Source organism: Kocuria sabuli (assembly GCF_040981185.1).
Classification (GTDB): Bacteria; Actinomycetota; Actinomycetes; order Actinomycetales; family Micrococcaceae; genus Kocuria; species Kocuria sabuli.
Map to the genome: position 1 here is coordinate 1 of NZ_JAVHZE010000007.1, position 55111 is coordinate 55111.

55 protein-coding genes, 3 tRNA genes, 1 pseudogene and 1 riboswitch (1 of these 60 cut by a window edge) are annotated in these 55111 nt (G+C 74.1%); of the genes and pseudogenes, 20 read left to right on the forward strand and 39 right to left on the reverse strand.

Going from position 1 to position 55111, the window contains the following annotated elements; all coding sequences use genetic code 11:
* Window positions 1–89: 89 nt before the first annotated feature.
* The gene (locus tag RE027_RS08740) at window positions 90–1493 is read left to right on the forward strand and encodes an amino acid permease (RefSeq protein ID WP_368807864.1); all 1404 of its coding nucleotides are present in this window, start codon (window positions 90–92) and stop codon (window positions 1491–1493) included.
* 39 nt (window positions 1494–1532) lie between these two features.
* On the opposite strand, the gene RE027_RS08745 is transcribed toward RE027_RS08740, so the two are convergent.
* Genes RE027_RS08745 through RE027_RS08765 form a run of 5 tightly spaced genes read right to left on the reverse strand, consistent with a single transcriptional unit; the run spans window position 1533 to window position 5239 of the window.
* Window positions 1533–1949: a VOC family protein gene (locus RE027_RS08745; RefSeq protein ID WP_368807865.1), complete on the reverse strand. Its 417-nt coding sequence runs from the start codon at window positions 1947–1949 to the stop codon at window positions 1533–1535.
* Window positions 1950–1951: 2 nt separating this feature from the next.
* A complete protein-coding gene (locus RE027_RS08750; RefSeq protein ID WP_368807866.1) occupies window positions 1952–2449 on the reverse strand; it encodes an SRPBCC family protein in 498 nt (165 codons plus the stop codon).
* Window positions 2450–2452: 3 nt separating this feature from the next.
* Entirely contained in the window at window positions 2453–2806 is a 354-nt protein-coding gene (locus RE027_RS08755; RefSeq protein ID WP_368808008.1) for an ArsR/SmtB family transcription factor, read from the reverse strand.
* 46 nt (window positions 2807–2852) lie between these two features.
* Complete coding sequence (locus RE027_RS08760; protein ID WP_368807867.1) at window positions 2853–4250, reverse strand: hypothetical protein; 1398 nt, start codon at window positions 4248–4250, stop codon at window positions 2853–2855.
* Window positions 4247–5239, reverse strand: coding sequence for a glycosyltransferase (locus RE027_RS08765; RefSeq protein WP_368807868.1), 993 nt, complete (start codon window positions 5237–5239; stop codon window positions 4247–4249). Before RE027_RS08765 ends, RE027_RS08760 begins: the two co-directional genes overlap by 4 nt.
* A 220-nt stretch (window positions 5240–5459) precedes the next feature.
* Window positions 5460–5563: riboswitch (SAM riboswitch) on the forward strand.
* 68 nt (window positions 5564–5631) lie between these two features.
* On the opposite strand from RE027_RS08765, the gene RE027_RS08770 reads away from it, so the two are divergent.
* Both RE027_RS08770 and metE read left to right on the forward strand, forming a co-directional pair.
* Window positions 5632–6555 carry a methylenetetrahydrofolate reductase gene (locus RE027_RS08770; protein ID WP_368807869.1) on the forward strand — a complete coding sequence of 308 codons (924 nt, stop codon included), beginning with the start codon at window positions 5632–5634 and terminating at the stop codon, window positions 6553–6555.
* A gap of 80 nt (window positions 6556–6635) precedes the next feature.
* A complete protein-coding gene (gene metE, locus RE027_RS08775) occupies window positions 6636–9053 on the forward strand; it encodes a 5-methyltetrahydropteroyltriglutamate--homocysteine S-methyltransferase (protein WP_368807870.1) in 2418 nt (805 codons plus the stop codon).
* 183 nt (window positions 9054–9236) lie between these two features.
* On the opposite strand, the gene ald is transcribed toward metE, so the two are convergent.
* On the reverse strand, window positions 9237–10331 hold the full coding sequence (gene ald, locus RE027_RS08780; protein WP_368807871.1) for an alanine dehydrogenase: 1095 nt from the start codon (window positions 10329–10331) through the stop codon (window positions 9237–9239).
* Window positions 10332–10406: 75 nt separating this feature from the next.
* A complete protein-coding gene (locus RE027_RS08785) occupies window positions 10407–11408 on the reverse strand; it encodes a D-2-hydroxyacid dehydrogenase (RefSeq protein WP_368807872.1) in 1002 nt (333 codons plus the stop codon).
* A 63-nt stretch (window positions 11409–11471) separates the two neighbouring features.
* Here RE027_RS08785 and RE027_RS08790 point away from each other — a divergent pair, with 63 nt between their 5' ends.
* From RE027_RS08790 to RE027_RS08805, 4 genes are all read left to right on the forward strand, one after another.
* Window positions 11472–12701 carry a M24 family metallopeptidase gene (locus tag RE027_RS08790; protein ID WP_368807873.1) on the forward strand — a complete coding sequence of 410 codons (1230 nt, stop codon included), beginning with the start codon at window positions 11472–11474 and terminating at the stop codon, window positions 12699–12701.
* A 4-nt stretch (window positions 12702–12705) separates the two neighbouring features.
* Entirely contained in the window at window positions 12706–14034 is a 1329-nt protein-coding gene (locus RE027_RS08795; RefSeq protein WP_368807874.1) for an aminotransferase-like domain-containing protein, read from the forward strand.
* A 9-nt stretch (window positions 14035–14043) separates the two neighbouring features.
* Entirely contained in the window at window positions 14044–15294 is a 1251-nt protein-coding gene (locus RE027_RS08800; protein WP_368807875.1) for a phospholipase D-like domain-containing protein, read from the forward strand.
* 70 nt (window positions 15295–15364) lie between these two features.
* Entirely contained in the window at window positions 15365–16087 is a 723-nt protein-coding gene (locus RE027_RS08805) for a trimeric intracellular cation channel family protein (protein WP_368807876.1), read from the forward strand.
* 29 nt (window positions 16088–16116) lie between these two features.
* Here the strand turns inward: RE027_RS08805 and RE027_RS08810 are convergent, their stop codons facing one another.
* The 7 genes from RE027_RS08810 to RE027_RS08840 form a co-directional block, all read right to left on the reverse strand.
* The gene (locus tag RE027_RS08810) at window positions 16117–16779 is read right to left on the reverse strand and encodes a GntR family transcriptional regulator (RefSeq protein ID WP_368807877.1); all 663 of its coding nucleotides are present in this window, start codon (window positions 16777–16779) and stop codon (window positions 16117–16119) included.
* 306 nt (window positions 16780–17085) lie between these two features.
* Window positions 17086–17505 carry a DUF3151 domain-containing protein gene (locus tag RE027_RS08815; protein WP_368807878.1) on the reverse strand — a complete coding sequence of 140 codons (420 nt, stop codon included), beginning with the start codon at window positions 17503–17505 and terminating at the stop codon, window positions 17086–17088.
* Window positions 17506–17635: 130 nt separating this feature from the next.
* Window positions 17636–18658, reverse strand: a complete 1023-nt coding sequence (fbaA, locus tag RE027_RS08820) for a class II fructose-bisphosphate aldolase (RefSeq protein WP_368807879.1) — start codon at window positions 18656–18658, stop codon at window positions 17636–17638.
* Between the two features lie 89 nt (window positions 18659–18747).
* The gene (locus tag RE027_RS08825; RefSeq protein WP_368807880.1) at window positions 18748–19389 is read right to left on the reverse strand and encodes a TrmH family RNA methyltransferase; all 642 of its coding nucleotides are present in this window, start codon (window positions 19387–19389) and stop codon (window positions 18748–18750) included.
* Window positions 19382–19963, reverse strand: a complete 582-nt coding sequence (gene pyrE / locus RE027_RS08830) for an orotate phosphoribosyltransferase (protein ID WP_368807881.1) — start codon at window positions 19961–19963, stop codon at window positions 19382–19384. The genes RE027_RS08825 and pyrE overlap by 8 nt, the downstream gene beginning before the upstream one ends.
* A 30-nt stretch (window positions 19964–19993) precedes the next feature.
* Window positions 19994–20752, reverse strand: a complete 759-nt coding sequence (locus RE027_RS08835) for an SDR family NAD(P)-dependent oxidoreductase (RefSeq protein ID WP_368807882.1) — start codon at window positions 20750–20752, stop codon at window positions 19994–19996.
* A gap of 53 nt (window positions 20753–20805) precedes the next feature.
* On the reverse strand, window positions 20806–22014 hold the full coding sequence (locus RE027_RS08840) for an acyl-CoA dehydrogenase family protein (RefSeq protein WP_368807883.1): 1209 nt from the start codon (window positions 22012–22014) through the stop codon (window positions 20806–20808).
* Between the two features lie 81 nt (window positions 22015–22095).
* On the opposite strand from RE027_RS08840, the gene RE027_RS08845 reads away from it, so the two are divergent.
* The gene (locus RE027_RS08845; RefSeq protein WP_368807884.1) at window positions 22096–22695 is read left to right on the forward strand and encodes a TetR/AcrR family transcriptional regulator; all 600 of its coding nucleotides are present in this window, start codon (window positions 22096–22098) and stop codon (window positions 22693–22695) included.
* Window positions 22696–22713: 18 nt separating this feature from the next.
* Here the strand turns inward: RE027_RS08845 and RE027_RS08850 are convergent, their stop codons facing one another.
* From RE027_RS08850 to modA, 7 genes are all read right to left on the reverse strand, one after another.
* Window positions 22714–23367, reverse strand: a complete 654-nt coding sequence (locus RE027_RS08850; RefSeq protein WP_368807885.1) for an ATP-binding cassette domain-containing protein — start codon at window positions 23365–23367, stop codon at window positions 22714–22716.
* The gene (locus RE027_RS08855) at window positions 23364–24200 is read right to left on the reverse strand and encodes an ABC transporter permease (protein WP_368807886.1); all 837 of its coding nucleotides are present in this window, start codon (window positions 24198–24200) and stop codon (window positions 23364–23366) included. The genes RE027_RS08850 and RE027_RS08855 overlap by 4 nt, the downstream gene beginning before the upstream one ends.
* A gap of 75 nt (window positions 24201–24275) precedes the next feature.
* Entirely contained in the window at window positions 24276–24674 is a 399-nt protein-coding gene (locus tag RE027_RS08860) for a TOBE domain-containing protein (protein ID WP_368807887.1), read from the reverse strand.
* A 97-nt stretch (window positions 24675–24771) separates the two neighbouring features.
* On the reverse strand, window positions 24772–26733 hold the full coding sequence (gene recQ / locus RE027_RS08865) for a DNA helicase RecQ (protein ID WP_438612427.1): 1962 nt from the start codon (window positions 26731–26733) through the stop codon (window positions 24772–24774).
* A 38-nt stretch (window positions 26734–26771) separates the two neighbouring features.
* Window positions 26772–29108: a glycoside hydrolase family 65 protein gene (locus tag RE027_RS08870; RefSeq protein ID WP_368807888.1), complete on the reverse strand. Its 2337-nt coding sequence runs from the start codon at window positions 29106–29108 to the stop codon at window positions 26772–26774.
* 42 nt (window positions 29109–29150) lie between these two features.
* Entirely contained in the window at window positions 29151–29942 is a 792-nt protein-coding gene (locus RE027_RS08875) for an enoyl-CoA hydratase (RefSeq protein ID WP_368807889.1), read from the reverse strand.
* 108 nt (window positions 29943–30050) lie between these two features.
* Window positions 30051–30851 carry a molybdate ABC transporter substrate-binding protein gene (gene modA, locus RE027_RS08880; RefSeq protein WP_368807890.1) on the reverse strand — a complete coding sequence of 267 codons (801 nt, stop codon included), beginning with the start codon at window positions 30849–30851 and terminating at the stop codon, window positions 30051–30053.
* A 73-nt stretch (window positions 30852–30924) separates the two neighbouring features.
* Between modA and nadE the strand changes: the two genes are divergently transcribed.
* On the forward strand, window positions 30925–31749 hold the full coding sequence (gene nadE, locus RE027_RS08885; RefSeq protein ID WP_368807891.1) for an NAD(+) synthase: 825 nt from the start codon (window positions 30925–30927) through the stop codon (window positions 31747–31749).
* Window positions 31750–31828: 79 nt separating this feature from the next.
* Here nadE and RE027_RS08890 read toward each other — a convergent pair whose 3' ends face one another.
* Window positions 31829–33181, reverse strand: coding sequence for a CAP domain-containing protein (locus RE027_RS08890; protein WP_368807892.1), 1353 nt, complete (start codon window positions 33179–33181; stop codon window positions 31829–31831).
* A gap of 101 nt (window positions 33182–33282) precedes the next feature.
* Window positions 33283–33504, reverse strand: a complete 222-nt coding sequence (locus RE027_RS08895) for a hypothetical protein (protein WP_368807893.1) — start codon at window positions 33502–33504, stop codon at window positions 33283–33285.
* Here RE027_RS08895 and RE027_RS08900 point away from each other — a divergent pair.
* The 5 genes from RE027_RS08900 (at window position 33503) to RE027_RS08920 (ending at window position 37885) form a co-directional block, all read left to right on the forward strand.
* Window positions 33503–34309 (forward strand): exodeoxyribonuclease III, encoded by an 807-nt coding sequence (locus tag RE027_RS08900; RefSeq protein WP_368807894.1) that lies wholly within the window; start codon window positions 33503–33505, stop codon window positions 34307–34309. The two genes, RE027_RS08895 and RE027_RS08900, sit on opposite strands and share 2 nt — an antisense overlap.
* Window positions 34310–34315: 6 nt before the next feature.
* Complete coding sequence (locus RE027_RS08905) at window positions 34316–35188, forward strand: DUF8083 family protein (protein ID WP_368807895.1); 873 nt, start codon at window positions 34316–34318, stop codon at window positions 35186–35188.
* 67 nt (window positions 35189–35255) lie between these two features.
* Window positions 35256–36503 (forward strand): MFS transporter, encoded by a 1248-nt coding sequence (locus tag RE027_RS08910; RefSeq protein ID WP_368807896.1) that lies wholly within the window; start codon window positions 35256–35258, stop codon window positions 36501–36503.
* Between the two features lie 211 nt (window positions 36504–36714).
* Complete coding sequence (locus RE027_RS08915) at window positions 36715–37239, forward strand: hypothetical protein (protein ID WP_368807897.1); 525 nt, start codon at window positions 36715–36717, stop codon at window positions 37237–37239.
* 61 nt (window positions 37240–37300) lie between these two features.
* Window positions 37301–37885: a DUF2238 domain-containing protein gene (locus RE027_RS08920; protein WP_368807898.1), complete on the forward strand. Its 585-nt coding sequence runs from the start codon at window positions 37301–37303 to the stop codon at window positions 37883–37885.
* Window positions 37886–37946: 61 nt separating this feature from the next.
* Here RE027_RS08920 and RE027_RS08925 read toward each other — a convergent pair whose 3' ends face one another.
* Complete coding sequence (locus tag RE027_RS08925; protein WP_368807899.1) at window positions 37947–38453, reverse strand: hypothetical protein; 507 nt, start codon at window positions 38451–38453, stop codon at window positions 37947–37949.
* 301 nt (window positions 38454–38754) lie between these two features.
* Here RE027_RS08925 and RE027_RS08930 point away from each other — a divergent pair, with 301 nt between their 5' ends.
* The 4 genes from RE027_RS08930 to RE027_RS08945 all read left to right on the forward strand — a co-directional run bounded on the left by RE027_RS08930 (window position 38755) and on the right by RE027_RS08945 (window position 42402).
* Window positions 38755–39642 (forward strand): alpha/beta fold hydrolase, encoded by an 888-nt coding sequence (locus RE027_RS08930; protein WP_368807900.1) that lies wholly within the window; start codon window positions 38755–38757, stop codon window positions 39640–39642.
* A 251-nt stretch (window positions 39643–39893) separates the two neighbouring features.
* Entirely contained in the window at window positions 39894–40427 is a 534-nt protein-coding gene (locus RE027_RS08935) for a hypothetical protein (protein WP_368807901.1), read from the forward strand.
* Between the two features lie 101 nt (window positions 40428–40528).
* Window positions 40529–42010 (forward strand): cardiolipin synthase, encoded by a 1482-nt coding sequence (gene cls / locus RE027_RS08940; protein WP_368807902.1) that lies wholly within the window; start codon window positions 40529–40531, stop codon window positions 42008–42010.
* A 125-nt stretch (window positions 42011–42135) separates the two neighbouring features.
* A complete protein-coding gene (locus RE027_RS08945; protein WP_368807903.1) occupies window positions 42136–42402 on the forward strand; it encodes a hypothetical protein in 267 nt (88 codons plus the stop codon).
* An 87-nt stretch (window positions 42403–42489) separates the two neighbouring features.
* On the opposite strand, the gene RE027_RS08950 is transcribed toward RE027_RS08945, so the two are convergent.
* The 9 genes and pseudogenes from RE027_RS08950 to RE027_RS08990 form a co-directional block, all read right to left on the reverse strand.
* Window positions 42490–42894 (reverse strand): hypothetical protein, encoded by a 405-nt coding sequence (locus RE027_RS08950; protein WP_368807904.1) that lies wholly within the window; start codon window positions 42892–42894, stop codon window positions 42490–42492.
* Window positions 42895–43205: 311 nt separating this feature from the next.
* A complete protein-coding gene (locus tag RE027_RS08955) occupies window positions 43206–43721 on the reverse strand; it encodes a hypothetical protein (protein ID WP_368807905.1) in 516 nt (171 codons plus the stop codon).
* Between the two features lie 227 nt (window positions 43722–43948).
* On the reverse strand, window positions 43949–44488 hold the full coding sequence (locus RE027_RS08960) for a hypothetical protein (RefSeq protein ID WP_368807906.1): 540 nt from the start codon (window positions 44486–44488) through the stop codon (window positions 43949–43951).
* 140 nt (window positions 44489–44628) lie between these two features.
* On the reverse strand, window positions 44629–45495 hold the full coding sequence (locus tag RE027_RS08965) for an MFS transporter (protein ID WP_368807907.1): 867 nt from the start codon (window positions 45493–45495) through the stop codon (window positions 44629–44631).
* A 130-nt stretch (window positions 45496–45625) separates the two neighbouring features.
* Window positions 45626–45922: pseudogene (locus RE027_RS08970) on the reverse strand (MFS transporter); the annotation flags it as partial.
* Window positions 45909–47540, reverse strand: coding sequence for a nickel ABC transporter ATP-binding protein NikE (nikE, locus tag RE027_RS08975; RefSeq protein WP_368807908.1), 1632 nt, complete (start codon window positions 47538–47540; stop codon window positions 45909–45911). The pseudogene RE027_RS08970 and the gene nikE, both read right to left, overlap by 14 nt.
* Entirely contained in the window at window positions 47533–48378 is an 846-nt protein-coding gene (locus RE027_RS08980; RefSeq protein WP_368807909.1) for an ABC transporter permease, read from the reverse strand. Before RE027_RS08980 ends, nikE begins: the two co-directional genes overlap by 8 nt.
* A complete protein-coding gene (locus RE027_RS08985) occupies window positions 48371–49312 on the reverse strand; it encodes an ABC transporter permease (RefSeq protein WP_368807910.1) in 942 nt (313 codons plus the stop codon). The genes RE027_RS08980 and RE027_RS08985 overlap by 8 nt, the downstream gene beginning before the upstream one ends.
* A gap of 52 nt (window positions 49313–49364) precedes the next feature.
* On the reverse strand, window positions 49365–50912 hold the full coding sequence (locus tag RE027_RS08990) for an ABC transporter substrate-binding protein (RefSeq protein WP_368807911.1): 1548 nt from the start codon (window positions 50910–50912) through the stop codon (window positions 49365–49367).
* A gap of 267 nt (window positions 50913–51179) precedes the next feature.
* On the opposite strand from RE027_RS08990, the gene RE027_RS08995 reads away from it, so the two are divergent.
* Complete coding sequence (locus RE027_RS08995; protein WP_368807912.1) at window positions 51180–52886, forward strand: glycoside hydrolase family 13 protein; 1707 nt, start codon at window positions 51180–51182, stop codon at window positions 52884–52886.
* A 93-nt stretch (window positions 52887–52979) separates the two neighbouring features.
* On the opposite strand, the gene RE027_RS09000 is transcribed toward RE027_RS08995, so the two are convergent.
* The 6 genes from RE027_RS09000 to RE027_RS09025 form a co-directional block, all read right to left on the reverse strand.
* Window positions 52980–53477, reverse strand: a complete 498-nt coding sequence (locus tag RE027_RS09000) for a hypothetical protein (RefSeq protein WP_368807913.1) — start codon at window positions 53475–53477, stop codon at window positions 52980–52982.
* Entirely contained in the window at window positions 53474–53611 is a 138-nt protein-coding gene (locus RE027_RS09005) for a hypothetical protein (protein ID WP_368807914.1), read from the reverse strand. Before RE027_RS09005 ends, RE027_RS09000 begins: the two co-directional genes overlap by 4 nt.
* A 63-nt stretch (window positions 53612–53674) precedes the next feature.
* The gene (locus RE027_RS09010; protein WP_368807915.1) at window positions 53675–54139 is read right to left on the reverse strand and encodes a hypothetical protein; all 465 of its coding nucleotides are present in this window, start codon (window positions 54137–54139) and stop codon (window positions 53675–53677) included.
* A 111-nt stretch (window positions 54140–54250) separates the two neighbouring features.
* Window positions 54251–54323 (reverse strand) — tRNA-Phe (locus tag RE027_RS09015).
* A gap of 63 nt (window positions 54324–54386) precedes the next feature.
* Window positions 54387–54460 (reverse strand) — tRNA-Asp (locus RE027_RS09020).
* Window positions 54461–54540: 80 nt separating this feature from the next.
* Window positions 54541–54613: transfer RNA gene (locus tag RE027_RS09025), tRNA-Glu, on the reverse strand.
* Window positions 54614–54810: 197 nt separating this feature from the next.
* On the opposite strand from RE027_RS09025, the gene RE027_RS09030 reads away from it, so the two are divergent.
* Window positions 54811–55111 carry the 5' portion of a metallopeptidase family protein gene (locus tag RE027_RS09030; protein ID WP_387920906.1) on the forward strand. The gene runs 44 nt beyond the window's last position, so only the first 301 of its 345 coding nucleotides appear in the window; the start codon lies at window positions 54811–54813; its stop codon lies beyond the right edge, outside the window.

Consider the following 55111-nt stretch of genomic DNA (forward strand, 5'->3'; position numbering starts at 1 on the left):
GGGGGGGGGGGGGGGGGGGGGGGGGGGGGGGGGGGGGGGGGGGGGGGGGGGGGGGGGGGGGGGGGGGGGGCCGCGGTCCGATACCCTCGATGCTCATGAGTTCTCCTTCCCCCTCGACCCGGACCGGGTCCGGCCCGCAGGCCGCGGCCCCGCAGGCACCGGCCAGGCCGGGCTCCCAGCTCAAGGACCGCCACCTCGTGATGATGGCCCTCGGCAGCGCGATCGGCACCGGCCTGTTCATCGGCACGGGTGCCGCGATCCGCACGGCGGGCCCGGCGGTGCTGCTGTCCTTCCTCGTGGCGTGCGTGCTGCTGGTGCTGGTGATGCGGGCGCTGGGCGAGATGGCCGCCGCGGACCCCTCCCCCGGCGCGTTCTCCACCTACGCCGAGAAGGCCATGGGCCGCACCGTGGGCCGGACCCTCGGCTGGCTGTGGTGGGCGCAGATCGTGGTGGTGGTCGCGGCGGAGGCCACGGCCGCGGCCCAGCTGCTGACGGAGCTGTGGCCGGTGACCGAGCAGTGGGTGCTGGCGCTGCTGTTCATGGTGGTGTTCACGGGGGTCAACCTGGTGCAGGTCCGCACGCTCGGGGAGACCGAGTTCTGGTTCGCCCTGATGAAGGTGCTCGCGGTGCTGGCGTTCCTGGCGGTCGGGCTCGCCGTGCTGCTGGGCCTGTCCAACGTGCCCTCCCCCGGCCTGGGCAACCTCACCGCGCACGGCGGGTTCCTGCCCAACGGGCTCACCGGGGTGGCCGCCGCGCTGCTCGTGGTGATCTTCGCCTTCGGCGGCACGGAGCTCGTGACGATCGCGGCCGCGGAGACCGAGGACCCGCAGCACAGCGTGGCCCGCGCCGTGCGCACCGTCCTGGTCCGCATCCTCGTCTTCTACGTGGGGGCCGTGACCGTGATGGTGCTCGTCCTGCCGTGGAACGACGAGCAGCTCTCCGTCAGCCCCTTCGTGGCCGTGCTGGACGCCGCCGGCGTGCCGGGCGCCGACGTGGGCATGGCCGTGGTCATCATCCTGGCGCTGCTCTCGGCGCTCAACGCCAACATCTACGGCTCGTCCCGGATGCTGTACTCGCTGGCCCGCCGCGGCTCGGCCCCGCGGGCGTTCGCCGACGTCTCCGAGCGCGGGGTGCCCCGGACGGCGGTGGTCGCCTCCGTGGTCTTCGGCTTCGGCGCCGTGGTGCTCAACTACCTGTGGCCCGAGACCGTGCTGCTGTGGATGCTCAACACGGTCGGCGCCACGTGCCTCGTGGTCTGGGGGCTCGCGCTGGTCTCCCAGATCGTGCTGCGCCGCCGCGCGGACCGGGACGGGACCGAGCTGCCGCTGCGGATGTGGGCCTTCCCGTGGCTGTCCGGGCTGGCGCTGGCGATCCTCGCCGGGATCCTGCTGCTGGGCCTGCTCGACGACGCCGTCCGGGGGCAGCTGCTGCTCACCGCCGGGCTGGTCCTGCTCATCGCACTGGCCGCGAAGGTGCTCGGCCGGCACCCCTGAGCCCGGGCCGCCCGAGGGGTGCCGCCCTGGGCCCGGGGCTCAGCGGCGGTGCTCCGGCGGGATCAGCGGCCGCGCGGCGCGCGCCCGGAGCTCCTGCACCGCCCACGTGTTGCCGTCGGGGTCGCTGAAGCCGAACAGCGTGCCGCCGTCCCGCTCGTCGAGGACCACGATCTCGCCCGCCTCGACGCCCCGGGACAGCAGCTCGTCCCGGGCCGCCCGGGCGTCCGCGACCACCAGCTGGAGCCCGCGCAGGGACCCGGGGGCCATCTCCCGGTGGGCGGGGAGGTTGCCCACCACGATCGAGCAGCCGGACCCGGGCGGGGTCAGCTGGGCGATGTCCATCTGCTCGGTGGTGGTGTGGTGGTCGAGGTGGAAGCCGACCTGGTCCCGGTAGAACTCGACGGCCCGGTCGACGTCGCGCACGGGCACCAGCACGACCTCGAGGGTCCAGTCCACGCTCAGCCTCCCTGTCCGCCGAGCAGCCCGGCCAACAGCTCCTCGAGCCGCTCGTAGCCCTCGGCCATGCCGTTCTCCATGCCGGAGGCCGCCATCCCGTCGCGGGCCTCCTGGGAGGCGTGGACGGTGTGCCCGCGCAGCCGGCTCCGGCCGCCGCCCAGGTCCTCGAAGTGCAGGTACTCGAGGTCGACCGCGTCGGGCCAGCCCTCGTACTCGAAGGTCTGGACGACCAGCTCGTTCTCGCGCACCGTGTGGAAGACGCCGTGGAAGGCGTGCTCCTCGGTGCTGTCCTCGCCGCTCTGGACGAAACGGTAGGCCCCGCCGGTGCGGAACTCGAAGCCGTCGATCCGGGTCCGCAGCCCGCGCGGGCCGATCCACTGCCGGAACAGCTCGGGGTCGGCGTGGGCGCGGAAGACGTCCGCCACGGAGAAGTCGAAGTCGCGCTCGAAGTCGATGTACGGGACCCCGTCGGGGACGGTCAGGTGCAGGTCGTGTCCCATGGTTCAGTCCTCCCTGTGCTCGCCGCGTGGTGCGGCGCGGGTGTCGAGCACGGCGTCCAGGCGGCGGAACTGCTCCTCCCGGACCAGCCGGTACCGGTCGATCCAGGCGGTGAGCGCCTCCAGCCGTGCGGGGTTCAGGTGGACGGGCCGCCGCTGGGCGTCACGGGTGCGCGTGACGAGCTGCGCCTGCTCGAGGACCTGGATGTGCTTCGAGACCGCCTGCTTGGAGATCGCGAAGGGTTCCGCCAGTTCGTTGACCGTGGCCGGGCCCCGGCTGAGCCGGGCGACGATGCGGCGGCGGACCGGGTCGGCGAGCGCCAGGAAGGCCTTGTCGAGCAGGTCGTCGTCGGGGCCCACGGTGTTTGTCAACTGATTCCTTGATCAACCTCTTGGTTGTTCAAGGCTACGTCGCGCGGGTGGGCGCGGCAACCTCCGAGACCGGATCGTGACGGGCGGCCGTGTCCTCGTCCGGGGGCACGGAGTCCTCGCGCTCCACCTCCGCGGGCGCGGCGGGCTCCGGGCGCGGCAGCGCGGCGGCGACCAGGCAGGCGGCGGTCACGACGGCGAGCGCGGCCGGCACCCCGCGGTTGACGAAGAGCGCGTGGATCTGGGAGTGGTTGCTGAGCACGGCGTACCAGACGGGCACCACGGCCGCGGGCAGGGCCAGGACGAGCGCGACCGCCCACCGGGACGGCCCGCCGCGCCGCAGCGCCAGGAGCAGTCCCGCCGCGGCGGCCAGCACGCAGCCGGCCAGCACGAGCTCCGCGGTGGGCACCGCGTTCCACCAGTAGGAGGCGTTGACGCGCAGGCCCGCGCCGAAGGCGTCGGAGACGTTCACGTGCTCGCCCCCGGTCCGGAACCCGACGTTCCGCCGGACCACCTCCACGGTGTTCGGGAAGCCCAGGAAGGCCCCGGCGATGACCCACCGCGAGGCCCAGGTGACGGCGAAGGCCACCGGCCACACGATCCCGCTCAGGAGCACCGCCAGGAAGGTCGTCCCCAGCTCGCGGCGGCGGAACCACGTCACGGCGCCGACGGCGAAGGCGGACATCGCCCAGGGCACGGCGGGGGTGGTCAGGAGGTCGACGAAGCAGAAGAGCGCGGCGCCCAGGCCCACTCCTGCGTAGCCGAGCCGGGGCGAGCGGCCGGCCCCGGCCGCGGAGAGGATCACGGACAGGAAGATGAAGGCGATGGAGATCGACTGGCTGAAGGACGTCGACGGGGTGGAGAGCAGGTTCGTCCCCGCGACGTACGGCAGGACGAGTGCCAGTCCCACGGCGGTGGAGGTCCGGGCGCGCACCGCGAGGAACGCCCCGGCCAGGGCGACCACCATGAGGGTGCCCGAGACGATCCGCAGGCCCTCGAGGCCCGCCAGGGCCAGCACGGGGCGGGTGAGCACGGTGTAGCCGGCCCAGTACTTGAAGTAGTCGTTGTCCGCGAGCACGGCGCCCTCGGAGATCGCCCGCAGCTGCTCCGGGCCGCCGCCGCAGGTGGCGATCCGGGGCATCCGGACGGCCCGGCTGAACGCCGACTCCTCCGGGGACGCGCCCAGGCCCGTGCCCGCCACCACGCACTCCGTGAAGGTGTCCGCGGGGGTGCCCATCCGGTCGGCCACCCCGAGGGGGCCGTAGGTGCCGTCCTCGACCGCCGTCAGGAGGTTCTCGACGATCGGCCGGTCCGGCACGGCCTGGCCCAGCACCAGCAGCCCGAACAGGGCGAACTGCAGGACCAGGAGCATGCCGAGGCCCTGGAACCAGGGGCGCAGCGGGGCCAGGCGCCCGCCCGTCCGCTCCCCGCTCACCGGGCCCACCGGCGCTCGTCCCCGGCGGGGGGCGCAGAGCGGCGGGGGTGGTCCCCGCCGCTCCACGGAGGGGCCGGCAGGCACAGGTAGAACAGCCGGGAGGTCTCCCGGCGGATCTTCGCCTGCCCGTGCAGCAGGACGCCCATCAGCAGGAACACCCCGGCCAGGAGCACGAGGGACGCGGCGAGGAACGCCGTCGGGAAGCGGGGCACGAGCCCGGTGCCCGCGAACTCCACCACGACGGGCAGGCCGAGGACCAGTCCGAGCAGGAACAGCGCGAGCGAGACGGCGCCGGTGACGAGGAACGGCCGCTCGTGGAAGAGCAGCTGCCCGAAGATGCCCAGGATCCGGAAGCCGTCGTGGTAGGTGCGCAGCTTGCTCTCGCTGCCCTCGGCCCGGTCCCGGAAGCCGACCTCGACCTCGGTCTGCGGCACGCGGGCGTTGACGGCGTGCACGGTCAGCTCGGTCTCGATCTCGAACTCCCGGGACAGCGCGGGGAAGGACTTCACGAAGCGCCGCGAGAACACCCGGTAGCCGCTGAGCATGTCGCTGACCGGGCGGCGGAAGGCGAAGGTGACGAGGGTGTTGAAGAACCGGTTGCCGGACTCGTGGCCCGCCCGGTAGGCGGTGCCGCTGACCTGCCGGCGCACGCCCAGCACGTGGTCGTAGGGGCCCGCCAGCAGCGTCTCGATCATCCGGGGCGCGTCGGCCACGTCGTAGGTGTCGTCGCCGTCGATGAGGACGTAGACGTCGGCGTCGAGGTCCGCGAAGGCCCGCCGGACCACGTTGCCCTTGCCCTTCTCCTCCTCGCGCCGGACGTGGGCACCGGCCCGCCGGGCGGCCTCGACGGTGCCGTCGGTCGAGCAGTTGTCGTAGACGTGGACCTCGATGCCGGGGACCGTGGCGTGCAGGTCGGTGACGACCTTCGCGATCGCGGCCTCCTCGTTGTGGCACGGCACGACGGCCACGATGCGGGGTGTGGGGGGCATGGGCTCTCGTTCCTGAGGTCCTCGGGGGCTGGGCACGTTCATTATGGGCGCGGGCGCCCGCGGCGCCGAAACTGTTGCACCCCGCGGGGCGCACGGGGTGCGCGGCGCCCGGCGTCGATGTTGCGCCGCATGACGTCGTCCGCGTCACAGTACGCGCACCGGCGTCTTCCGGGCCGCCGGGCTTGGCACCCGGCCGGGCGACCCGCTGGAATGGGCCTTGCATCTATCCAGAGCGGCCGAGAGACCTGGCTCGTCGACGCCGCAGCAACCATCCGCAGCCCCACGGGGTGCGCGGAACGGTGCTCCCGCCAGGACCGATGGAGCTGTCGCAGCCTCCCGGGTCCACCCCGGGACGGTCGGCGCCCTCCCTCGGGGTGACCCCAGGAGGTTCTGTGAGACGACCACCCGACCGGACGGCGCCACCGCCGTCGCTGTCCTACGAGCTCTACCCACCGCGCTGCTCGGCGAGCGCCGAGGCGCTGCTGCGGACCATCGAGGAGCTCGAGGCCACCCGCCCCGACCACGTCGCCGTCACCTACAGCGGGGACGCCCCGCGCCGGGCCGGGTCGCTGGCCCTGCTCGACCACCTCGTGGCCCGCACCGGTCTGCGGCCCCTGGCGCACCTGACGTGCGTGGGCAGCACGCGGGCCGAGCTGGAGGAGACCGTGACCTCCCTCGTGCACCGCGGCGTCCGGGGCGTCCTGGCCCTGCGCGGTGACCTGGAGCCGGGCGCGGAGCCCGGCGAGCTGACCCACGCCGGGGACCTCGTGGAGCTGGTGCGCGAGGTCGAGCAGCGCCACACCGCGTCCCTCGCCGGCGGCCGGCTCGCCGTGGGCGTGGCCGCCTATCCGACCCGGCACCCGGAGTCCCCGTCCTTCCGGCACGACATCGAGGCGCTGCTGGCCAAGCAGCGCGCCGGCGCGGACTTCGCCATCACGCAGGTCTACTTCCGCCCGCAGCGCTACGAGCGTCTCGTGGCGGCCGCCCGGGCGGCCGGGGTGACGATCCCGATCGTGCCGGGGATCATGCCCGTCACGGAGCCGCGGCGGCTGGCCACGCTGTGCCGGCTCGCCGGGCTCCGGCCCCACCCGGGCCTGGCCGCCGCCCTCGAGGACGCCGCCGGGCCCGCCGAGCGGCACCGGGCGGGCGTCGCGTTCGCGACCCGGCTCGCCCGCGCGGCCCTGGACGCCGGAGCGCCCGGGCTGCACCTCTACACCTTCAACGAGCACCGGGCCGCGCTGGACCTGCTGGAGTGCGTGGACCTGCCGCGCGTCCCCTACGAGCCGGCGGCACTGCCCGACCTGCTGCCCGCCTGAGCAGCGGGCGCCACCGTCCGCCCCGTTCTGCCCGAGCACCGTCCCGAACGCCCTTCCGCACACGTCCCAGGAGCACACCCATGAGCACGACCACCCCCGCCGCCCCCTTCCCCGCCGCCACCATCACCGGCTACCCCCGGATCGGCCGGCGCCGCGAGCTGAAGAAGGCCCTCGAGTCCTACTGGGCCGGACGCTCGACCCGCGAGGAGCTCGAGACGACGGCCGCCGAGCTGCAGCTGGCCACCTACCGGCGGCTCGTGGAGCTGGGCCTCGGCGCGGACGACTCGTCCCTGCCGGCCGAGTTCGCCCTCTACGACCAGGTCCTCGACACCACCGTGGCCCTCGGCGCGGTGCCCACCCGCTTCGCCGACCTGGCCGACGCGGAGGGCCGGCTGGACCTCGACGCCGGCTTCGTCCTGGCCCGTGGCGACGCCGGCCGGGCGCCGCTGGAGATGACCAAGTGGTTCGACACCAACTACCACTACCTCGTCCCCGAGATCGGCCCCACGACCCCCTTCACCGCCTCCGCCGGCCGGCTCGTGGCCGACGTGCGCCGCGCCGCCGAGCACGGGTTCACCGTCCGCCCCGTGCTCGTCGGCCCCGTCTCCCTCCTCCTCCTGGCCAAGGCCGACGACGACGCCCCCGCCGGCTTCGATCCGCTGCAGCGCCTCGGCGACGTGCTCCCGGTGTACGCCCAGCTGCTGAGCGAACTCGCCGCGGCCGGCGCCGAGTGGGTGCAGCTGGAGGAGCCGGCCCTCGTGGCCGACCAGGACGTGCCCGCGGAGCAGGTCGCCGCGGCCGTGCGCGGGGCCTACACGGCCCTCACCGCCGCCGCCGAGCGCCCGCAGCTGCTCGTCACCACCTCCTACGGCTCGCTCGCCTCGCTGCTGCGGCCGCTGGCCGGCTCGGGCGTCGAGGCCCTGCACCTGGACCTCGTCAAGGGCGCGGTGCCCTCCGCCGAGGAGCTGGAGCTCTTCCGGGGCGAGGACGCCCCGGTGCTCGTCGCCGGCGCCGTCGACGGCCACAACATCTGGCGGGCCGACCTCGGCGGCCGGCTCGGCCGGCTCGAGGAGCTCGCCCGCGCGGGCGTCCGGGTCTCCGTGGCCAGCTCCACGTCCCTCTTCCACGTCCCCCACGACGTCGCCGAGGAGACGCAGCTGGACCCCGTGCTGCGCAGCTGGCTCGCGTTCGCCGACCAGAAGGTCGGCGAGATCGTGACCCTCTCCCGGGGCCTGGCCGCCGGCCGGGACGCCGTGGCGGAGCAGCTGGCCGAGGCCGCCGAGGCCCGCCGCACCCGTGCGGGCGCGCCGGGCGTCCGTGACGCGGCCGTGCGCGAGCGCGCCGCGTCCGTGACCGCCGCGGAGATCGGGCGCGCCCCCGCCGAGGTCCGCCGCGCCGCCCAGGAGGGCCGCTCCTTCACGGCGTCCGGGCCCCTGCCCCTGCTGCCGACGACGACGATCGGCTCCTACCCGCAGACGCCCGAGGTCCGGGCGCAGCGGGCGAAGGCCCGCTCCGGCGCTGTCACCCCCGAGGCCTACGACCGGTTCCTGCGCGAGGAGATCGAGCGCGTGATCCGACTGCAGGAGGAGCTCGGCCTGGACGTGCTCGTGCACGGCGAGGCGGAGCGCAACGACATGGTGCAGTACTTCGCCGAGCACCTCGACGGCTTCGCGACCACGGTGCACGGCTGGGTCCAGTCCTACGGCTCCCGCTGCACCCGCCCCTCCATCCTCTGGGGCGACGTCAGCCGCGAGGGCGAGGGACTGCGCGGCGAGGCCTTCACCGTCCCCTGGATCAGCCACGCCCAGTCCCTCACCGACAAGCCGGTCAAGGGCATGCTGACGGGACCGGTGACGATCCTCGCGTGGTCCTTCGTGCGCGACGACCAGCCGCTCGGGGAGACCGCGAACCAGGTGGCGCTCGCCCTGCGCGACGAGGTCCTGGACCTCGAGGCCGCCGGGATCGGGATCATCCAGGTCGACGAGCCGGCACTGCGGGAGCTGCTGCCGCTGCGCCGGGGGGACCAGCCGGCCTACCTGGCGTGGTCCGTGGACTCCTTCCGCCTGGCCACCTCCGGGGTGCGGGACGAGACCCAGGTCCACACCCACCTGTGCTACTCGGAGTTCGGCGAGGTGGTCGACGCGATCGACGGCCTGGACGCCGACGTCACGAGCATCGAGGCGGCCCGCTCCCGGATGGAGGTGCTGACGGACCTCGAGGCCGCGGGCTTCTCCCGCGGCATCGGCCCGGGGGTGTGGGACATCCACTCCCCGCGCGTGCCCTCCCAGGAGGAGATCGAGCAGCTGCTCGAGCGGGCGCTCGAGCACGTGCCGGCGCGGACCCTGTGGGTCAACCCGGACTGCGGCCTGAAGACCCGCGGCTACGAGGAGACGAAGGCCTCCCTGGAGCACCTCGTGGCGGCGGCCCGGACCGCGCGGGAGCGGGTGGCGCAGCCGGCCGGGCGGCCGCTGATCGTCCAGCACGGCTCGCGGGTCTGACCTCGCCGGCGCCGGGGGCCCGGCGCGAGTGACCACGGGGACCGCGAGTGACCACGGCATGCCGTGGTCACTCGCGGTCCCCGTGGTCGGTGGGATCTTCCTGCACCGATCCAGGACCTTGCTGCTGAGGCGTTCGGGCACTCCGCCGGCCGGCTCGGGCGGGCACGGCAGAGCCCGGGGAACTCAGTCCAGCCGCGCCGGCAGGTCGTCGAAGGCCTGCGCCACGCCGGCGTGGCGGATCGTGCCCCCGGCCGTGTTGAGCCCGGCGGCGAACTCCGGGTCGCCGGCCAGGGCCTGCCCGGGCCCGCGGGCGAGCCGGCGCAGGTACGGGGTCGTGGCGTTGGCCAGGGCGCGGCTCGCGGTGCGCGGCACGACGCCGGGCATGTTGGCCACGCAGTAGTGGGTGATCCCGTCCACCTCGAACGTCGGGTCGTCGTAGGTCGTCGGGTGGGAGGTCTCGAAGCACCCGCCCTGGTCGATGGCCACGTCCACGAGCAGGGCGTGGTCGTGCAGGAGGGGCAGGTGCTCGCGGCGCACGAGCTTCGGCGCGGCCGCCCCCGGGACGAGCACCGCACCGATCACCACGTCCGCCCCGGAGATCTCCTCCTCCAGCACGTGCTCGTCGCTCATGAGCACCCGGGCGCGGTGGCCCAGCAGGTCGGTGAGCTCGCGGACGCGGACACCGGACGCGTCCAGCACGGTCACGTCGGCCATCAGGCCCGAGGACATCAGGGCGGCCTGGGTGCCCACGGCACCGCCGCCGACCACAACGACCTTGGCCGCCGCGACGCCGGGGACCCCGCCCATGAGCAGACCGGGACCACCGGCGTTGGTCTGCAGGTGGTGGGCGGCGGACTGGGCGGCGAGCCGCCCGGCGATCTCGGACATGGGCTGCAGCAGGGGCAGGGCCCGCCCGGAGCGCACCGTCTCGAAGGCCACCCCGGTGGTGCCGGCCTCGAGCAGCGCCTCCGTCAGGGGGCGGTCGGCGGCCAGGTGCAGGTACGCGAAGAGCGTCAGGTCCGGGCGCAGGAATTCGTACTCCTCGGCCACCGGCTCCTTGACCTTGACCAACAGCTCCGCCTGCTCCCACACCGTGTGCCGGTCGACCACCTCGGCCCCGGCGGCGGCGTAGGCGGCGTCGTCGAACCCGGACCCCTCGCCCGCGCCGGTCTCCACGAGCACCTCGTGGCCGTCGCGCACGAGCTGGGTCACCCCCGCCGGCACGAGGCCCACCCGGCGCTCGGCCGGCTTGATCTCCCTGGGAACTGCTACGCGCATGGTCGGTGCTCTCCTCTCGTCGCGGCTCGTCCCCGGGGGTCCGCGGCACCGTCGCCGCGGGCCCCGGTCCCTGTCTCAGCAGGACCGGACGTAGCCGGCTTCCTTGTCCACCTCGTGGTGCAGCGGCTCCCCGGCCGTCCAGCGCCGGAGGTTGTCCTCGAACTGGGCCGCGAGCTCGTCCCGCCACCCCTCGACGTCGCCGCACATGTGCGCGGACACGTGCACATTGTCCATCGCCCAGAAGGGATGGGTCGACGGCAGGGGCTCCGTGTCGAAGACGTCCAGGGTCGCGGCCGCGGGACGCCCCGCCACGAGTGCCTCCCGCAGCGCGTCCTCGTCCACCAGCTGCCCCCGCCCCACGTTGACGAGGTGCGCGTGCGGGGACATCGCGGCGAGCACCCGCGCGTCGGCGAGCCCGCGCGTCTGCTCGGTCAGGGGCGCGGCGAGCACCAGGTGGTCGGCCCACCCCGCGTGCTCGGCCAGCTCCGCGGCGGGGACGACCGTCCCGAAGTCGGGGTCCTCCGCCCGGGGCGTGCGCCCGGCGCCGCGCACGTCCAGCCCCGCGGCCCGCAGCAGCCGGGCGGTCTCCCGGCCGATCCCCCCGGTGCCCACGACCAGGGCGGTGGAGCCCCGGGTGCGCCGGAGCTCGCGGTGCACCCAGCGCCGCTCGCGCTGCAGCGCCTTGCTGCGGTGCAGCTGCTTGTCCTGGGCCAGGACGGCCGCGAGGACGAACTCCGCGACGGGCCGGTCGAAGACCCCGTGGGCGTTGGTCAGCCGGACGTCGGAGGAGCGCAGCGCCGGGAACAGCACGGCGTCCACCCCGGCGGCGGCCACGTGCACCCAGCGCAGTCCGGTCGCCGCGTCCCAGGCCCCGGCGAGGGCGTCGGAGAAGAAGTCCCACAGGAGCAGCACCTCGGCCGGTCGCCGCCCCCCGCTGCCGGCCAGGGCCGCGGCCAGTCCCGCACGGGTCACCACCGTGACGTCGGCGAGGCGGCGCAGGGCCGCCTCGTTGGCGGGAGGGGGCGTGCCCTCCGCGGTCAGCACGACGACGCGGGGCGGCTCGGGCGCGGTGCTCATGAAGCCACCCTACGGACCGGTCCGATTGTTGACAATCATCCGGGGCTGTTCCCATCATGGGCCATGGGCACCTCCGCGACCGCCCCTGTGACCGCTCCCGACCCCGACGTGCGCCCCGCCCTGTTCAGCCCCGAGGAGTACGCCGCGCGGCTGCGGGCGGTGCGGGAGAAGATGGCGGAGCAGGGCCTGAGCGCCCTGGTCGTGACGGACCCCGCGAACCTGTTCTACCTGACCGGCTACGACGCCTGGTCCTTCTACACCCCGCAGCTGCTCCTCGTGCCCGCGGAGGGCCAGCTGCTCCTGTTCCTGCGGGAGATGGACGCCCGCGGGGCGTTCCGCACTGCGCGGCTGCCCCCGGAGCAGATCGTCGGCTACCCCGAGCGGTACGTGCAGCACCCGCACCTGCACCCGTTCGACTGGGTGGCCCTCGCCCTGCGCCGCCGCGGCCGGGTGGCCCCGGCCGCCCGCGGGTGCGTGGGCCTGGAGATGGACTCCCACTTCTTCTCCCCCAAGGGCTACCGCTCCCTCGTCCACGCGCTGCCGGAGTGGACGCTCGTGGACTGCTTCGACCTCGTGAACTGGGTGCGCGCCGTGAAGTCCCCCGCGGAGATCCGGTACCTGCGCACGGCCGCCCGCGTCACGACGGCCGCCATGCAGGCCGCGATCGACGCGATCGGGCCGGGGGTCCCGCAGCACCGGGTCGCGGCACGGATCGCCCACGCCCAGGCCGAGGGGGTCGACGACGCGTGGGGCGACTTCCCGGCCATGGTCCCCATGCTGCCCACCGGGGCCTCCGCCGACACCCCGCACCTCACCTGGTCCGACCGGGTGCTGCGCACGGGCGACGCCGTGGTGGTCGAGCTCGCCGGGGCGCACCGGCGCTATCACGTGCCGCTCGCGCGCACCGTCGTGCTCGGCCCGCCCACGGCCGAGCTGGGCCTGCTCGAGGAGGCCGTCGCCTCCGGGCTGGAGGCCGTCCTCGACGTCACCGCGGCGGGCGTGCCCGTGCGGGAGCTCGCGAGCGCCTGGAACCGGTCGCTCGCCGAGTTCGGGCTCGAGAAGCCGAGCCGGCTCGGCTACTCCGTGGGCATCGGCTATCCGCCCGACTGGGGCGAGCGCACCGTGAGCATCCGCTCGGAGGACGAGAGCGTGCTCGCCGAGAACATGACCTTCCACCTCATCTGCGGGATGTGGATGACCGGCTACGGCTACGAGGTCTCCGAGTCGATCCGCATCGCCGCCACCGGGACGGAGACCTTCACCGCCTTCCCGCGCACCCTGATCAGGAAGTGAGCCCATGACCGCCACCGCCACGTCCATCACGACCGTCGCCGGCCTGGACGCCCGCCCCACGGCCGGTCTCGCCGGCGACCCGGCCGAGGGCCTGCTGCCCCTGGCCCGCCGCGCGGACGGGCTCGTGGGCTCGGTCATCGACTCCTCGACGTCCCTGCTGGCCGCGCAGACCCACGACGTCGTCCGCTTCGCGATGGGCGCCCCGGCCGCCGAGATGATCCCCACCGAGCGGTTCCGCCGGATCGCCGCCGAGGTCCTCGACGACGGTTCGTTCACCTACGGGGCCACCGAGGGCGAGCCGGGCCTGCTCGAGACGGTCGTGGAGCACGCCTCCACGACCCCCGAGCCCACCCGGCCCGAGCGGCTGGTCATCACCTCCGGCGGGATGCAGGGCCTGGACCTGGCGTTCAAGCTCTTCGTGGACCCCGGGGACCTCGTGGCCGTCGAGTCCCCCACCTACACGAACGGCTCCGGGACCGCCCTGAGCTACGGCGCCGACCTCCTGGAGGTCCCCGTGGACGAGCACGGCATGGACGTCGACGCGCTCGAGGCACTGGTCGCCGAGTCCGGGCGGACCCCGCGGGCGGTCTACACGGTGCCGAACTTCCAGAACCCCTCCGGGACGACGCTGAGCGAGCCGCGCCGGCGGCGCCTGCTGGACCTGGCGCACCGGTGGGGGGCGATGATCGTCGACGACGACCCGTACGGGGGGCTGCGCTTCGCCGGGGAGGACGTGCCCGGCTTCCGGGAGCTCAGCCCGGACGACCCGCTCGTGTTCTCGGTCCGGACCTTCTCCAAGGTCCTCGCCCCCGGGCTGCGCGTCGGGTGGGTGGACGCGGACCCGCGGCTGCGCCGGCTGCTGATCGCCGGCAAGCAGGCCATGGACACGTGCACGAACGTGCCCGCCCAGCACGTCGTCGAGCGCTTCGTGCGCCGCGGCGGCTACGACGAGCACCTCGCGGGTCTGCGCGTCGAGTACCGGCGCCGGAAGGAGGCCATGGACGCCTCGATCGCCCGCCACCTGGGCTCCCGGGTGCGCACGACCGACCCCGGGGGCGGCTTCTTCCTCTGGGTCACCCTCCAGGGCGAGGACGCCCGGGTGGCCACCCCCCGGCTGTTCGAGCTCGCCCTCGCCGAGGGCGTGGCCTTCATCCCCGGCCCGGCGCTGTCCCCCTCGGGCCGGTTCCCGGACGCCTTCCGGCTGTGCTTCGCCTCCACGTCGCCCGAGCGCACCGAGGTGGGCGTGCAGCGGCTGGCCCGGGCCCTGGACCTCGCCCGCGAGGAGCCGGCCCGGCCGCCGCGGGTGGACCGCCCGGGACCGCCCCGCGGCTAGGATCTGCAGATGACGTCCCCCCGTGCCGCAGGCCCCCGCATGCTCCGCTCCCTCGCCGTCCGCTCCCTCGTGGGCCTGGTGGCCGTCCAGGCGGTGGTGGTGGCCACGCTGGTGGCCACCGACGCGATCCAGCGCCGCAGCCGGTCCCGGCGCTCCGGCTTCCCCCGTCCCGGCAGCTTCGAGGGCGCCGTCGCGGACACCGGGACCACGGCCTACACCTACGGGGAGGACCTCTACCGGGACATGCTCGCCGCGATCCGCGGGGCGCGGCGCCAGGTCCTGCTGGAGACCTTCATCTGGAAGGACGACGAGGTCGGCCGGCAGTTCCTGGAGGCCGTCAACGACGCCGCCGAGCGCGGCGTCCAGGTGCACGTGATGTACGACGGCTTCGGCAACCTGGTGGTCCCGCACTCCTTCTACCGCTTCCACCCCGACGTGCGCGTCTACCGCTTCCCCGTCCTGCGCCCCCGCCTGCTGCTCACCCCGCTGCAGGCCACCGGGCTGACCCACCGCAAGCTGCTGGTCGTCGACGACGAGGTCGGGTTCGTGGGCGGCTACAACATCGGCTCGCTCTACGCCACCCAGTGGCGCGACACCCACGTGCGGCTCACCGGCCCCGCCGCCTTCGAGCTCGGCCACTCCTTCGCCGCCGTGTGGAACCACCCCTCGGCCCGGCGGCCGAAGCTGCCGCACGTGAACCCGGGCGCGTGGGACTCCCGGGTCCGGGCGATCAACAACATCCCGGCCAGCCTGGTCTACCCGATCCGCAGCGTCTACCTCGACGCGATCCACCGCGCCACGGACCACATCTATCTGACCACCGCCTACTTCATCCCCGACCAGCAGATCCTCGACGCCCTGGTCGAGGCCTCCCGGCGCGGGGTGGACGTGCGGGTGATCCTGCCCGAGAACTCCAACCACGTGCTCGCCGACTGGCTCTCCCGGGGCTTCTACTCCACGCTGCTGGCCGAGGACATCACCGTGCTGCTCTACCGGCACGCCATGATCCACGCCAAGACCGCCACCATCGACGGGCAGTGGTCGATCGTGGGCACCGCCAACATCGACCGGCTGAGCCTGGGCTTCAACTACGAGACGAACCTGGAGATCCACGACGAGGACTTCGCCGCGGACATGGAGCGGATCTTCGCCGCCGACAGCGAGAACTGCCGGGAGCTCACGGCCGACCAGTGGGACGAGCGCCACCCCGCGGCCTGGTTCGCCGAGACCGTCCTGGTGCCGCTGCGGCCCTTCCTCTGAGCGCCCGCCGTAGGGCGGCCGCGGTCCGGGTGCTACCCTCGGGCGTCGGTGCGCCGGAGATGAGGTGGTCGTGGGGAGTCTGGACCCGAGCGTGGCGTTCGACGCCGTCGACCTGCTGGGCGTGCTGACCAACGGCGTGCTGGGCGGAGCGGTGGCACGGCAGCTGAGGCTGGACCCGGTGGGCTTCGTGATCCTGGCGATCGCCTCCGGGCTGGGCGGGGGCCTGCTGCGGGACACGCTGCTGCAGGTGGGCTTCCCCGTGGCCCTGACCAACCCCGCGTACCTCGGCACGGCGATCGCCGGGGCGGCGATCGCGTTCTTCCTGCAGCTGCAGGGCCGGTGGACGAACCGCGTGCTGATCGTCGCCGACGCCCTCGCCATGGGCTGCTGGGCCGCCACGGGCACCGCCAAGGCCCTCGACGTCGGCCTGACCTGGCTGCCCGCCGTGCTGATCGGGGTGATCACCGCCGTGGGCGGCGGGATGATCCGCGACATCGCCGTGGGGCGGGTGCCCATGATCTTCGGCGGCAACACCCTCTACGCCACCGGCGCGGTGATCGGCAGCGCCGAGATGGCCGTCCTGCACGGCCTGGGCCTGCCCAACTGGGGCATGGCCGCCGCGATCCTCACGGCCGCCACGGTGACCGTCGTGGCCCGGCGCCGGGGGTGGCGCCTGCCCGGGGCGGGCGAGTGGAACGTGCGCCTGCCGAGGCGGGACCGGCCCCGGCCGTCCTGGCGCCCGCGCCGCCCCGGCCGCGGTCCACGGCGCGGCAACGGCGCCGGCCCGGCCTGAGCCGACGGCGCCGGGCGGGCAGGGGCCGCTCAGCGGTCGAGGAGCCGCTCGAGGCCGTCCTGCATGTGGGCGCGCAGCAGGGTCTCGGCCCGGTCCGCGTCCTGCGCGCCGAGCGCCTCGACGATCTCCACGTGCTCCCGGATGCGGGCGTCGGCGGACCCGTAGGTCCCCTGCATCCCGGTGAGGGACATCCGGATCTGGGTGAGCAGCGTCCCGTGCATGTTGAGCAGCCGGGGGCTGCCGGAGAGCTCCACGAGCAGCTCGTGGAAGTGCAGGTCCGCCTCGGAGATCTCCCGGCCGTTCGGGTCCGGGGCCGCGGCCCGCATGCGGGCCAGGGGCACGGCCAGGGCCTCGGCCGCCCGGGGCCCGGCACCCGTGGCCCCGATCCGGCGCACGGCGGCGCACTCGACGGCCTCCCGGGCCAGGTACATGTCCCGGACCGCGTCCTCGGTCAGCTCCATCACGAACAGGCCGCGGTTGCGGCGGCCGACGAGCAGGCCCTCCTGGGTCAGTCGCTGCATGGCCTCCCGCAGCGGTCCGCGGCTCACCCCGAGCTCCCTGGCCAGCTCCTGCTCCACGAGCTGGCTCCCCGGCGGGAAGCGGCCGTCCGCGATGGCCTCGCGCAGGACCCGGGCGATGAGCGCGGGGGTCGACTCCTGGGCGACCGGGGGAAGGGCCGGCCGGCTCACCATGCTGCTCTCCTTCTCCTGCCCGTCCCGGGACGGGAGTCCTGACGGGAGGTCCTGACCGGGGCGTCGGACCGGGCGGTGGCCGGCCCGGGCCGATCGGGGTACCGAGCCGACGGCGCGGCCGTCGCCCGTTCCTCCGCGTCCTGACCGGGCGCCGCGGACGGGCGGCTCCGGCGGGCACCGCCGTTGTCGACAATCAGATTGCGGGCTGCCGGCCACCGGGTCAAGCCCACGCGGGACGGCACGTCCTGCCCGCCCACGGCACCGGCCCGGGCCCCCGAAGGGTCCCGGGCCGGTGCCGTGGGCGGGTCAGCGCTGCAGCTGCTCCGCGGCGGTGGGGTCGGAGTCGTTGAGGAACTTCTGGATGCGCTCGGCCTCGTCGAACTCGCCGATCGCCGCCGCGGCGCGGCCGAGGGCGGACAGCGCGCGGAGGAAGCCCCGGTTGGGCTCGTGGGAGAACGGGATGGGCCCGTGCCCCTTCCAGCCGTGCCCGCGCAGGGCGTCCAGGCCGCGGTGGTAGCCCACCCGGGCGAAGGCGTACGCCTCGAGGGTGCGGCCCTCGGCGAGGGCGTCCTCGGCGCACATGGCCCACGCGAGGGAGGCCTTCGGGAAGCGCGCGGCGAGGTCCTCCGCCTCGTCGCCCGCCGCGATGCGCTCGACGAGCCCGGGGTCCTCCGAGAGGTGGGTGGGGTCGGGGCCGTCGAGCAGGTTCTTGCCGGCGAGACTCATGGGGACGGGGTCCTTTCGGTGCGCGGAACTGCGGGGTCGTGCGGGGCGGGCCGGGACGGGCGACGGCGGCGCCCCGCTCGGGCAGGGGCGCCGCCGTCGGTCTCCGCGACCGCGGAGGAGGGTGCTGCGGCTACTTGACGGAGGTCCCGGCGGAGCCGAGGTTCTGGCACGCCTCGACCACGCGGGCGGCCATGGACTCCTCGGCCAGGGCGCCCCACACGCGCGGGTCGTACTTCTTCTTGTTGCCGACCTCGCCGTCGATCTTCAGGACGCCGTCGTAGTTCGCGAGCATGTGCCCGGCGACGGGGCGGGTGAACGCGTACTGGGTGTCGGTGTCCACGTTCATCTTGACCACGCCGTAGGAGACGGCGTCGGCGATCTCCTGCGCGGAGGAGCCGGAGCCGCCGTGGAAGACGAGGTCGAAGGGACGGTCCTTGCCGATCTTGGCGCCGACCTCCTGCTGGATCTGCTGCAGCAGCTCCGGGCGCAGCTTGACCCCTCCGGGCTTGTACACGCCGTGCACGTTGCCGAAGGTCAGGGCCGTGATGTAGCGGCCGTTCTCCCCGGCGCCGAGGGCCTCGACGGTCTTGAGCCCGTCCGCGACCGTGGAGTACAGGTCCTCGTTGATCTCGTTCTCCACGCCGTCCTCCTCGCCGCCGACGGCGCCGATCTCGACCTCGAGGATGATCTTGGCCTTGTGGGTGCGGGCCAGGAGCTCCTGGGCGATCTTGAGGTTCTCGTCGAGCTCGATCGCGGAGCCGTCCCACATGTGGGACTGGAAGATCGGGTCCTCGCCGCGGGCCACGGCCCTCTCCGACTCCTCGAGCAGCGGCAGCACGAAGCCCTCGAGCTTGTCCTGCGGGCAGTGGTCGGTGTGCAGCGCGATGTTGACGTCGTAGTTCTTCGCGACCTCGCGGGCGAACGCGGCCATCGCGAGCGACCCGGTGACCATGTCCTTGACGGAGGCCCCGGACCAGTAGGCGGCACCGCCGGTGGAGGCCTGGATGATGCCGTCCGAGCCCGCCTCGGCGAAGCCGCGGATGGCGGCGTTGAGGGTCTGGGAGGAGGTGACGTTGATGGCCGGGTAGGCGAAGCCCTTCTCCTTGGCCTTGTCGATCATCTCGGCGTAGACGTCAGGGGTTGCGATGGGCATGCTGGCTCCTTCGGTTCGGGTGCGGCCTGGCTCCCACTCTAGCCAACGAGAGGCCGTTGGACGACGGACGGGCGCCGCGGGTCGCGAGGTCAGCCGGCCGGCTGGCCGAACACGTGGCGCCGGACCCAGGCGTGCATCGCCACGGCGGCCGCGGCGGAGGCGTTGATCGAGCGCGTGGACCCGAACTGGGCGATCGACAGGGTCGCCCCGGCCGCCGCGTGCATCTCGGGGCTCAGTCCGGGCCCCTCCTGCCCGAACACCAGCACGCAGCGCTCCGGCAGGTCGTAGGTCTCGAGCTGCCGGGAGTCCGGGAAGTTGTCGATCCCGATGACCGGCAGCCCCTCGGCCTCCGCCCAGGCGGTGAACTCCTCGACGCTCGCGTGGTGGCGCACGTGCTGGTAGCGGTCGGTCACCATGGCGCCGCGCCGGTTCCAGCGCCGCCGCCCCACGATGTGCACCTCCCGGGCGAGGAAGGCGTTGGCGGTGCGCACCACGGACCCGATGTTGAGGTCGTGCTGCCAGTTCTCGACGGCCACGTGGAAGCCGTGCCGGCGGGTGTCGAGGTCGGCGACGATCGCCTCCATGGTCCAGTACCGGTAGCCGTCCACGACGTTGCGCCGGTCCCCGTGCGCCAGCAGCTCCGGGTCCCACTGCTCGCCCTCGGGCCAGGGGCCCTCCCACGGGCCGACGCCCACCGCGGGCCCGGCGGCCTCGCCGGCGGGGTCAGTCAAGTCCGAGCTCGTCCTTCGTGAAGGCGTAGAGGCAGGGCACGCCCGCCGTCTCCTGGATCCGCTCCTTGGCGCCGGTCCGCCGGTCCACGATGATGGCGACGGCCACCACGTTGGCCCCCGCCCGCTGCAGGGCCTCCACCGCGGTGAGCGCGGAGCCCCCGGTCGTGGAGGTGTCCTCGACGACGACGACGTCGCGGCCCTCCACGGGAGGGCCCTCCACCTGGCGGCCCATGCCGTAGCTCTTCTGGCCCTTGCGGACCACGAACGCGTCCACGGCCCGGCCCTCGTCGCCCGCGGCGCGCATGATGGAGTGGCCCACCGGGTCGGCGCCCATGGTCAGCCCGCCCACGGCCTCGAAGTCGATCCCGGCCTCGTCCAGCATCGCGAGCATCACCTGGCCCACGTAGCGGGAGGCCTCGTGGTGCAGGGTCACGCGGCGCAGGTCCACGTAGTAGTCGGCCTCGATGCCGCTGGCCAGCGTGACCTTGCCGCGCACCACGGCGAGGTCGACGATCTGCCGGCGGAGGCGTTCACGGGCGGTGGCGAGGTCGACGGGCGAGAAGTCGGTGGTCATGGACCCCAGTCTATGGGCCGCCGGGACCGCTCAGCGCGGGGCCATCCGGAGGGCCCCGTCCATGCGGACCGTGGTGCCGTTGAGGTAGTCGTTGTCCAGGAAGGACGCCACGAGCTGCGCGAACTCCTCCGGGCGCCCGAGCCGGCGCGGGAAGGGCACCCCGGCGGCGAGCCCGGCCCGGAACTCCTCGCCGACGGACGCGAGCATGGGCGTCTCGATCACGCCGGGCGCGATGGTGTTCACGCGGATGCCGGAGCTCGCGAGGTCCCGGGCCGCGGTGATGCCCAGGCTGTGCACCCCGCCCTTCGAGGCCGCGTAGGCGGCCTGCCCGATCTGGCCCTCGAACGCCGCGACGGAGGCGGTGTTGACGATCAGCCCGCGCTGCCCGTCGTCGTCGACGGGTCCGGTGGCGGCGATCCGCTCCGCGGCGAGCGCGAGGACCGTGAAGGTGCCGAGGAGGTTGACGCGCAGGACGGTCTCGAACAGGTCGAGGTCGTGCACCCCCCGCCTGCCCAGCACGCGGGCGGACGGGCCGATGCCGGCGCAGTTGACCACGGTGCGCAGCGGCCCGGCGTCGGCGGCGGCGGCCACGGCCTCGCCCACGGCGTCGCGGTCGGTGACGTCGGCGGGCACGTAGCGGAGGCCCTCGACGGCGGGCGCCTGCTCGATCGCGGACGGGAGGTCCACGGCGACGACGCGCACGCCGCGCGCGGCGAGCATCGCGGCGGTGGCGGCGCCGAGCCCGGAGGCGGCGCCGGTGACGAGGGCGGAGGTGTCGGTGACGTCCATGCGGTGTCCTTTCGGGGGTGGCGCGGGCCGGGGTGGCTCGGTCCGGGGGCGGTTCAGACGAAGGCGGAGACGCCGGTGACGGCGCGGCCCACGATGAGGGCGTTGATCTCGTAGGTGCCCTCGTAGGTGTAGAGGATCTCGACGTCGTTGAAGAGCTTGGCCATCTCGTGGTCGGTGACCACGCCGTTGCCGCCGAGCAGGCTCCGGCCCAGGGCCGCGGACTGCCGGGCGAGGGACGTGGTGGTGGCCTTGGCCAGGGCCGCGTGCGGCATGTCGAAGGTGCCGTCCTCCTGCAGCCGGGCGAGCTGGGCCATCAGGCCCAGGGAGGCGGTGGCGTTGCCGAGGATCCGGGCCAGCGGCTCCTGCACGAGCTGGAACGCGGCCAGGGGCCGGCCGAACTGCCGGCGCTCCAGCGCGTAGGCGCGGGCGACGTCGAAGATCGCGAGCTGGACGCCGGCGCCCTGCCAGCCGACCCAGGCGCGGGAGTTGCGCAGCATCTCGTTGGCGGACGCGAAGCTGCCCGCACCGGGCAGCGCGTTGGCGGCGGGGACGCGGACCTCGTCCAGGACGATGTCGGCGTTCTGCATGATCCGCAGCCCGATCTTGTGCTCGATCTTCGTGGCGGACCACCCCGGGCGGTCGGTCTCCACGAGGAAGCCCTTGACCTGCCCGTCGGCGGCGTCGCGGGCCCAGACGATCGCGACGTCGGCGATCGTGCCGGCCCCGATCCAGCGCTTGGTCCCGGTGAGCACCCACTCGCCCCCGTCCCGGACGGCCGTGGTGGCCAGTCCCCCGGCGATGTCGGAGCCGTGCTCGGGCTCGGTGAGGGCGAAGGCCCCGAGGGCCCGGAAGCAGCGCAGCTCCGGCAGCCACCGGGCCTTCTGCTCGGCCGAGCCCAGCGCGTCGATCAGCCCGAGGATGAGCTCGTTGTGGATGCCGACCAGGGCGCTCAGGGACACGTCCGCCCGGGCGACCTCGGTGTAGGCCAGCCCCCGGTACAGCCGGCTCGCGCCGGAGAGCTCCAGCTCGCCCAGGCCGTGGGCGGCCAGCCCCGGGAGCAGGTGGGCGGGGAACTCCTCCCGGTTCCACGGCCCGACGACGGCGGGGCGGATCTCCGCCTGCAGGTAGTCGTGGAGCCGGGCCAGCCGGGCGCGCTCGGCGGACGGCAGGAGGGCGGCGAAGGAGAAGAGGTCGGCGTCCGGGAAGGGGATGCCGGCGACGTGCTCCACGGACGGGGATTCCCCGCGCAGGACCGGAGTCATGGGATGTCCTCTCGTCGGTCCGGGCGGAGAGGTGGCCCGCCGGGACCGGTCGAACAGTACGGTTGTAGGTACGATCGTACTGTGACACACCTCACTCGGCCAGTCGCGGCGCGCGGGACCCCGCCCCGCACGCCCCGTCAGCAGCAGCTCTTCGACGAGCTGCTCGGGATCTTCCTGCGCGAGGGCTTCCGCGACTTCACCATGGACGGCGCGGCGGCGCGGCTGCACTGCTCGAAGGCCACGATCTACGCCCTGGCCGGCAGCCGGGAGGAGCTGGTGCGGACCGTGCTCGTGGCGTTCTTCAAGCAGGTCAGCCGGGGCACCGAGGAGGCCCTGCGCGGCCCCGGCGGGGCGGGGCACCGGCTGCTCGCGTACCTCGAGGCGATGGCCGAGCAGCTGCGGCCGGCCTCGGCCCGGTTCCTGCAGGACGTGGCCGGGTCCCCGGTGGCCTCGGAGGTCTACGAGCGCAACACGCGGATTGCCTCGGCCAAGCTCGCGGAGCTCGTGGCGGAGGGCGTGGCCCGCGGCGAGTTCCGCCCGGTGCCCACCGGGTTCATCGCGGAGATGATCTCCTCGGCCATGGACCGGATCCAGCAGCGCACGGGCATGGGCGGGGTGGAGGGCCCCGGCGCCTACCGGGAGCTGGGCCTGCTCATCGTGGGCGGCATCCGGGCGGGCTGAGCCGGTCTCCCCGGCGGGTCAGGACCCGCCGACGATCCGCCCGCGCTCCAGGTGCACCTCGGCGTCGGCGAGGGCCCGGACGTCCGCGGGGTCGTGCGTGACGACCACGGCCATCCGCCCGGCGAGGACCCGCCGCAGGAGCTCGCGCAGGGCGGGGGCGACCGTGCTGTCGAGGGAGGCGAAGGGCTCGTCGAGCAGCAGCACCCGGGGGTCGGCGGCGAGCGCCCGGGCCACGGCGACGCGCTGCGCCTGCCCGCCGGACAGCTCGGCGGGGCGGCGGCCGGCGAGGGCGGCGGCGTCCACGGCGTCGAGCCACTGCGCGGCCGTCCCGCGCGCCCGGCGCCGGTCCGTGCCGCGGGAGCGGGGCCCGAACGCGACGTTCTCGAGCACGCTCAGGTGCGGGAACAGCAGCGGGTCCTGGGCGAGCAGGACCACTCCGCGGTCGTGCGCCGGGACCCACGGGCCGCGCCCGGCGGCGTCGAGGTCGAAGAGGGTCCGGCCGTCGAGGACGGCGCGGCCGGTGTCCGGCACGAGCAGGCCCGCCACGATCTCGAGCAGGGAGGACTTGCCCGCGCCGTTGGGCCCGGTGACGGCCAGGGTCTGCCCCTCGGCCACGGTCGCGGCGAGGTCGAGGCCGCGGGCGCCCAGCCGCGCGGTGACGTGCAGGCTCATGCCGCCGTCCCCGGGCTGCGGCCGGTGCCCGGGGTCCGCGTGCGGCGGCGCCCGGGCGCCGAGATCCCCACGACGAGCACCGCCACCAGCACGAGCACGAGCGACAGCGCGATCGCGGCGTCGGGGTCGGTCTCGCGCTGCAGGTAGATCTCCAGCGGCAGCGTGCGGGTGACGCCCTCGAGGCTGCCGGCGAAGGTCAGGGTGGCCCCGAACTCCCCGAGGCTGCGGGCGAAGGCCAGCACGGCACCGGACGCCAGTCCCGGCAGGGTCAGCGGGAGGCTCACCCGGCGCAGCACCGTGCCCGGCCCCGCGCCGAGGGTCGCGGCGACCCGCTCGTAGCGCTCCCCCGCCGTGCGCAGCGCGCCCTCGAGGCTGACCACCAGGAACGGCAGGGACACGAAGGTCTGGGCGAGGACCACGGCGGCGGTCGAGAAGGCGATGCTGATCCCGGCCAGCTCCAGGTGGCGGCCGATCAGGCCGTGGCGCCCGAACGTGTACAGCAGCGCGAGTCCGCCGACGACGGGCGGCAGGACCAGCGGGAGCAGCACGAGGCCGCGCAGCGCGCGCCGGCCGGGGAACTCGGTGCGGGCCAGCAGCAGCGCCAGGGGCACGCCGAGGAGCACGCACAGCGCGGTGCTCGCGGAGGCCGTGCGCAGGCTCAGCCCGAGGGCCCGCAGCGCCGAGGGCGAGCTGATCAGGCCCAGGAACCCGGCCCAGTCCACCCGGGCGAGCATCCCGACGACCGGCAGGACCACCACCAGGGCGCCCAGGGCCGCCGGGACCCACACCCAGCCGGGGACGGCGGTGAAGCCGCGGGGACGGCGCCGGATCACGGCGCCCCGGCCGGCTCGGCGAGCGCGGTCAGGGCGTCCGTGCGAGAGGTGGAGCCCCTGGCCTGCACCGCTGCCTCACGTCCCCGGGGTCTCGACGACGACGTCGGTCGACTTGACGACGGCCGTGGCCACGCGCCCGGGCTCCAGGCCCAGGTCCCGGACGGCCTCGGTGCTCATGAGCGAGACCACCCGGTGCGGGCCGCACTGCAGCTCCACCTGGGACATCACGGTGTCCGAGACGACCTCGGTGACCAGCCCCACGAACCGGTTGCGCGCCGAGCTGGCGACGCGCGCGGGGTCCTCGGGGCGGACGGAGCGCTCCTTGAGCAGGCGGGCCAGCTCCAGTCCGTCCACCACGGTCTGGCCGCTCGCGCTCCGGGCGCCGCCCAGCGTGCCCTGGTCGATCCAGCGCCGGACGGTGTCGTCGCTGACGCCGAGGAAACGGGCGGCGTCGGCGATCCTGAGCTCGGTCATGGCCCCACTTTATCCGCATCTGCGGCCATCCATAGGCCGTACAGGACGCGGCTGCGGATCCCTTCCGGCTGCCGGTGCCGTCGGGCGGGGGCGGGGCTCAGCCTCCGGCGACGGCCTGGAGGACGGCCTGGCCGTAGCGCTCCAGCTTGGCGTCGCCGACGCCGGAGATGCCGCGCAGCTCGCCCGGCGAGCTCGGCCGGGCCTGCGCGATCGCGGCGAGGGTCGCGTCGGTGAAGACGACGTACGCCGGCACGCCCTGCTCCTTCGCCGCGCTCGCGCGCCAGGTCCGCAGCTGCTGGAAGAGCTCCCGCTGGGGCTCGTCGAGGACCGGTGCCGCAGCACCGGTCCTCGGCTTCCGGACCGTCTTTCCCCGCTCGGGCTCGCGGCGCAGGCGCACCTCCTTCTGCCCGCGCAGCACCTCCCCGGCCGCGTCGGTGATCGCCAGGACGCCGTACTCGCCCTGCACCTGGAGCAGGCCCTGGGCGAGCAGCTGGCGCACCACCCCGCGCCACTCCTGGTCGCCCAGCTCGGTGCCGATGCCGAAGGTGGTGAGCTCGGTGTGGCGCATCCGCACCACCCGCTCGGTCTCCCGGCCGAGCAGGATGTCCACCAGGTGACCGGCGCCGAACTGCTGGCCCCGCTCCCGCTGCAGCCGCACGATCGTGGACATGAGCTTCTGCGCCGGGACCGTGCCGTCGAAGGCCTCGGGCGGGTTCAGGCAGGTGTCGCAGTTGCCGCACGGCCCGCTCTCCTCGCCGAAGTAGCGCAGCAGCTGCTGGCGGCGGCACTGCACCGTCTCGCACAGCGCGAGCATCGCGTCGAGGTGGAGCGACTGGGCGCGCTTGCGCTGCCGGTCCCCCTCGCCGTCCTCGATCATCCGCCGCTGCTGGACGACGTCCTGCAGCCCGTAGGCCAGCCACGCCGTCGACGGCAGCCCGTCGCGCCCGGCGCGGCCGGTCTCCTGGTAGTAGCCCTCGACGCTCTTGGGCAGGTCGAGGTGGGCGACGAAGCGCACGTCGGGCTTGTCGATCCCCATGCCGAAGGCGATGGTCGCGACCATGACGACGCCGTCCTCGCGCAGGAAGCGGGTCTGGTGCTGCGAGCGCAGCTCGGCGGACAGGCCGGCGTGGTACGGCAGTGCGGTCACGCCCTGGCCGGCCAGCCACTCCGCCGTGCGCTCGACCGAGGCGCGGCTGAGGCAGTAGACGATGCCGGCCTCGCCGTCGTGCTCGGTCCGGATGAGCTGCAGCAGCTGCCGGCGGGCCTCCTTCTTCGGCCCGACCCGGTACTGGATGTTGGGCCGGTCGAAGCTGGAGACGAAGACGCGGGCGTCGTCCAGGCGGAGGTTGCGGACGATCTCCTCGCGCGTCTCCGCGGTCGCGGTGGCGGTGAGGGCGATGCGCGGGACCCCGGGCCAGCGGTCGTGGAGGATCGTCAGCCCGAGGTAGTCGGGGCGGAAGTCGTGGCCCCACTGGGCCACGCAGTGCGCCTCGTCGACGGCGAAGAGCGCGATGCGGGCGCGGTCGAGCAGATCGGCCGCCGCCGGCAGCCGCTCGGGAGCGAGGTAGAGCAGGTCGAGCTCGCCGGCCAGGAGACGGCGCTCGACGGCGCGGCGCTCCTCGGCCGTCTGGGTGGAGTTGAGGTACGCGGCGCGCACACCGACCTGCTCGAGGGCGTCGACCTGGTCGTGCATGAGCGCGATGAGCGGGCTGACGACGACGCCGGTGCCCTCCCGGACGAGCGCGGGGATCTGGTAGCACAGGCTCTTGCCGCCGCCGGTGGGCATGAGCACGAGCGCGTCCTCGCCGCGGGTGACGGCCTCGACGATCTCGGCCTGCCGGCCCCGGAAGGCGTCGTAGCCCCAGACGCGGGTGAGCACCTCGAGCGGTGCGGCCGACGTCGTGCGGACGGCGCGCGCCGTCGTGCGTAGGGCGGCGGAGTCAGCGGTTCCGGGCGCGTGGGGAGCGGTCGTCCCGGGGTCGGCCGGGTCCCACCCGCTCAGGACCTCCGGCGGGGGCTCGGTCCAGCCGGGCTCCGGCCCGCTCCACGTCTCACCCACACGGCCAGGGTAGCCGGTGCGGGGAGGACGCCGGACCGTCAGGCCTCCGGCTCCCGGCCCGGGGGCTGGCGCGGCGTGGGCGTCGGGGGACGGGGCGTGCGCAGCGGGGCGCTCGCCGCGCGCTCCGCCGTCACCGTCAGCAGCTCGTCGTCGACGCGCACGGGCACCTCGCCGGCGGCGTCGTCCAGCAGCCGCACGACCGTGCCCGACCGGGTGACCTCCACGCCGATGCGGTGCCCGTGCCACCGGAGGCGGAAGGCGAGCCGGTGCAGGCCCTCGGGCAGACGCGGGGCCAGGCGCAGCTCGGGCCCCTCCGTGCGCAGCCCGCCGAACCCGCAGACCACGGCCAGCCACGACCCGGCGGCGGCGGCCAGGTGCAGACCCCCCTGGCTGTCCCCCTGCAGGTCCCGCAGGTCCACGAGCGCGGACTCCCGCAGGTAGGAGAGCGCGAGGTCGAGGTGGCCGACCCGGGCGCAGACCACGGCCTGGACCGAGGCCGACAGCGACGAGTCGCGGACGGTGCGCTGCTCGTAGTAGTCCAGGTCCCGGGCGGTCTGCTCGGCGGTGAACGCCTCGGAGCACCACCACAGCGCCAGCACGAGGTCGGCCTGCTTGACCACCTGGCGGCGGTAGACCTTCGCGTAGTGCGCGTTCTTCTCGATCGGATAGGCGTTGCGGAGGGACCCGAAGTCCCACTCGCCGTAGGTCGTGAACCCCTCGTTGGAGGGGTGGACGCCGAGCACGGCGTCGTAGGGCACGTGGACGGCCTCGGCCGTCCGCCGCCACTGCTGCATCTCCTCCGCCGTCACCCGCAGCCGCCCCACGTGCTCGGGGTGCCGCTCGCACGCGTCCGCGGCGGCCCGCAGGTTGCCCCGGGCCATGAGGTTGGTGAAGACGTTGTCGTCGACGACGCCCGTGTACTCGTCGGGCCCGGTCATGCCGAACAGGTGGACGCGGCCCTCGTGGTCCTCGTGCGCCATGGCGGCCCACACGCGTGCCGTCTCCACGAGGACGTCGAGGCCGCCGACCGTGGTGAGGTCCTCGCCGGTGACGTCGGCGTACCAGCAGAACGCCCGGGCGATGTCGGCGTTGACGTGCATGGCCGCGGTGCTGGCGGGCCAGTACGCCGAGACCTCGTGCCCGTCGATGGTGCGCCACGGGAAGGAGGCGCCGGCCAGGCCGAGGACCCCGGCGCGCTCGCGCGCCCGGTCCAGGGTGGAGGAGCGCCAGCGCAGCAGCCGGGCGGCGTCGAGCGGGCGGAGCAGGGCCAGCGCCGGCAGCACGAAGCCCTCGATGTCCCAGAAGGTGTGGCCGCTGTAGCCGCCCCCGGTGAGGCCCTTCGCCCCGACCGGGGCGCCGCTGACGCAGGCGGCCGACTGCAGGAGCTGGAACAGGTCGAAGCGGACCGCCAGCTGCAGCTCGGGGTCGCTGTCGAGCTCCACGTCGGCGCCCTCCCAGAACTCGTCCAGCTCGCTCCGCTGGTCGGCGAGCAGGCCGTCCCAGCCCCGCCGCCGGGCGCCGTCCAGGCCGGCGAGGGCCCGTTCCTGCAGGTCGACGGACGGGTCGTCCGTGGACATCACGTGGCAGAGGTACTTGACGAACCCGGCTCGCTCCCCGGGGCGGAGGTCCGTCACGAGGGTGGTGACCACCTGGTCGTCGTCGCACTGGGTGCTGACCGCGCCGTCCTCCGGCAGCTCCACGGCGTGGTCCACGGCGGCGGCCACCCCGATCCGGCTCCCGTGGGTCCGGTGCACCAGGACCCCGCCCGTCTCGTGGCAGCGGCTGAGCCGGGCCCGGAAGGGCCGCTCGAGGACCTCGGCCACCCGCGGGTCGGAGTTGTGCACCTTGGGCGGCGTGCCGTTGGCCACGAGGTCGGAGCGCACCACCACCTGGACCGCCCGGTCCAGGGCCTCGACCTCGTAGCGGACGGCCGAGACCGAGCGGTGGACCAGCGAGACCACCCGCGTGGAGGTCAGCCGCATCCGGGCGCCGCGGGGGGTGACCCACTCGGTCCGCCGGCGCACCGTGCCCGCGCGCAGGTCCAGCACCCGGTCGTGCTCCTCCGGCGGTGTCTCACGGACGTCGAGCGGGACGCCGTCGACCTGCAGGCGCACGGTGGTCCCGTCGGCGACGCCGATCACGGCCTGCCCGTGGTCGGGGTGCCCGTAGCCGCCCTCGGGGTAGGACAGCGGGTGGTACTCGTAGACCCCCGACATGAACGTGCCGCGGGAGACGCTCGGCTGGGCCTCGTCCAGAGTGCCGCGCACGCCCACGTAGCCGTTGGCCAGGGCGAAGATCGACTCCCGGGCCCCGGCGTCCTCGGGGGTGAGGGCGGACTCGCGGACGTGCCAGGCGGCGGCTGCGTGTTCGGGCATGGGACCACGTTAGCCCGCCGGGACCCGTGCCGGCGGCGGCGCTCAGCGGTGCGTGAACCGCGGCTCGCGCTTGTCGGCGAACGCCGCCATGCCCTCCTTCTGGTCCTCGGTGGCGAACAGCGCGTGGAAGAGCCGGCGCTCGAACTGCACGCCCTGCGCCAGCGTGGTCTCGAAGGCGGCGTTGACGGCCTCCTTCGCGGCCATGGCCGCGGGCAGGGACTTCGCCGCGACGGTCCCGGCGACGCCCAGGGCCTCCTCGAGCAGGTCCGCGGCGGGCACCACGCGGGAGACGAGCCCGGCCCGCTCGGCCTCCTCGGCGTCGATCGTCCGGCCGGTGAGGACCATGTCCATGGCCTTGGCCTTGCCCACGGCGCGGGCCAGGCGCTGGGAGCCGCCCATCCCCGGGATCACCCCGAGGTTGATCTCGGGCTGTCCGAAGCGGGCCGTGTCCGCGGCCACCAGGACGTCGCACATCATCGCCAGCTCGCAGCCGCCGCCCAGGGCGTAGCCCGAGACCGCGGCGACCACGGGGGTGCGGACCCGGGTGAAGGCCTCCCAGCCCGCGAACCAGTCCGCGAGGTACATCTCCGGGGCGCCGCGACCGGCCATCTCCTTGATGTCTGCGCCCGCGGCGAAGGCCTTCTCCGAACCGGTGAGGAGGATCGCCCCGATCCCGGGGTCGGCGTCCAGCGCGGCGGAGGCGGCCACGACCTCCTGCAGGGTCGCCTCGTCGAGGGCGTTGAGCGCCTTCGGCCGGTTGAGGGTGATGATCCCGACCCGCCCGCGGGTCTCCACGAGGATGTTGCGGTGGTCGGTGCCGTGCTGCTCGCTCATGCTGGTCTCCTGGTTCGCGGTGCTCGTCGTCGGGTCCGGTGCTCTTCGGGTCTCGTTGTCGTCGGGTCTCGGGGTCGTGGGGCGGGTGGGTCCGGTGCGCCGGGCCGGTCAGTCCGGCACGCCGAAGCCGTGGCGCTCGAGCTGCTCGCGGCCGGCCGGTCCGGTCGCGAAGGCCACGAACTCGGAGGCCCGCTCCTGGACTCCGCCGTCCACGCCCACCACCGTGTAGGAGTTCGCCGCGGCGCCGGGGAGGGGGACACCGTCCAGCTCGTCCTCGTGGGCGGCCACGTCGGTGACGTAGACGAGCCCCGCGTCGGCCTGCCCGGAGCGGAGCTTGCCCAGGACGTCGGTCACGGAGTTCTCCTCGCTCACGGGCCGCAGGGAGACCCCGGCGCGCTGCTCGGCCGTGCGGGCGGCCCGCCCGCACGGGACCTGCTCGGCGCACACCACGGTGGCCAGGTCCTCCCGCCGGAGATCGGCCAGCGAGCGCACCCCGTGCGGGTTGCCCTCGGCCACGGCGATGGTCAGGCGGTTGGTGGCCAGCGCCAGCGGCTCGCCCACCGCCCGGCCCGAGGCCACGACCCGCTGCATGGTCGGCTCGTCCGCGGCGACGAACACGTCGGCGGGGGCCCCCTCGGCGATCTGGACGGCGAGGTCGGCCGAGCCGGCGAAGTTCAGGGCCACGTCCACGCCCGGGTGCTGCTCCTCGAACGCGGTGGCCAGGTCCGTGAACGCCCCGGTGAGGGAGGAGGCGGCGTAGACGTCGACGCGCTCCGCGGCGCTCGAGGCGCCGCACCCGGACAGCACGACCCCGGCCAGCAGGACACCGGTGGCGGCGCCCACGGTGGTGGCCCGGCGGGACGCGCGCTCGCGCGGCCGGCCGGGGGTCCTGGAGCGGTGCAGGGGCATGGCCCGCATCCTACGCGGCTCCTCCGGCGGCGTCCTTGCGGGTCCGCGAGAGCCCCGCACTAGCATGGGGTGCATGCGTAAACTGCAGGCAGCAATCATCGACGAGATGGGCGTGAAGCCCGAGATCGACCCCCAGGAGGAGATCGAAGCGCGCGTCGGCTTCCTCTGCGACTACCTCCGGGCCAGCCGCACGAACGGCTTCGTGCTCGGGATCAGCGGTGGCCTCGACTCCACGCTGGCCGGGCGGCTCGCCCAGCTGGCCGTGGAACGGCTCGCCGGGGAGGGCGTGGCGGCGGACTTCGTGGCCGTGCGCCTGCCCTACAAGGTGCAGCACGACGAGGACGACGCCCAGGCGGCCCTGGAGTTCATCCGCCCGGCGACCACGGTGACCTACAACGTGGCCCCCGCCGTCGACGGCTTCGAGGGCGAGTTCCGGCAGGCCACGGGCCGGGAGGTCTCCGACTTCAACAAGGGCAACATCAAGGCCCGCGTGCGGATGATCGCCCAGTACGCGCTCGCCGGGGAGCGGAACCTGCTGGTGATCGGCACCGACCACGGCGCGGAGTCCGTGACCGGGTTCTTCACCAAGTACGGCGACGGCGGCGCGGACGTGCTGCCGCTGTTCGGCCTCGACAAGCGGCAGAACCGGCTCCTCGCGAAGACCCTGGGCGCCGACGAGCGGCTGTGGGCCAAGGCGCCCACCGCCGACCTGCTCGACGGCACGCCCGGGCAGACCGACGAGGCCGAGCTGGGGCTGAGCTACGACGACATCGACGACTACCTCGAGGGCCGGGAGGTGGACGACGCCGTGGCCGAGAAGATCGAGCAGCGGTGGCTGACCACCCGGCACAAGCGCACCACTCCGGCCACGATCCTCGACGACTGGTGGCGCGGCTGAGCACCGGCCCCCACGAGCACAGCGGAGCCCCGCACCCCGTCCGGGGTGCGGGGCTCCGCCGTGCCCGCCGGGCGGGGCGTCAGCGGGTGACCCAGGTGCGCCCGGCGGCGTAGTGGGCGGTGTAGCCCTTCGCGAAGCGCTGGCGCACCTCGGCGCCGTGGCGGTACTCGTCGGTGACCGGGAAGCCCCAGCCGCGCTCGGAGCCCGCGGCCTTCCAGGCCCGCCCGATCGCCCCGTACTGCTTGATCGCGCGGGAACCGGTCGCGGGGCTCCACATCACCGTGGTGCTGCGCCCGTCGCGGCGGAAGACCTGGTAGGCCCCTCCGGTGACGGGACGCTCGTCCGTGACCGGCAGGCCGTAGGAGTGCTCGCGCCCGGCGGCGACCCACTTCCGGCCGATCGAGCCGTAGTTCTTCACCGCGAGCGCCCCGTTGGCCGGGGCCCAGTAGATCGTGGTGGTGCGGGTGCCCTTCCGGAACGGCTGGTAGACGCCGCCCTCGATGAGGCCGCCGCGCTCGTTCATGGTGGGCTCGCCGAGCACGGCGGCGCCGCCCAGGCGGTGGTACTTGGTGCCGATGGCGCCCCGCACACTGTAGGACGGAGTGCTCACCGGGGGCACGAAGGCACCCGCCGGCGTCGCCGAGGTGCCGGGCACGGAGTGGCCGGGCGGATAGGCGTAGAAGTAGACCGTCAGGTAGGTCTCCCACCCGGGTCCCTCCGGGCCCGAGGTGGCCACGTGACTCACGCCGATCCCGAGGTGGGTCAGGTCCCGGGCGAACTGGTCGGTCCCGTTGCGCGGGTAGAAGTCCAGGAGGTAGTGGGTGAGGGCCTCGACGGCGTCGACGCCCGCGAAGGCTCCGGTGAACTCGCCCCGGCCGTAGTACTGGTCCATCCGGACGGCGCCGGCGGGCACGCCCGCCCAGGGGTCGGGGTTGCGCAGCTCCTTCCCGTTCCGGGCCATCGTCTCGGCCCACTGCTGGGCGTTGCGGGACAGGGCGGAGTTGTAGACGAGAGGGGCACGCCGGGCCTGGCTCCGGTGGTCGTTGACGACCTTGAAGGCCTCGGTGATCTGCTCCACCGTGGTCGGGTGGGCGCCGGCCGCGGCGGCCGCGGCCGGCTCGCCGGCACCGGGCAGTCCCGCGGCCTGACCGGCGGCCTGTCCTGCGCCGTCCGCTGCGGCCGGGACGGGGGCCGCCTCGCCGGCTGATCCTCCGTCGAGGAGCGCGGCGGGGGTCCTCCCCGCGGGCCGGAGGTCCTCCGCGGGCGGGAGGTCCTCCGGCAGGGCCGCCCTGGCCGGGGCGGGACCGGTCGGGGCGGACTCCGCGGGCAGGATCCCGGCCGGGGCGGAGGGGGCGGCGAGCGCGGCCGGCAGTCCGCCGAACAGGAGCGCGGCGGCGGTGGACACGGCGAGCGCGGTCCGTGCGAGGTTCATGGGGTCTCTCCCTGCTGGGGGGCGGCTCCGCCGGGGGCGCGGGCCAGCAGGAAATTAGCACCTGCAATCAGAGCGGGGCGGGAGCCCGGGGAAGTCCCACGTCACCCGGCGCGGCGCCCGCGCCGGTAGTGCACGGTGGCGAGGAGGACCCCGAGCAGCTGCGCCCCGAGGCTGAGCAGGAGGACGGCGGGTAAGGCCGCCGCGGCCGATTCCGTGGAGAAGACGCCGACGTCGGTGGCGGGCAGGCCGAGGAGCCAGCCGCCGGCGGTGCGAAGCGCCCTGCGGGGATTCCCGTCCGGGCCAGCCGGTAACGTGGGCGTCATGAAGATCGCCACCTGGAACGTGAACTCCGTCCGCGCCCGCGCCGACCGCGTGGAGGCGTGGCTGCAGCGCTCCGACGTGGACGTCCTGGCCATCCAGGAGACCAAGGCCAAGGACGAGAACTTCCCCTGGGAGCTCTTCGAGTTCATGGGCTACGACGTCGCCCACTTCGGCCTGAGCCAGTGGAACGGGGTGGCGATCGCCTCCCGCGTGGGCCTCGACGACGTCGAGCGCACCTTCCCGGGCCAGCCGGCCTTCGGCAAGCCCGGCGAGGACCCGGTGCAGGAGGCGCGGGCGATCGGCGCCACGTGCGCCGGGGTCCGCGTCTGGTCCCTCTACGTCCCCAACGGGCGCGGCCTGGAGGACCCCCACATGCCGTACAAGCTCGAGTGGCTGCGGGTCCTCAAGGACCACGCCCGGCAGTGGGTCGAGGACGACGCGCAGGCGCAGGTCGCCCTCGTGGGCGACTGGAACGTCGCCCTGCAGGACGAGGACGTGTGGGACCTCCGGTTCTTCCTGGACAACGGCCTGACCCACGTCAGCGAGGCCGAGCGCGCCGCCTTCCGCGCCTTCCTCGAGGAGGCCGGCTACCAGGACGTGGTCCGCCCCCGGCACCCCGGCCCCGGCGTCTACACCTACTGGGACTACAAGGGCCTGCGCTTCCCGAAGAAGGAGGGGATGCGCATCGACTTCCAGCTCTACTCCCCCGCCCTGGCCGGCCGCGTCACCGACGCGGTGATCGACCGCGAGGAGCGCAAGGGCAAGGGCGCCTCGGACCACGCCCCCGTGATCGTCGAGATCGACTGAGCCGCCGTGGCCCAGCTGCTGCAGGTCGGCCGGACGTTCCGTTCGGCCACCGGGATCCCCCACCAGTTCGCCCTCCGCGTCTACGTGCCCGCGGAGGAGCTCGACGCCGTGTACGCCCCCCTGGTGCCCCGGGCGCTGCCGCCCGAGGAGGCCGGGGTGAACGAGCTCACCGAGCAGCTCGCCCGCCTGGCCGAGCCGGGCGAGGAGCCGCTGCCGCCGGCCGTGGAGCCGCTGTGGACCCTGCCGTTCTCCGCCGCGCCCCGGGGCCGGGACATGCTCGCCGCCGGCGTCGGGGACTTCCCCGTCTACCACCCGCCGCAGCGGCTGCGGCGCTCGCTGCGCCTCGTCGCGCTCGCGGAGGAGGAGGGCGGCCAGCCCCTGCCCAACCTGCTCATCCCCGAGGACGTGGTCCGGGCCGCGGGCGAGCAGATCACCCGGGAGCACTTCGTGCCCGTCCACGCCCGCCAGTCGGCGTTCACGGTGCCCATGGCGTGGTTCTCCCTCTTCACCCCGGAGGACCACACCGAGAGCTTCCACCACGGCAACCGCGTCCACCGGTGCGCCGTGCCGGTCGACGTCGCGACCCTGCGGGTGGTGCGCGCCGCGCAGGTGGTCGAGGACGCCGGCGGCGAGGAGCTCGAGGAGCTGGCCGACGACCTCACGCACCTCGGCCGGTGGCTCGGCGCGTTCTCCGCCAACTCCCTGGTGGTCCTGCACTACGGGGCGGTCGCGGACACGTTCCAGCCGGACGAGAGCCCGCAGGACTTCGAGGACGCCGTGGAGCTGCTGGCCGCCCAGGACACCAACGGCGCCTCCGTGGCCTTCCGCCGGCTCATGCACCGCTGGCTGCCCCTGGCCCACCTCGAGAGCGCCAGCTGAGACCGGCGGCGGCAGGAGCCCCCGCCGCAGGTCGGGGCGCCGGGGCGCCCCGTGATAGAACTGCCCGGTGAACGAGCCCACCCCGTCCCGGCACCCCGGCCCTACCCCGTCCCGGGTGCCGCGGTGGCTGGTCGTGGTGGCGGTCGTGCTCGTGGCGGTCAACCTCCGCCCCGGCGCCACGTCCGTGGGTCCGGTCCTCGCCGAGGTCCAGCAGGGCCTCGGCCTGGGTCCCACGATGGCCGGGGTGCTCACCGCCCTGCCCGGGCTCACGTTCGCCGCCGCCGGGGCCTGCGCGGCCGCGCTGTCCCGCAGGACCGGGATCAGCGGAGCCGTCACCACCGGGCTCGCCCTGGTGGCCGCGGGGCTCCTGGCCCGGGCGGTCACCGGCTCGGTGCCGCTCTTCCTGGCCCTGACGGTCCTGGGCTTCACCGGCATGGCCGTCGGCAACATCCTGGTGCCGGCCTTCGTCAAGCGCCACGGCGGGCGGCGCACCGCCGCCCTGAACTCCGTCTACACGGTGGGTCTGGCCGTCGGGGCCACCCTGCCCCTGCTGGCGGCGGGACCGCTGACGGCGCACGGGCCCGGCGGGTGGCGTGCCGCCCTCGGCCTGTGGGGCCTGCTGGCCCTGGTCGCTCTCGTCCCCTGGGCCCTGGTCACCGGCCGTGACCGGCGCGAGCCGGCCACGGCCCCGTCCCGGGCGCTGCCCGGGGGACGCCGGACGTCGATCGTCCGGTCCCGCACCGCCGTGGCGCTGTGCGCGTACTTCGGGATCCAGTCGATGCACGCCTACGTCCAGTTCGGCTGGGTGGCCCAGATCTACCGCGACGGCGGACTGGAGCAGGCGAAGGCCGGGCAGCTGACCGCCCTGATCGCCGCCATGGGGATCCCGGGCGGGCTGCTCATGCCCCTGCTCGTCGCCGGCTCGCCCCACCTGAGACGGTGGATCCTGGGCCTCGGGGCGTGCATGGTCGGCGGCTACCTCGGTCTGCTGCTCGCGCCCGCCACCGTGCCCTGGGCCTGGGCCCTGCTGCTGGGGGTCGGCGGCTTCGCCTTCCCCACCGCCCTGGCCCTGCTCACGGCCCGGACCCGGGACCCCCGGGTCACGGCCCGGCTCTCCGGGTTCATCCAGCCGGTGGGCTACCTGCTCGCCGCGGCCGGGCCCTTCGCCGTCGGCGCCCTGCACGAGGCCACCGGCAGCTGGACGGTGCCCCTGGTCCTGCTGATGGCCACCGGCGTGGTCCTCGTCGCCGCCGGCAGCGTGGCCGCCGCGCCGCGCTGGGTCGACGACGAGCTCGCGGACCGGCAGGAGCCGTAGCGGCCGGTCCCGAACCTGGGGAAGGCCACAACGCCTCCGGAGAGGTCGCTCCGCGCGCCATCACGGGGCGATCACGTTTCCGGCTCTTTCCCGCCCGACGGCGCCCCGGCTGTTGAAAGGTCCGGCTCAGCGTGCCTACGGTCGGTCGGTCCACCGCCGGTCCCCCGCGGACCGGGCCCGCCGCAGCAGCAGCATCTCCAGGAGGCACGCCATGACCACCCACGACCGACGCCGCACCGCCCGCACCACCGCCGCGGCGCTCGCCGCCGTCGCCGGGCTCGGCCTGGCCGGCTGCGGCGGCTCCGCCGACCGGTCCGGCGACGACGTCGGAGAGGCGCAGCAGCAGCCCGCAGGCGAGGACCCCGGGACCTACACCGGGCCCTACGACGAGGCCTTCGTCGACGACGCGTCCACCCTGGTGGACGCGGACGTGACGCTGACCGCCCAGGTCGAGGAGGTCGTCTCGCCGGTGGCCTTCACCATCACCGGTGCGGAGGAGACGGCCACGGAGCCCCTGCTGGTGGTGAACTTCGACGAGGACACCTCGGGCCTGGACACCGGCGACCTGGTGGAGGTGACCGGGACCTACCGCGAGGCCTACAACGTGCCCACTGCGGAGGAGGACCTCCGCGAGACTCCCGGGGTGGAGGAGCTCGCCCGCTACGACGGCGAGCCCTACGTCGAGGCGACCGACGTGGAGAGCGCCGAGCCGGCCTCGACCCCCTCGGCCGGCTGAGCCGGACCCCGCCCCGGGATCCGGTGTTGGCGGTCCCGGTGCGGGGCCGTAGCGTGGGCGGATGACCTCGAAGAACAGAGTGGGATCGTGGGTGTTTCTCTCGGCGGTGGCCGTCGCGGTGGCCAGCGCCGCGTACCTGGGACTGATGCAGCGCTGGGACGGGATGCTGCGCTTCGCGGCGGTGACGGTCGTGCTGCTGCTGACCCGGCGGGCGAAGGTGCCCACCGGTTTCGTGGCGGCCTTCGCGGTGCTGGTGCTGCTGGCGATGTGGGGATCGGTGCAGCACTGGTACGCGGAGATCCCGCACTTCGACACGGTCGTCCACGTCCTGACCCCCGGCAGCCTGGCGGCGGTGTCCTACTTCTTGCTGGTGGACGCCGGTCTGCTGCCCGATGCCCGCGAGCCCGGGCGGCAGGTCCGGGGCTGGGCCCCGGTCCTGTGGGTGGGCCTGGTCGGGACGACCGCGGCGGTGCTGTGGGAGTACTACGAGTGGGTCGTCGAGCAGATCAGCCCGCAGGGCATGCTGGTGGGCTACACGGACACGGTCGTGGACCTGTTCGCCGGGATGTGCGGCTCCCTGGTCGCCGGGATGCTCGTGCTGGGCTGGGCACGGCGCCGGGCCGAGCCCTCCACCACGCCGCGCTGAGCCGCCGCGCGCCGCGCCGCCCGCCGGGACCGGCACACGGGTCCCGGCGGGCGGCGCGGGACTATCCCTGCTCGCCGGCCCGGCCCTGCGTGGCCATGAGGTAGTTCTCCCCCTCGAAGTCGGTGTAGAGGTCGTCGTCCAGCTCGACTCCGAGCTGCTCCTCGACCTCGGTCACCGAGAAGTTCTCCCGCATCGTGCCGGTGAGCTCCACGGTCTGGCCCTCGTCCACCGCGGGGATCTCCTGCTCCTCCACGACGAGCATCGGATCGGCCGGCCCGGCGATCGCGAAGGCCTCCGGCGACAGCGTCCGGCTCACCTGCCCCGAGATCGTGACCCGCTGTCCCACGTAGGCCGCAGCCTCGTCGATGAACTCCTGGTTGTACTGGCCCTCGTAGACCACCCTGTTCTCCTCCGCAGGGGTTCCCTCCGTGGCCGGGGCGGAGTTGCCCATGAACTCCCCGTCGGCCGGCACCGGGTCCTCCCGGTTGCACCCGGCCAGGCCCAGCGCGGTCACAGCGGCCAGCGTCGCGCTCAGCACGCGGATACGGCGTCGGTCACGGATCGTCATGGTGCGCCTCCGGTCATCGGCGGGAAACACCGGCGGCGCCTGCGGGACCTGCCGGCTCGGTGCCCCCACGCTAGGGACACCGAGCCGGGCCCGGCAAGCCCGGCCACCGATTCAGCGCTCCCGCCCGGCAACCCGTGACCCGGCCGTGACCGGCCGGGAGACCACCGGACCGGTGACCCGGGACTCCCTTGTTCCGGGTCGCGCCCCTGCGCCTATGGTGGGGCACGGCGACGGGCGAGAGCGCCCGCACCGAGGCGGACGACGGGCCCGGGAGAGCACCGGCCCGAGGAGGAGTGGCGCGATGAGCGACGTGACGTCTTTCGACGGAACCCGGCTGGCGTTGCACACGTGGGGACGGCCGGGAGCGCCCGTCGTCGTGCTGGTGCACGGTCTCGGCCTGTCCAGCGACTCGTGGGGGGAGGTGCCGGGCCTGCTCGAGGCGGACCACCGCGTGGTGGCCTACGATCTGCGCGGGCACGCCCAGAGCGGTGACGCCCGCAGCGGCGACTACTCCATGGAGGCCCATGCCAGGGACCTCGACGCGGTGCTGCGTGAGGTCGTACCCCCGGACCCGGCCGCCGTGGTGGTCGGCAACAGCCTCGGCGGGGGCATCGTGGTCGCCCGCGCCCACCACTGCGGGAACGAGCACGTGGCCGGCGCGGTGTTCGCCGGTTCCGGCGGCTCCACCGTCACCTTCCCCGGGTTTCCTGCGCGCGGGCTGCCGGCACCGGTGCAGGCGGGCCTGCGCCTGGGCTGGACGAAGGCGCTGCGCACCGGCGTGCTGGTCGGCAAGCGGATCCGTTCCCTCGAGGATCTGTCCGACCGGCTCATCCGCCGGTTCGCCTTCACCTCCGGCGCCCCGCGTGAACTCGTCGCCCGGGTCCGGGAGGACTTCCTCAACAGCCGGCCCCGCGCGCTGACCAGGACGACGCTGGCCAGCATCAGTCACGACGGCAGCCGGATGGCGCCGGACCTGACGGTGCCCGCTCTCGTCATCCACGGCAGCGCCGACCCCGAGGTGTCGCAGGACGAGCTGGACAGGCTGATGGAGGCCCTGCCGGACGGAGAGCTCCTGCGCCTTCCCGAGGAGGGCCACATGCTGCCTCTGACCCGCCCCGAGCTCGTCGCCGAGCAGATCGCTCGCTGGGTCCGGCACGTCCGGCCCGCGGCGGACCCGGCGGACGGGTGAGGTGCCGGACGGCCCCGCCGCCGACGGGTGTGGCCGTCGCCGAACCTGGGCGCTACCGCAGGGCCTCCGGCGAAGTCCCACCACAGACCATCACGGACCGGTCACGTTTGCGGCCGTCTCCCGGCCGAGGGCGTCCCGACTGTTGAAAGGTCCGGCTCGGCGTGCCTACGGTCGGTCGGTCCACCGCCGGTTCCTCGCGCACCGGGCCCGCTGCCACGGCCCGCCGCGACAGCACATCCAGGAGGCACTCCATGACCACCCGTGATCGACGCCCCACCGCCCGCACCGCCGCCGCGGCCCTCGCCGCCGCCGCCGGGCTCGGCCTGGCCGGCTGCAGCACCGAGGGCCCCGAGACCGGCGCCGACGTCGAGGACGTCACCGAGGGCGAGGTCCTGGAGTCCTCCCCGGCCCCGGAGAACGGCCCCACCACCGGGGACGCCTTCGTCGGCGACTACGACCAGGGCTTCTCCGACGAGCGGGAGACCTACGTCGGCCAGCAGGTCACGCTCTCCGCCGAGGTCAGCGACGTCATCAGCGACGACGGCCTGGTGATCGCCGGCACCGCGGAGAACACCGTGGACCCGCTGCTGGTGCTCTACGACATGGACCAGGTCGACGTCGAGGAGGGCCAGGTCGTGGAGGTCGTCGGCACGGTCCAGCAGTCCTTCGATCCCTCGACCCTGGACGACCAGGCCCAGGAGGACTTCACCGACGAGCTGTACCAGGACCACGACCAGCAGCCCTACGTCGAGGCCAGCTCCGTCCGGCTGCTGCCGGAGGAGTAGGCAGCACCGGCCCCGCCCCGGGCCCGTGGACCGGGACACCACCGGAGCACCGGCGGGCGGGGCCGGAACGACCCCGCCCGCCGGACCGGAGGCCCCGCCCCATGAATTTCGCCCAGCTGCTGTGGAACAGCGTCCCGCCGTGGGTGACGATCACGTTCTTCACCGTGGACCTCGTCATCCGCCTCGTGGCCCTGGGCACGATCCCGCACAACCGGCGGCCCTCGGCGGCCTGGGGCTGGTTGCTGGTGATCTTCTTCTTCCCGGTCCTGGGCGGGCTGGTGTTCCTGGTCCTGGGCCGGGCGGACCTGCCCGAGGCACGCCGGCGGAAGCAGCGCGAGGCGGCGGAACGGGTGGACGCGCACGGCCCCGGCACCGGGGCGCAGGAAGTCCGGTCGATGCGGGACTGGGTGCACGAGACGGTCCGGCTGAACCAGCACAACGGGGCGTTTCCCGTGGCCGGGGGGCACCGGATCGAGATCATCGACGACTACGACGCGTCGCTGGCGGCGATGGCCGAGCAGATCCGGGGTGCTGAGCACTACGTGCACTTCCAGTTCTACATCGCCGTCGCCGACCCCACGACCGAGCCGGTGATCGCGGCCCTGGAGGACGCCCACCGCCGCGGGGTCACCGTGCGGGTGCTCATCGACCACCTCGGCTCGGCCGGCTACCCCGGGTACCGGCAGCTCGTGCACCGCCTCGACGACGCCGGGGTCGACTGGCGGCGGATGCTGCCGGTGCGGCCCTGGCGCGGGGAGTACCAGCGCCCGGACCTGCGCAACCACCGCAAGATCCTCGTGGTCGACGGGACGGTGGCCTTCACCGGATCGCAGAACGTCATCGACCGCAGCTACAACAAGAGGAAGAACCGGAAGAAGGGCCTGCAGTGGATCGGGATGACGGTTCGTGTCCGGGGGCCGGCGGTCGGGCACCTGGACGCGCTCTTCGCCACCGACTGGTACTGCGAGACCGACGACATGGTCCTGGACACGGACCGGGCCCCGGCACCAGGCCCTGAGCCGGCCGGCGGGACGCTGGCCTGCCAGGTGCTGCCCTCCGGACCGGGACTGGCCCAGGAGTCCAACCAGCAGCTGTTCAACCACCTCTTCGCCTCCGCACGGGAGCGGATCACGGTGTGCAGTCCCTACTTCGTGCCCGACGAGTCCATGTACAACACGCTGCGCACCGCGGTGGGCCGCGGCGTGGAGGTGCACCTCTACATGGGCGAGACGTCCAACCACGCCCTCACCCACCACGCCCAGCGCTCCTTCTACGAGATGCTGATCCGCGACGGCATCCGGATCTACCTCTACCGGGCCCCCTACGTGCTGCACGCCAAGTTCGTGCTCATCGACGACCAGGCCGCGGTGGTGGGCTCCTCCAACATGGACATCCGCTCCTTCGTGCTCGACCACGAGGTCAACCTCATGGTCACCGGCCGGGACTTCACGGCCCGCCTGGACGACATCGTCGAGGGCTACCGGGGGAACAGCCACGAACTGGATCTGGAGGACTGGCTGGCCCGTCCCTGGTACCAGAAGTACCTCGACAACACCGCCCGCCTCACCTCCGCCGTCCAATGATCCCCGGGACGTCACGTCGGCGGACATGGAGAGGTTGATGAGGTTGCGCCGAGGAGACCCCGGTCCAGGAGGCCCAGGAGGAAGGCACCGCGGCAACGGCGGCCATTCTCAACGAGACGGTCACGATGCAGAACGAGGTCACCGAGATCGTCGGCCCGAACCTGTTCACCGTCGGTGAGGACGACACCCCGGTGGTGGGCGTGGACGCCGCGGCCCAGGACATCCAGGACGGGGACTTCGTCCAGGTCACCGGAACGGTCCGCCAGGTCCTGGAGACCGACATCGAGACCGGATGGGGAGTCGACTTCGACGACGACGAGACCTCCTACCTCGTCGAGCGCGAGCTCGACCTCGGTGTGGTGGCCGAGGACGTCCAGGTGATCGAGGAGTAGCCCCCGCCCCCCACGACAAAGTGGACCCTCCCCCCGCACCGGTGGGAGGGTCCACTTTCGTCGTGTGTGGTCGAGTGGGCGGGGCGCCTACTCGACGACGGTGACGGTGGCCTCGGTGAGGTAGAGCTCGGACTCCCGGTTGACGAGGTAGTTGGCGGTTTCCTCGTCGGTGAGCTGGAACAGCCGCTCCCGGTCCCCGGGTTCGCTGAACAGATCGCCTGAGGCCACGGTGCCGGTGGCTTCGACCTCGTCGCCGGGGCGCACATCGGCTGGCATGTCCTCGACGAAGACGACGGTCTTCTCGTCTCCCATGGTCAGGAACTCCTCGCCGTAGATGCCTTCCACGTCGTTGGTGAGGGTGATCTGATCCCCGACCAGTTCCTCGTTGGAGACCCCGGACTGGTCCAGCTCGGTCAGCCGGGTCTCGTCCTGGCAGCCGGTCAGCAGGGCCCCGGTCAGGCCGGCGGCGACGGTGAGGGTGCGATGAGTCATCTGCGTGCTCCTTGGTGCTCCGGTGACGGTGTGCAAGGTGGCCGGTCCCCGACCGGTGTCGTCCCACCCTAGCCAGCACAGGTGATGGACGGCTGAGCGAGCGGCCAGGCCGGGCCGCGGCCGGTATCCCGGTGGACGCGGTGATGGGCAACCACGACCGCGCCGCCGGCTACGGGGCCGAGGGCAACGCCATGTTCGTCACCTGCGGGATCGGGTTCGGTCTGCTGCCCGTGCGGGTCAGCGCCCCGCCCCAGCTGCTGACGGTCGAGCTGCGCCGCGCCCGACGAAAGCCCCCTGATCGGAGCCCGCCCTCACTCCCCTTCGATGACCTCTCCGCTGGTGGCCATGATGTAGGGCTCGCCCTCGAAGTCGGCGAACACCCCGTCCTCGAGGTCGACCCCGAGCTCCTCCTCGACGGTGACGACGTCGAAGTCGTCCTGGACGGTGCCGGTCACCTGCACCACCTGGCCGGTGTCGAGCGCGGGGATCTCCTCGGACTCGATGATCAGCAGCGGGTCCACGGCCCCGGCGATCGCGAAGGCGTCGGGCGAGAGCGTCTCGCTCACCTCGGCCGAGAGCGTCACCTGCTGGCCCACGTAGGTGGTGGACTCGTCGTAGAAGTCCTGGTTGTAGTCCCCCGCGTACGCCATCGCCCCGGCGTCCTGGGTGGCCGCCGGTGAGCTCTCCACGACCTCGCCGTCGGTGATGTCCTCGACGTCGGTGCCGGTCTCCGGACCCTCCGAGCCGCACCCCGCCAGGCCGAGCCCTGCGACCGCGAACAGTCCCGCGGCGAGCGTGCGGGTGGCGTGCCTGTTCCGTGTTCCCATGGTGGTCCTCCTGCGAGTCGTTCCTCGTCACCGGTGCAGCCGACGTGCGCGGGCCCGGTGACCTGATCTCCGACCGTAGGCACGCCGAACGAGGCCCCACAAGGGCGGACGCGGCGTTCTGCAGGTCTTCACCGGGCCTGCCCCGAGTGTTCCGGGGTCCCGTCCCGGAGCTTCTGCGGAAGCTGTGACCCCCTCGTGACTGCGCCCCGCTCCGCGGCGGGCCCCGCCTACGAGGCGGGATCCACCGTCGCCTCGTCCAGATAGGCCTCGCCGGCGTGCTCCTCGTAGAACCCGGCCTCCTCGTCGTCGCCGGCCGCGCCCTCGGCGGCGAGCGGGTCGAAGTCCTCCCGGAGCGTGCCCGTCACCTGCACCGCGGTGCCCTCCGCCACGTCCGGGGCCGTGTAGCGGGCGCTGACCAGCAGGGGCGCCGGATCCCCGCCGTCCGGGCCGGTGAGCACGTAGGCGGAGCGGGAGCGCACGAAGTCGCCGACCGTGCCGGTGAGCCGCACCTGCCGGCCGGCGTAGTCGGGCAGCTCCGCCACGAACTCCTCGTCGTACGGGCCGTCGTAGGCGAGCTCGGCCGCGGTCCCCGCGGTGCTCGCCGGAGCGGTGGTCTGCGGGGCTCCGGTCGTCAGCTCCTGGACCGGCGTGTCGGCGCCCGGCTCGGGCTCCTCCGTGCCGGCGCACCCGGCCGTCGTCGCGACGGCCAGCGCCAGCGCCGAGGCGGCGACCAGTCGTCGGGTTCGGTGTGTCCCGTGGACGGGCATGGTGGCTCCCTTCTCCCGGACGGGGTGTCACCGGCCCCGGCGGCACGGCGTCGTTCCGTCCGTTCCCATCCTCGTCCACGCGCCCCGCCGGGGGAACCGCCGGGCGACCCCGTGCCGGACCCCGGGGCGGGCGGTGCCCCTCAGGGAGTTCTGCGGGACGGCGCCGCCGGGGCGGACGGTCCGGAGGCCCGGACGGCGCCGTGGCCGCGGAGCACGACCGGCAGCGCCGCGGCGGCCAGGAGCGCGAGCAGGGCCAGGGGCACCCACGGGGTGCCGGGCCACCACTGGTGGCGGGCGGTGAGCTCGAGCAGGACCCCGAGCCCGGCGTTGCCCACGAGCACGGCGACGCCGCCGCAGGTGGCGGCCAGACCGTAGTAGGCCCCCCGTCCGGAACGGGCCTCCGGGGCGGGGGTGAAGGCGGGGACCAGGGACAGGATCGTGGGGGTGAGGAGCATGTGCCCCAGGATCAGGACCGCGACGGTGCCCATGACCGGCAGCACGGAGCTCCCGGACGTCCCCGGGGGCACCGAGGTGACGGCGGCGACGGTGAACGCGGCGGCCACCAGGAGGAACCCCGCCGACAGGGCGCGCCCGGGCCCCAGGTGCCGGCCCAGCGTGGAGACCGGCAGCTGCAGGAGCAGGGTCAGCACCGAGGCCAGCAGGAACAGCCCCCCGAGCCAGGCGGCGTCCAGACCTCGCCGGTCCAGTTCGACGGGGACGGTGAAGTAGAGCTGGTTGTAGGCGAGCATGTTCGTGCCCGCGAACAGGCAGAACACGACGAAGCGCCGGTTGCGCAGGCAGTCCAGGGCGGGGCCCGCCGGGTCCCGGTCCCGCGGCCTGCGGCCGGGACCGGCGGGGAGGCGGAACCACAGCAGGACGGTCACGGCGGTGAACACCGCGATCCCGGCGGCCAGGGCCGCGTCGAACCCCCAGCCCAGCAGGACCGAGCCCAGCAGGGGGCCCACGACCGCGCCCAGCTCGCCGGTGATCGCCAGCCACACGAACACCGACCGCCGGTTCCTCCCCCCCGGGACCCGGCCCCCCGGCCGGCGTCTGGTCGGCGTGGGAGAGCTGGGACTCCAGGGCCGGGGAGAACAGGGCGCCCCCGGCGCCGGTGAGGACCGCGCCGAGCAGGAACAGGGTGAAGTCCGAGGCCGCCGCCAGCGTGGCGTAGCCCAGGATGCGCACGAGGCAGCCGGTGAGGATGGCCCGGCGGGCGCCCCAGCGGTCGGCCAGCAGCCCGCCGAACAGGAACATGCCCTGCTGGCTGAACGTGCGCGCCCCGAGCACCAGTCCGATCGCGGCCGCGTCCAGGCCGTACTCGGTGCCCATGGCCCCGGCGAGGAAGGGCACGACGGCGTAGAAGCCGATGTTGAACACCAGCTGGGCACCCAGCAGGGTGCGCGTCTCGGACCCGCGGTCAGGCGATGGCATCGCGGCGCTCCGGGGGCAGGGGGTGGCTGTCCAGGATCGCGCACACCCGGGGCAGGGCCGCCGCCACCAGCTGCCTGCTGTGCTCGTGGCGCGGATCGGCGAAGAAGTCGTGGGTCGGCGCGAGCTCCACCAGGGACCCGCGGTGGAGCACCGCGACCCGGTGGCTCATGTAGCGGATCACGCTCAGGTCGTGGGAGATCATGATCAGCGACAGCGGCCGGTTCCGGTGCAGCCGCAGCAGCAGGTCCAGGACGGTGCGCTGGGTCGCCGCGTCCAGGGCCGAGGTGGCCTCGTCGCAGATGAGCACCGCCGGCTCCAGCAGGAGGGCCCGGGCGATGGTGAGTCTCTGCAGCTGGCCGCCCGAGCACTGGCCGGGATACCGGTCCAGCAGCCCGGGGTCGAGCCCCACCTCCCGCACCACGTCGTGGAGGCGGGCGTCGCGCTCCTCCGCCGTGAGGTCCCGGTGCTGCCGCAGGGGCGCCTCCAGGCTGGTGCGCAGCCGCATGCGGGGGTCGAAGGAGTCGTGCGGCTCCTGGAAGACCAGCTGCACCGTCGTGCCCGCGGGGCCGGTGCCGTCCGCCGGCCCCGGCGCCCGGGTGATGCGCCCCTCGTCGGGGGTCTCCAGCCCGACGATCAGGCGGGCCAGGGTGCTCTTGCCCGATCCGGACTGGCCCAGGACCCCGAGGACCTCGCCCTCGCGCAGCTCCAGCGTGACCCGTTCCAGGGCGGGGCGCCCACCGCGCCGGCCCCGGGCGTAGGTCTTGGTGACGCCCTCCAGCGCCAGTGCGGCGCCCGGCCCGGCCTCGGTGGGGGGCGTGCTGTCGGGGGTGAGGGACGCGGCCTCCAGCAGGGCCTTCGTGCAGGCGCTCCGCGGACGGTTGAGCACGGTGCCGGCCGGGCCCGCCTCCAGGACCCGGCCGGCGTCCATCACCACCACGCGGTCGGCGTAGGCGGAGACGGTGGCGAGGTTGTGGGTGATGTAGAGCACTCCGAGCCCGCGGTCGCGCCGCTCCCGGTCCAGCAGCTCCATGATCTGCCGCTCGAGCACCGTGTCCAGGGCGGAGGTCGGTTCGTCCGCCAGCAGCACCTCCGGCCGGCCGGCCAGGGCGAGGGCCACCATGGCCCGCTGGGCCATGCCCCCGGAGAGCTGGTGGGGGTGCGCGCGCGCACAGGACTCCGGGTCACGGAACCCCACCTCGGCCAGCAGCTCCAGCGCCCGCTCCCGGGCCTGCGCGCCCCGGAGCCCGGCGTGGAGCCGCAGGGGCTCCCGCAGGTGCTCCAGGACGGTCCGGCGCGGGTTGAACATCCGCTTGGGCTGCTGGTAGAGCATGCCGATCCGTCCGCCGCGCACCCTGTTCAGCTCGGCCTCGCCCGCTCGCGCGAGGTCGGTCCCGCCCAGCCGGATCGATCCGGAGTCGAGGTGCACCTGCGGGGGCAGCAGCCCCAGGACGGACATGGCGGTCATGGTCTTGCCGCTGCCGGAGGCCCCGACCAGGGCCACGAACTCCCCCGGGGCCACGGCGAGGTCGATCCCGGAGAGGACCGGGCGGGCGGCACCCGCGCCGGCGTGGGCCCGGTGGCTGACGTGCAGCTGCTCGACGGTCAGGCCCTCAGGCATCCGGGACCGTCCTGGACGGGGCCGAGGCGAGCACCATGCGGGTGCTCGTCACGCGGGCCAGGCGCTGACCGATGAGGGTGACGCACAGCGCGACGACGAAGACCACCAGCCCGGGGGCGAGGATCGTCAGCGGGGACCTGGTCGCGTACGGCTGGGCGGCGGCCAGCATCGCCCCCCAGTCCGACTGCGGCGGCTGCACCCCCAGCCCCAGGTAGGAGAGGGCCCCCACGGTGATCAGGAACTGCCCGAACCGCAGCGTGGCCTGGCCGAGCAGGGGCCCGGCCAGGTGCGGCAGGACGTGGCGCAGGACGATGAAGGACGGCGAGCACCCGAGCACCCGGGCGGCCTCGATGAAGCCGCGCGCCGAGACGTCGTAGGTGAGCGCCCGGGCCAGCCGGGCGAACGGCGTCCAGCCGGTCACCGTGAGGGCCAGCAGCAGGGACAGGTGGCCGGGGCCGAGCACGGCGACCAGGAACAGGGCCACCACCATCTCCGGCAGCGCCAGCAGGACGTCGTTGGCCCGGGTGAACAGCTCGTCGAGCCAGCCCCGGCGGCGGGCGCTGACCACTCCGATGACGGTGCCGAGCACGCCGGTCAGCACCGTGGCGAGCGCGGCGACGGTCAGCGAGAACCGCCCGCCGTCGAGCAGCCGGCTCAGCGTATCCCGGCCGAGGTGGTCGGTGCCCAGCCAGTGCGCGGCGCTCGGCGGGGCGAGCCGGGCGGCGAGGTCCTGGTCGGCCGGCGGGTACGGAGCGAGCCACGGCGCGAGGACCACGGCGAGCACCACGAGGGCCAGGGCCGCCGACGCGGCCAGGACGATGACGGGCCGCTCACGCACGGCGCCCCCTCAGCCGGGGGTTGAGCAGGCCGTGGACCAGGTCGGCCGCGGTGGTCAGCACGACGGCCAGGCCGACGACGACGACCACGCCGCCCTGCGCCAGGGGGATGTCGCTGTTGCGCACGGCGTCGTAGAGCAGCCGCCCCATGCCGGGGATGGCGAAGACGACCTCCACGATGACGGAACCGCCCAGCAGCCCGGCGAACCACACGGCCACCAGGGTGGTCAGGGGCAGCAGCCCGTTGGGGACCACGTGCCGCCAGACGGTCCGGGAGTGGCTGAGCCCGCGGGCACGGGCGGCGACGACGTGATCGGCGCCCAGGGCGTCGAGCATCCCCTCGCGCACGGCCGAGGTGAAGTAGCTCGTCGGGCGCAGCGCCAGGACGGCCACCGGCAGGACCGCGGAGGACGGCCCGGCCCACCCGGCGGAGGGCAGCAGGGACAGGTTCAGCGCGAAGACCAGCACGAGCATCGGGGCGAGCCAGTACTCCGGCACGGCGATGAACGCCTGGGTGATCGTGGTGATGATCCTGTCGGCCGCGCGCCCCTCCTGCAGGGCGGCGACGACCCCCAGGACCACGGAGACCACCGCGGCCGTCCCGAGGGTCATGACCACGAGGCTCAGCGTGATCCCCAGGGCGGGCAGGACCTGCTCGGCCACCGGGGTGCGGCTCGCGTAGGACAGGCCCATGTCGCCCCCCAGCAGCCGGCCCAGCCACCGCAGGTACTGCACGACCAGGGGGTCCTGGAGCCCCAGGTCGGCCGACAGCCCCTGGACGACGGAGTCGTCGATCACCTCCCCGGCCACCCGCGACCGGATGATCTTGCGCACCGGGTCCCCCGGGGTCACGTAGGGGATGAGGAAGACCACGAAGGACGCCAGCAGGACGGTGACGCCCAGGGTCGCCGCCCTGCGGGCGAGGAATGCCGTCATCGGCGGTCCTGTCCTTCCCGTCGTGCCGGGGCCGTGGTGGTGCCGGCGACGATCATGAGGCGGGCTTGGTCGTCTCCGCGCGCAGCACGTACCGGGACAGCGGGTCCTGCTGGTAGTTCTGCAGGTCGGCACGGACCGCGTCGGTGGCCTGCTCGTTGACCAGCCACACGTTCACTGCCTGCTCCTCGAGGATCTCGCCGGCCCGGGCGTACAGCTCGTAGCGCTGCTCGGTGTCGGCGGTGCCGGCGGCCTCCTCCACGATCCGGTCGTACTCCTCGTCGCAGAAGTGGCTGAGGTTGTACGTGCCCTCGCAGGTGTAGTCGGCGGTGAGGAAGCCGATGGGGTCGGCGATGTCGATCAGGCGGTTGCGCTGGCTCAGCACCATGTCGTAGTCCCCGGACAGCAGGTCCGGCTCCACGGCGGCGTACTCCGTCGTGCGGATCGTCACCGGCACGCCGATGCTCTTCAGGTTCTCCTGGACGACGGTCGCCACGTCCGCGAACTCCGCGCGCTCGGTGATCGCGATGATCTCCAGGGGCCGGTCGGCGGTGTACCCGGCGTCGGCGAGCAGCTTCTTGGCCGCCGCCACGTCCTGCTGCCGGGTCCCGGCGCCCTCCGGGGCCCAGGGCTCCGAGGAGGCGAACGGCCCGGTCCCGGGCAGTGCCGCGCCTTCGTAGACGCTGGCGGCGAGCGCGTCGAGGTCCAGCGCCGAGCGGACGGCCCGGCGGAAGTCGACGTCGTCGAACGGCGCCCGGCCGTTGTTCATGTACAGCGTCGCGGTGCGCGGCGACTCCGCCTTGAGCACCTCGACGCCGGGGTCCGCCTCCAGCGCCTCGATGCTGGAGACCGGGACGGAGAGGGAGACGTCGGCCTCCCCGGTCTGGACCTGCGTGGCGCGGGTCGCGCCGTCCGTGATGAACCGCACCTCGGCGCCGGCGAGCTGCACCTGACCGCCCCAGTAGTCCTCGTTGCGGTCCAGGGTCAGCGACTGCTTCGGCTGCTCGGAGACCGGGGTGAAGGGCCCGGTGCAGTGCCCGAACGGGTCCACCGAGTCGCCCTCGAAGGCCGCCGGGGCCAGCACCCCGGTGTTGACGCTCGCCAGGCGGTAGGGCACCAGCGGGCTCTCGGTCGGGGTGGTGATCCGCACGGTGCGCTCGTCGACGGCCTCCACGCCGCTGACCACGGTGGGACTGAAGGCGCGCGCCGGGACCTCCGCGTCGAGGACGTTGCGCAGCGAGGTCACGACCGTGTCGGCGGTCAGCGCGGTGCCGTCCTGGAACTGCACCCCCTCCCGCAGGGTGAACTCCCACTCCAGGGGCGAGACCTGCTCCCACTCCGTGGCCAGCGAGGGCACGACCTCGCCCGCGGCCTCGTCGTAGCGGGTCAGGGTCTCGAGGCACCCGGACAGGGACAGGATGTAGGCGGCGTCGCTCTCCAGGGCCCAGTCGGCGACCGGGGCGCGGAAGTTGTCCACCACGACCCGCTGGTCGAGGTCGGCGGCCTGGGTGCTCCCCCCTTCCCCACCGCTGAAGCCACAGCCCGTCAGGGCGAGGAGGGACACGAGGCCCACGGGCACCGAGGAGCGGAGCGGAACGCGCACAGGACCACCTAAGTTCGCCGTCCGGGGACGGCAGGGAATAAGGACATGGAAGAGTTCGGTAAAACCCCCGGTGAGAGGTTAGGGAAACCTAACCTCTCGGTCCACTCGGATCCAGGGCGACGTCATGAACCGGCACGATTTCCGCTCCCGGCCGTGCGTGTGCTATGCGCGGCCGGGGCGGGCGGGGGTCCGGGCTGACACCGCACCGGAGGACTGGCAGGGTGGGTGGCGCACCCCCTCCGACCGGAAGACCCCGAGGACATCCCCATGACGCAGCAGGCGGAGACGCCCCGCACGACCGCCGCCGGAGAGTGGTGGCGCTCCGCGGTGATCTACCAGATCTACCCGCGCTCCTTCAACGACAGCGACGGTGACGGGATGGGCGACATCCCCGGCATCGTCGAGCGGCTGGACTACCTCGCCGACCTGGGCGTGGACGCCCTGTGGCTCTCCCCGTTCTACGTCTCCCCCCAGCACGACGCCGGCTACGACGTCTCGGACTACCGGGACATCGACCCCCGCTTCGGCACCCTCCAGGACTTCGACCGGATGCGCGCCCGCATGGCGGAGCTGGGCATGCGGCTGATCGTGGACCTCGTGCCCAACCACACCTCCAGCGAGCACGAGTGGTTCCGGGCCGCCGTCGCGGCCGGACCCGGCAGCCCGGAGCGGGCGCGGTACATGTTCCGGGAGGGCCGCGGCGAGCACGGCGAGCTGCCCCCGAACAACTGGCGCTCCGTGTTCGGCGGCGAGGCGTGGACCCGCCTGCCGGACGGGCAGTGGTACCTGCACCTGTTCGACAGCACCCAGCCGGACCTCGACTGGGAGAACCCGGAGGTCTGGGAGGAGTTCCGCTCCGTCCTGCGCTTCTGGCTGGACCGGGGCGCGGACGGCTTCCGCGTGGACGTGGCCCACGGCCTGGTCAAGGCCGAGGGCCTGCCGGACTGGGAGCACCAGGTGCACATGGTCGAGGGCGAGCACGACGCGCGGGAGCACGACGAGCCGGACACCCCCATGAGCACCGGCAGCCCCTACTTCGACCAGGACGGCGTGCACGAGGTCTACCGCGACTGGCACCGGGTGCTCGCCGAGTACGAGGGCGACCGGATGATGGTGGCCGAGGCGTGGGTCGAGCCGGCGCACCGGCTGGCGATGTACGTGCGCTCGGACGAGATGCACCAGGCGTTCAACTTCGACTTCCTGGTGGCCGGGTGGGACTGGGCGCGGCTGTCGCGCGCGATCGGGGACTCCCTGGCCGAGTCCGCCAAGGTCGGGGCGCCCACCACGTGGGTGCTCTCCAACCACGACACGGTCCGGCACGTCTCCCGCTTCGGGCTCTCGGACCCGATCGCCTATCCCAAGGGCATCGACGCGGACGGCGAGCAGCCCGACCACGAGCAGGGCCTGGCCCGGGGGCGCGCCGCCGCCCTGGTGGAGCTCGCGCTGCCGGGCTCCGCCTACCTGTACCAGGGGGACGAGCTCGGCCTGCCCGAGCACACCCGCCTGCCCGCGGAGCTGCGCCAGGACCCGGCGTTCGCCCGGACCGGGGGCGAGGAGATCGGCCGGGACGGCTGCCGGGTCCCGCTGCCCTGGGCCGCCGGGGAACCGGGCCACGGCTTCGGCCCCGATCCGTGGCTGCCGCAGCCCGAGGCCTTCGCGGCGCTCGCGGCGGACCGGCAGGTGGGTGTCCCGGGATCCACGCACACGCTGTACCGCACCGCCATCGCGCTGCGCCGGGAGCTCGGCCTGGGCCGGGGCGCGTTCGCGTGGCACGAGGCGCACGACGCCGCGACGGGCCTGCTCGCCTTCGTGCGCACCACCGGGACCGGGCAGCGGGTGCTGGTGGCCGCGAACCTGGGCGGAGCCCCGGTGACCCTACCCGCGGGGGAGCTGCTCGTGGCGAGCCGGGAGGACGCCGTGGCGGACGGTGCCCTGCGGCCCGAGCGAGCGGTGTGGGTGCGCCTGGCGGACTGAGCCCGGGCAGTGCCGGCGGAACCGCCCGGACCGGGCAGCAGGGCCGCCCGGGCGGGGCGCGGCCGGCCAGCGGGTCAGTGGCCGGTCAGCGGGTCAGTGGCTGGTGCGTCCCCGGGCCGAGGCGAGCACGGGGGCGAGCAGCCGGTCCGCCAGCACGCCGGTCAGCAGCGAGTACACCGCCTTGTGCAGGACGTCGACGGCCAGCTCCTCCTTCGGCCAGGACGCCGGCGGGGCGCCGACGCCGGTGGTGTTCTCCACCGTCTGGTCGACCGCGAGCCGCACCACGGTGTGCCACGCGTTCGCGTGCGCGCCGCGGATGCCGGTGACCGACCAGATGCCCCGCAGGGCGCCCAGGGCCGCCCCGGTGCCGTAGTGCATCAGGAAGTTCCAGCCCGAGGGCCGGTCGTCGTCGCCCGGGTGCCGCCCCAGCAGGGTCAGCAGGGCACGGGCGGGGACGTAGGAGTTCGGCCGGTGGCTCAGGGCCTGCTCGGCCTTCTCCCCCACCACCATCGCCCCGGCGCCCACGACCCCCGCCGCGGCCCCGATCCCCGCCGCGCGGAGGAGGATGCCCGGACGGGAGGCCGCGTTCATGCCCGGTCCCCCTCGTCCTCGAGCCCCTGCCGCTCCAGGTCACGGTCCAGCGCGGCGCCCGGCTCCACGACCACGCCGTCCTCGCGCTGGTCCCCGGCCGGTCCGCGCTCCTGCTCCCGCTGCTGCTCGCTCATGGTCGCTCCTTCGGTTCGGGCCCCCGGCCCGGGGGCCTGCGGCCAGTATAGACAGGGAGCTGATCATTCGGTGGGGGTGGGCTCCCCGCAGTGCCGCTGCAGCCAGTCGTCGATCGGGGCGAGCGCGCGCTGCAGGTCGGCGAGCTCCACGGGCTGCAGCGAGTCGCCCGCGGAGCGCAGGACGGCCACGGCGTCGTCGAGGACCGGGTGCAGGTCGGCGGGCATCCCGGCGGCGAGCTCCTGGACGGAGGCGGCCGTCCGGTGCGGGTGGAAGTCGGGGTCGGCCTCGTCGGTGGACAGCGGGACGAGCATCAGGGCGGTGTAGGCGCCGGCGACCTCGAAGCAGGCCTCCGCCTCCGGGACGGGCTCGGACGGGCTCGCGGTCGGCGTGCTCCGCCCCGGGGCCGACTCCAGGACGAGCCCGGGCTGCTCCTGGCCGGCGGCGCAGCCCGCCAGGGCGAGCAGGCACGCCACGGTGAGCACGAGCGCGGCGCTCCGGGGGATCGGGCGGCGGGAGTGGCGGGTCACGGCCCCAGACTAAGGAGCGAACCTCGGCGTGCGCTGGCAACCGGCGGCACCGTGACCGCATCCGGGCACGAGAAAACCGCCGGCCCCCGAGGGGACCGACGGTTTCCGCGGTGGCTCCGACCGGCGTCGATCCGGTGACCTTACGATTTTCAGTCGTACGCTCTACCAACTGAGCTACAGAGCCCCGGCACATCCGGGCTGATATGCCGCGACGGCGCAACATCTTCCGATGTGAACGCCGCCTGAGCGACCCTGACGGGACTTGAACCCGCGACCTCCGCCGTGACAGGGCGGCACGCTAACCAACTGCGCTACAGGGCCTTGCTGTTTCCAACGAGGATTGATCTTACCAGCATTCCTCGCCGGTTGTGCAAATCGGTGGGAGACCCACGCGCTTCGCGTACCCCCAACGGGATTCGAACCCGTGCCGCCGCCGTGAAAGGGCGGTGTCCTAGGCCGCTAGACGATGGGGGCCAGAACGCCCGCGTCGACGACCACGACCTCAACGACCGAGGACCGTGACACGGGAGAAACCGAGTACAGCTTAGAGGCTCGCCCGGAATTCGCACAATTGCGGTGCCGGCGGGGCGCACCGGACCCGCGGGGCCGCTGCCGCGGCGGCACCCGTGCGACCGGGCCGCTCGTGGGGTAGGAATGGGACCGTGATCGAGATGACCCGCCAGGAGTTCGACGGCGCCGTCGACGACGCCATCGACCTCATCCCGGACGAGCTCTTCCACGCCATGGACAACGTGGTGATCCTCGTCGAGGAGGAGCCGCCGGAGCACGCCCCGGACCTGCTGGGCCTCTACGAGGGGGTGCCCCTCACCGCCCGGGACGGAGGGTGGGGGGCCGGGTCCCTGCCGGACCGGATCTTCGTCTACCGCGGCCCCCTGCAGCGCATGTGCGCGGAGCGGGAGGAGCTCGTGGAGGAGATCACGGTGACCGTCATCCACGAGGTCGCCCACCACT

What these genes read in the sequence shown, in the direction of transcription:
- RE027_RS08955 (WP_368807905.1), bottom strand. Translation starts at nt 43,721, where the DNA reads ATGGGAACACGGAACAGGCACGCCACCCGCACGCTCGCCGCGGGACTG.
- RE027_RS08800 (WP_368807875.1), top strand. Translation starts at nt 14,044, where the DNA reads ATGACGTCCCCCCGTGCCGCAGGCCCCCGCATGCTCCGCTCCCTCGCC.
- RE027_RS08810 (WP_368807877.1), bottom strand. Translation starts at nt 16,779, where the DNA reads ATGGTGAGCCGGCCGGCCCTTCCCCCGGTCGCCCAGGAGTCGACCCCC.
- ald (WP_368807871.1), bottom strand. Translation starts at nt 10,331, where the DNA reads ATGCGCGTAGCAGTTCCCAGGGAGATCAAGCCGGCCGAGCGCCGGGTG.
- RE027_RS08900 (WP_368807894.1), top strand. Translation starts at nt 33,503, where the DNA reads ATGAAGATCGCCACCTGGAACGTGAACTCCGTCCGCGCCCGCGCCGAC.
- RE027_RS08795 (WP_368807874.1), top strand. Translation starts at nt 12,706, where the DNA reads ATGACCGCCACCGCCACGTCCATCACGACCGTCGCCGGCCTGGACGCC.
- RE027_RS09005 (WP_368807914.1), bottom strand. Translation starts at nt 53,611, where the DNA reads ATGAGCGAGCAGCAGCGGGAGCAGGAGCGCGGACCGGCCGGGGACCAG.
- RE027_RS08840 (WP_368807883.1), bottom strand. Translation starts at nt 22,014, where the DNA reads ATGACTCCGGTCCTGCGCGGGGAATCCCCGTCCGTGGAGCACGTCGCC.
- RE027_RS08915 (WP_368807897.1), top strand. Translation starts at nt 36,715, where the DNA reads ATGACCACCCACGACCGACGCCGCACCGCCCGCACCACCGCCGCGGCG.
- RE027_RS08985 (WP_368807910.1), bottom strand. Translation starts at nt 49,312, where the DNA reads ATGACGGCATTCCTCGCCCGCAGGGCGGCGACCCTGGGCGTCACCGTC.
- RE027_RS08935 (WP_368807901.1), top strand. Translation starts at nt 39,894, where the DNA reads ATGACCACCCGTGATCGACGCCCCACCGCCCGCACCGCCGCCGCGGCC.
- RE027_RS08790 (WP_368807873.1), top strand. Translation starts at nt 11,472, where the DNA reads ATGGGCACCTCCGCGACCGCCCCTGTGACCGCTCCCGACCCCGACGTG.
- RE027_RS08995 (WP_368807912.1), top strand. Translation starts at nt 51,180, where the DNA reads ATGACGCAGCAGGCGGAGACGCCCCGCACGACCGCCGCCGGAGAGTGG.
- nadE (WP_368807891.1), top strand. Translation starts at nt 30,925, where the DNA reads ATGCGTAAACTGCAGGCAGCAATCATCGACGAGATGGGCGTGAAGCCC.
- RE027_RS08920 (WP_368807898.1), top strand. Translation starts at nt 37,301, where the DNA reads ATGACCTCGAAGAACAGAGTGGGATCGTGGGTGTTTCTCTCGGCGGTG.
- fbaA (WP_368807879.1), bottom strand. Translation starts at nt 18,658, where the DNA reads ATGCCCATCGCAACCCCTGACGTCTACGCCGAGATGATCGACAAGGCC.
- RE027_RS08870 (WP_368807888.1), bottom strand. Translation starts at nt 29,108, where the DNA reads ATGCCCGAACACGCAGCCGCCGCCTGGCACGTCCGCGAGTCCGCCCTC.
- RE027_RS08765 (WP_368807868.1), bottom strand. Translation starts at nt 5,239, where the DNA reads ATGCCCCCCACACCCCGCATCGTGGCCGTCGTGCCGTGCCACAACGAG.
- cls (WP_368807902.1), top strand. Translation starts at nt 40,529, where the DNA reads ATGAATTTCGCCCAGCTGCTGTGGAACAGCGTCCCGCCGTGGGTGACG.
- RE027_RS08850 (WP_368807885.1), bottom strand. Translation starts at nt 23,367, where the DNA reads ATGAGCCTGCACGTCACCGCGCGGCTGGGCGCCCGCGGCCTCGACCTC.
- RE027_RS08945 (WP_368807903.1), top strand. Translation starts at nt 42,136, where the DNA reads ATGCAGAACGAGGTCACCGAGATCGTCGGCCCGAACCTGTTCACCGTC.
- RE027_RS08785 (WP_368807872.1), bottom strand. Translation starts at nt 11,408, where the DNA reads ATGAGCACCGCGCCCGAGCCGCCCCGCGTCGTCGTGCTGACCGCGGAG.
- RE027_RS08750 (WP_368807866.1), bottom strand. Translation starts at nt 2,449, where the DNA reads ATGGGACACGACCTGCACCTGACCGTCCCCGACGGGGTCCCGTACATC.
- pyrE (WP_368807881.1), bottom strand. Translation starts at nt 19,963, where the DNA reads ATGACCACCGACTTCTCGCCCGTCGACCTCGCCACCGCCCGTGAACGC.
- RE027_RS08740 (WP_368807864.1), top strand. Translation starts at nt 90, where the DNA reads ATGCTCATGAGTTCTCCTTCCCCCTCGACCCGGACCGGGTCCGGCCCG.
- RE027_RS08925 (WP_368807899.1), bottom strand. Translation starts at nt 38,453, where the DNA reads ATGACGATCCGTGACCGACGCCGTATCCGCGTGCTGAGCGCGACGCTG.
- RE027_RS08835 (WP_368807882.1), bottom strand. Translation starts at nt 20,752, where the DNA reads ATGGACGTCACCGACACCTCCGCCCTCGTCACCGGCGCCGCCTCCGGG.
- RE027_RS08895 (WP_368807893.1), bottom strand. Translation starts at nt 33,504, where the DNA reads ATGACGCCCACGTTACCGGCTGGCCCGGACGGGAATCCCCGCAGGGCG.
- nikE (WP_368807908.1), bottom strand. Translation starts at nt 47,540, where the DNA reads ATGCCTGAGGGCCTGACCGTCGAGCAGCTGCACGTCAGCCACCGGGCC.
- modA (WP_368807890.1), bottom strand. Translation starts at nt 30,851, where the DNA reads ATGCCCCTGCACCGCTCCAGGACCCCCGGCCGGCCGCGCGAGCGCGCG.
- RE027_RS09000 (WP_368807913.1), bottom strand. Translation starts at nt 53,477, where the DNA reads ATGAACGCGGCCTCCCGTCCGGGCATCCTCCTCCGCGCGGCGGGGATC.
- RE027_RS08930 (WP_368807900.1), top strand. Translation starts at nt 38,755, where the DNA reads ATGAGCGACGTGACGTCTTTCGACGGAACCCGGCTGGCGTTGCACACG.
- RE027_RS08950 (WP_368807904.1), bottom strand. Translation starts at nt 42,894, where the DNA reads ATGACTCATCGCACCCTCACCGTCGCCGCCGGCCTGACCGGGGCCCTG.
- metE (WP_368807870.1), top strand. Translation starts at nt 6,636, where the DNA reads ATGAGCACGACCACCCCCGCCGCCCCCTTCCCCGCCGCCACCATCACC.
- RE027_RS08815 (WP_368807878.1), bottom strand. Translation starts at nt 17,505, where the DNA reads ATGAGTCTCGCCGGCAAGAACCTGCTCGACGGCCCCGACCCCACCCAC.
- RE027_RS08890 (WP_368807892.1), bottom strand. Translation starts at nt 33,181, where the DNA reads ATGAACCTCGCACGGACCGCGCTCGCCGTGTCCACCGCCGCCGCGCTC.
- RE027_RS08875 (WP_368807889.1), bottom strand. Translation starts at nt 29,942, where the DNA reads ATGAGCGAGCAGCACGGCACCGACCACCGCAACATCCTCGTGGAGACC.
- RE027_RS08860 (WP_368807887.1), bottom strand. Translation starts at nt 24,674, where the DNA reads ATGACCGAGCTCAGGATCGCCGACGCCGCCCGTTTCCTCGGCGTCAGC.
- RE027_RS08960 (WP_368807906.1), bottom strand. Translation starts at nt 44,488, where the DNA reads ATGCCCGTCCACGGGACACACCGAACCCGACGACTGGTCGCCGCCTCG.